The organism is Micromonospora sp. CPCC 206061 (genome assembly GCF_036906915.1).
Lineage (GTDB): Bacteria > Actinomycetota > Actinomycetes > Mycobacteriales > Micromonosporaceae > Phytohabitans.
Genome location: NZ_JBAKHX010000008.1, coordinates 57,039 through 114,438 on the forward strand (window position 1 = coordinate 57,039; position 57,400 = coordinate 114,438).

Annotated in this window: 49 protein-coding genes and 3 tRNA genes (2 of these 52 only partly in view); 29 read left to right on the forward strand and 23 right to left on the reverse strand. The window is 68.4% G+C overall.

Going from position 1 to position 57,400, the window contains the following annotated elements:
• Positions 1–193 carry the end of a nucleotide sugar dehydrogenase gene (locus V6V89_RS09125; RefSeq protein ID WP_334618561.1) on the forward strand. The gene continues 1,067 nt to the left of window position 1, outside the view, so the window shows 193 of its 1,260 coding nt (coding positions 1,068–1,260); its start codon lies off the left edge, out of view; it ends in the stop codon at positions 191–193.
• 28 nt (positions 194–221) lie between these two features.
• Here V6V89_RS09125 and V6V89_RS09130 read toward each other — a convergent pair whose 3' ends face one another.
• The 4 genes from V6V89_RS09130 to V6V89_RS09145 form a co-directional block, all read right to left on the reverse strand.
• The gene (locus V6V89_RS09130; RefSeq protein WP_334618562.1) at positions 222–791 is read right to left on the reverse strand and encodes a hypothetical protein; all 570 of its coding nucleotides are present in this window, start codon (positions 789–791) and stop codon (positions 222–224) included.
• Between the two features lie 161 nt (positions 792–952).
• The gene (locus V6V89_RS09135; protein WP_334618563.1) at positions 953–1,465 is read right to left on the reverse strand and encodes a hypothetical protein; all 513 of its coding nucleotides are present in this window, start codon (positions 1,463–1,465) and stop codon (positions 953–955) included.
• Positions 1,466–1,545: 80 nt separating this feature from the next.
• The gene (locus tag V6V89_RS09140) at positions 1,546–2,154 is read right to left on the reverse strand and encodes a calcium-binding protein (protein ID WP_334618564.1); all 609 of its coding nucleotides are present in this window, start codon (positions 2,152–2,154) and stop codon (positions 1,546–1,548) included.
• 126 nt (positions 2,155–2,280) lie between these two features.
• Positions 2,281–4,071 (reverse strand): DUF4012 domain-containing protein, encoded by a 1,791-nt coding sequence (locus tag V6V89_RS09145; protein ID WP_334618565.1) that lies wholly within the window; start codon positions 4,069–4,071, stop codon positions 2,281–2,283.
• 146 nt (positions 4,072–4,217) lie between these two features.
• Between V6V89_RS09145 and V6V89_RS09150 the strand changes: the two genes are divergently transcribed.
• From V6V89_RS09150 to V6V89_RS09180, 7 genes are all read left to right on the forward strand, one after another.
• Positions 4,218–5,261, forward strand: coding sequence for a polysaccharide biosynthesis protein (locus V6V89_RS09150; RefSeq protein ID WP_334618566.1), 1,044 nt, complete (start codon positions 4,218–4,220; stop codon positions 5,259–5,261).
• On the forward strand, positions 5,258–6,358 hold the full coding sequence (locus V6V89_RS09155; RefSeq protein ID WP_334618568.1) for a polysaccharide biosynthesis C-terminal domain-containing protein: 1,101 nt from the start codon (positions 5,258–5,260) through the stop codon (positions 6,356–6,358). The genes V6V89_RS09150 and V6V89_RS09155 overlap by 4 nt, the downstream gene beginning before the upstream one ends.
• Positions 6,355–7,590 (forward strand): glycosyltransferase family 4 protein, encoded by a 1,236-nt coding sequence (locus V6V89_RS09160; RefSeq protein ID WP_334618569.1) that lies wholly within the window; start codon positions 6,355–6,357, stop codon positions 7,588–7,590. Before V6V89_RS09155 ends, V6V89_RS09160 begins: the two co-directional genes overlap by 4 nt.
• Complete coding sequence (wecB, locus tag V6V89_RS09165; protein ID WP_334618570.1) at positions 7,587–8,732, forward strand: non-hydrolyzing UDP-N-acetylglucosamine 2-epimerase; 1,146 nt, start codon at positions 7,587–7,589, stop codon at positions 8,730–8,732. The genes V6V89_RS09160 and wecB overlap by 4 nt, the downstream gene beginning before the upstream one ends.
• An 83-nt stretch (positions 8,733–8,815) precedes the next feature.
• Positions 8,816–9,922 carry a glycosyltransferase gene (locus tag V6V89_RS09170; RefSeq protein WP_334618571.1) on the forward strand — a complete coding sequence of 369 codons (1,107 nt, stop codon included), beginning with the start codon at positions 8,816–8,818 and terminating at the stop codon, positions 9,920–9,922.
• A complete protein-coding gene (locus tag V6V89_RS09175) occupies positions 9,919–11,211 on the forward strand; it encodes a hypothetical protein (RefSeq protein ID WP_334618572.1) in 1,293 nt (430 codons plus the stop codon). The genes V6V89_RS09170 and V6V89_RS09175 overlap by 4 nt, the downstream gene beginning before the upstream one ends.
• On the forward strand, positions 11,208–12,365 hold the full coding sequence (locus V6V89_RS09180) for a glycosyltransferase family 4 protein (protein ID WP_334618573.1): 1,158 nt from the start codon (positions 11,208–11,210) through the stop codon (positions 12,363–12,365). The genes V6V89_RS09175 and V6V89_RS09180 overlap by 4 nt, the downstream gene beginning before the upstream one ends.
• A 763-nt stretch (positions 12,366–13,128) precedes the next feature.
• Here the strand turns inward: V6V89_RS09180 and V6V89_RS09185 are convergent.
• Positions 13,129–13,803: an FkbM family methyltransferase gene (locus tag V6V89_RS09185; RefSeq protein ID WP_334618574.1), complete on the reverse strand. Its 675-nt coding sequence runs from the start codon at positions 13,801–13,803 to the stop codon at positions 13,129–13,131.
• 183 nt (positions 13,804–13,986) lie between these two features.
• A complete protein-coding gene (locus V6V89_RS09190) occupies positions 13,987–15,813 on the reverse strand; it encodes an ABC transporter ATP-binding protein (protein ID WP_334618575.1) in 1,827 nt (608 codons plus the stop codon).
• Between the two features lie 612 nt (positions 15,814–16,425).
• Here V6V89_RS09190 and V6V89_RS09195 point away from each other — a divergent pair.
• The gene (locus tag V6V89_RS09195) at positions 16,426–17,625 is read left to right on the forward strand and encodes a glycosyltransferase (protein ID WP_334618576.1); all 1,200 of its coding nucleotides are present in this window, start codon (positions 16,426–16,428) and stop codon (positions 17,623–17,625) included.
• Positions 17,626–17,762: 137 nt separating this feature from the next.
• Here the strand turns inward: V6V89_RS09195 and V6V89_RS09200 are convergent, their stop codons facing one another.
• The 5 genes from V6V89_RS09200 to V6V89_RS09220 are packed head-to-tail and all read right to left on the reverse strand — an operon-like array spanning position 17,763 to position 22,320.
• Complete coding sequence (locus V6V89_RS09200) at positions 17,763–18,419, reverse strand: GNAT family N-acetyltransferase (RefSeq protein WP_334618655.1); 657 nt, start codon at positions 18,417–18,419, stop codon at positions 17,763–17,765.
• Complete coding sequence (locus V6V89_RS09205) at positions 18,413–19,519, reverse strand: hypothetical protein (RefSeq protein ID WP_334618577.1); 1,107 nt, start codon at positions 19,517–19,519, stop codon at positions 18,413–18,415. Before V6V89_RS09205 ends, V6V89_RS09200 begins: the two co-directional genes overlap by 7 nt.
• Complete coding sequence (locus V6V89_RS09210) at positions 19,516–20,115, reverse strand: sugar transferase (RefSeq protein ID WP_334618578.1); 600 nt, start codon at positions 20,113–20,115, stop codon at positions 19,516–19,518. Before V6V89_RS09210 ends, V6V89_RS09205 begins: the two co-directional genes overlap by 4 nt.
• 31 nt (positions 20,116–20,146) lie before the next feature.
• On the reverse strand, positions 20,147–21,202 hold the full coding sequence (locus V6V89_RS09215; protein WP_334618579.1) for a lipid II:glycine glycyltransferase FemX: 1,056 nt from the start codon (positions 21,200–21,202) through the stop codon (positions 20,147–20,149).
• Positions 21,199–22,320 carry a DegT/DnrJ/EryC1/StrS family aminotransferase gene (locus tag V6V89_RS09220; protein WP_334618580.1) on the reverse strand — a complete coding sequence of 374 codons (1,122 nt, stop codon included), beginning with the start codon at positions 22,318–22,320 and terminating at the stop codon, positions 21,199–21,201. The genes V6V89_RS09215 and V6V89_RS09220 overlap by 4 nt, the downstream gene beginning before the upstream one ends.
• Before the next feature lie 27 nt (positions 22,321–22,347).
• Between V6V89_RS09220 and V6V89_RS09225 the strand changes: the two genes are divergently transcribed.
• Positions 22,348–22,887 (forward strand): arsenate reductase/protein-tyrosine-phosphatase family protein, encoded by a 540-nt coding sequence (locus V6V89_RS09225; RefSeq protein ID WP_334618581.1) that lies wholly within the window; start codon positions 22,348–22,350, stop codon positions 22,885–22,887.
• On the opposite strand, the gene V6V89_RS09230 is transcribed toward V6V89_RS09225, so the two are convergent.
• Positions 22,871–24,301, reverse strand: a complete 1,431-nt coding sequence (locus tag V6V89_RS09230) for a polysaccharide biosynthesis tyrosine autokinase (protein ID WP_334618582.1) — start codon at positions 24,299–24,301, stop codon at positions 22,871–22,873. The genes V6V89_RS09225 and V6V89_RS09230 overlap by 17 nt on opposite strands.
• 139 nt (positions 24,302–24,440) lie before the next feature.
• On the opposite strand from V6V89_RS09230, the gene V6V89_RS09235 reads away from it, so the two are divergent.
• The 4 genes from V6V89_RS09235 (at position 24,441) to V6V89_RS09250 (ending at position 32,136) form a co-directional block, all read left to right on the forward strand.
• Entirely contained in the window at positions 24,441–26,327 is a 1,887-nt protein-coding gene (locus V6V89_RS09235) for a nucleoside-diphosphate sugar epimerase/dehydratase (RefSeq protein ID WP_334618583.1), read from the forward strand.
• A 539-nt stretch (positions 26,328–26,866) separates the two neighbouring features.
• A complete protein-coding gene (locus V6V89_RS09240) occupies positions 26,867–28,399 on the forward strand; it encodes an acyl-CoA carboxylase subunit beta (protein WP_334618584.1) in 1,533 nt (510 codons plus the stop codon).
• A gap of 14 nt (positions 28,400–28,413) precedes the next feature.
• Complete coding sequence (locus V6V89_RS09245; protein WP_334618585.1) at positions 28,414–29,556, forward strand: acyl-CoA dehydrogenase family protein; 1,143 nt, start codon at positions 28,414–28,416, stop codon at positions 29,554–29,556.
• A 108-nt stretch (positions 29,557–29,664) separates the two neighbouring features.
• Complete coding sequence (locus tag V6V89_RS09250; protein ID WP_334618586.1) at positions 29,665–32,136, forward strand: ATP-binding protein; 2,472 nt, start codon at positions 29,665–29,667, stop codon at positions 32,134–32,136.
• Positions 32,137–32,350: 214 nt separating this feature from the next.
• Here V6V89_RS09250 and V6V89_RS09255 read toward each other — a convergent pair whose 3' ends face one another.
• On the reverse strand, positions 32,351–32,845 hold the full coding sequence (locus V6V89_RS09255) for a MarR family winged helix-turn-helix transcriptional regulator (RefSeq protein ID WP_334618587.1): 495 nt from the start codon (positions 32,843–32,845) through the stop codon (positions 32,351–32,353).
• Positions 32,846–32,947: 102 nt separating this feature from the next.
• On the opposite strand from V6V89_RS09255, the gene V6V89_RS09260 reads away from it, so the two are divergent.
• Positions 32,948–33,523: a YceI family protein gene (locus V6V89_RS09260; protein ID WP_334618588.1), complete on the forward strand. Its 576-nt coding sequence runs from the start codon at positions 32,948–32,950 to the stop codon at positions 33,521–33,523.
• A gap of 226 nt (positions 33,524–33,749) precedes the next feature.
• Entirely contained in the window at positions 33,750–35,228 is a 1,479-nt protein-coding gene (locus tag V6V89_RS09265; protein WP_334618589.1) for a glutamate-cysteine ligase family protein, read from the forward strand.
• Between the two features lies 1 nt (position 35,229).
• On the opposite strand, the gene V6V89_RS09270 is transcribed toward V6V89_RS09265, so the two are convergent.
• The gene (locus V6V89_RS09270; RefSeq protein ID WP_334618590.1) at positions 35,230–36,819 is read right to left on the reverse strand and encodes an MFS transporter; all 1,590 of its coding nucleotides are present in this window, start codon (positions 36,817–36,819) and stop codon (positions 35,230–35,232) included.
• A gap of 102 nt (positions 36,820–36,921) precedes the next feature.
• Here V6V89_RS09270 and V6V89_RS09275 point away from each other — a divergent pair, with 102 nt between their 5' ends.
• The gene (locus V6V89_RS09275) at positions 36,922–37,551 is read left to right on the forward strand and encodes a TetR family transcriptional regulator (RefSeq protein ID WP_334618591.1); all 630 of its coding nucleotides are present in this window, start codon (positions 36,922–36,924) and stop codon (positions 37,549–37,551) included.
• Here the strand turns inward: V6V89_RS09275 and V6V89_RS09280 are convergent, their stop codons facing one another.
• A complete protein-coding gene (locus V6V89_RS09280; protein ID WP_334618592.1) occupies positions 37,552–38,802 on the reverse strand; it encodes a hypothetical protein in 1,251 nt (416 codons plus the stop codon). It abuts the gene before it with no gap.
• Between the two features lie 182 nt (positions 38,803–38,984).
• Between V6V89_RS09280 and V6V89_RS09285 the strand changes: the two genes are divergently transcribed.
• Positions 38,985–39,839, forward strand: a complete 855-nt coding sequence (locus V6V89_RS09285) for a PASTA domain-containing protein (RefSeq protein ID WP_334618593.1) — start codon at positions 38,985–38,987, stop codon at positions 39,837–39,839.
• A 30-nt stretch (positions 39,840–39,869) separates the two neighbouring features.
• On the opposite strand, the gene V6V89_RS09290 is transcribed toward V6V89_RS09285, so the two are convergent.
• Both V6V89_RS09290 and V6V89_RS09295 read right to left on the reverse strand, forming a co-directional pair.
• Positions 39,870–40,577: a hypothetical protein gene (locus V6V89_RS09290; RefSeq protein WP_334618594.1), complete on the reverse strand. Its 708-nt coding sequence runs from the start codon at positions 40,575–40,577 to the stop codon at positions 39,870–39,872.
• Between the two features lie 108 nt (positions 40,578–40,685).
• Positions 40,686–40,976: a hypothetical protein gene (locus tag V6V89_RS09295; protein ID WP_334618595.1), complete on the reverse strand. Its 291-nt coding sequence runs from the start codon at positions 40,974–40,976 to the stop codon at positions 40,686–40,688.
• 634 nt (positions 40,977–41,610) lie between these two features.
• Here V6V89_RS09295 and V6V89_RS09300 point away from each other — a divergent pair.
• The 4 genes from V6V89_RS09300 to V6V89_RS09315 all read left to right on the forward strand — a co-directional run bounded on the left by V6V89_RS09300 (position 41,611) and on the right by V6V89_RS09315 (position 45,175).
• Positions 41,611–42,486: a helix-turn-helix domain-containing protein gene (locus V6V89_RS09300; protein ID WP_334618596.1), complete on the forward strand. Its 876-nt coding sequence runs from the start codon at positions 41,611–41,613 to the stop codon at positions 42,484–42,486.
• Positions 42,456–42,674 (forward strand): DUF397 domain-containing protein, encoded by a 219-nt coding sequence (locus V6V89_RS09305; protein ID WP_334618597.1) that lies wholly within the window; start codon positions 42,456–42,458, stop codon positions 42,672–42,674. The genes V6V89_RS09300 and V6V89_RS09305 overlap by 31 nt, the downstream gene beginning before the upstream one ends.
• 87 nt (positions 42,675–42,761) lie before the next feature.
• A complete protein-coding gene (locus V6V89_RS09310; RefSeq protein WP_334618598.1) occupies positions 42,762–43,118 on the forward strand; it encodes a hypothetical protein in 357 nt (118 codons plus the stop codon).
• Positions 43,119–43,276: 158 nt separating this feature from the next.
• Complete coding sequence (locus V6V89_RS09315) at positions 43,277–45,175, forward strand: S8 family peptidase (protein WP_334618599.1); 1,899 nt, start codon at positions 43,277–43,279, stop codon at positions 45,173–45,175.
• A gap of 65 nt (positions 45,176–45,240) precedes the next feature.
• Here the strand turns inward: V6V89_RS09315 and V6V89_RS09320 are convergent, their stop codons facing one another.
• Positions 45,241–46,170, reverse strand: coding sequence for an NAD(P)H-quinone oxidoreductase (locus V6V89_RS09320; RefSeq protein ID WP_334618600.1), 930 nt, complete (start codon positions 46,168–46,170; stop codon positions 45,241–45,243).
• 170 nt (positions 46,171–46,340) lie between these two features.
• Between V6V89_RS09320 and V6V89_RS09325 the strand changes: the two genes are divergently transcribed.
• Positions 46,341–46,429: transfer RNA gene (locus V6V89_RS09325), tRNA-Ser, on the forward strand.
• Positions 46,430–46,659: 230 nt separating this feature from the next.
• On the opposite strand, the gene V6V89_RS09330 is transcribed toward V6V89_RS09325, so the two are convergent.
• Entirely contained in the window at positions 46,660–48,132 is a 1,473-nt protein-coding gene (locus tag V6V89_RS09330) for an FG-GAP and VCBS repeat-containing protein (protein ID WP_334618601.1), read from the reverse strand.
• Between the two features lie 63 nt (positions 48,133–48,195).
• Here V6V89_RS09330 and V6V89_RS09335 point away from each other — a divergent pair, with 63 nt between their 5' ends.
• Positions 48,196–48,723 (forward strand): YbhB/YbcL family Raf kinase inhibitor-like protein, encoded by a 528-nt coding sequence (locus V6V89_RS09335; protein ID WP_334618602.1) that lies wholly within the window; start codon positions 48,196–48,198, stop codon positions 48,721–48,723.
• Positions 48,724–48,890: 167 nt separating this feature from the next.
• Here V6V89_RS09335 and V6V89_RS09340 read toward each other — a convergent pair whose 3' ends face one another.
• Entirely contained in the window at positions 48,891–49,637 is a 747-nt protein-coding gene (locus V6V89_RS09340) for an IucA/IucC family C-terminal-domain containing protein (protein ID WP_334618656.1), read from the reverse strand.
• 414 nt (positions 49,638–50,051) lie between these two features.
• On the opposite strand from V6V89_RS09340, the gene V6V89_RS09345 reads away from it, so the two are divergent.
• Positions 50,052–51,575, forward strand: a complete 1,524-nt coding sequence (locus V6V89_RS09345) for a peptide deformylase (RefSeq protein WP_334618603.1) — start codon at positions 50,052–50,054, stop codon at positions 51,573–51,575.
• Position 51,576: 1 nt separating this feature from the next.
• On the opposite strand, the gene V6V89_RS09350 is transcribed toward V6V89_RS09345, so the two are convergent.
• Positions 51,577–52,692 (reverse strand): globin domain-containing protein, encoded by a 1,116-nt coding sequence (locus tag V6V89_RS09350; RefSeq protein ID WP_334618604.1) that lies wholly within the window; start codon positions 52,690–52,692, stop codon positions 51,577–51,579.
• A gap of 234 nt (positions 52,693–52,926) precedes the next feature.
• Between V6V89_RS09350 and V6V89_RS09355 the strand changes: the two genes are divergently transcribed.
• Positions 52,927–53,439, forward strand: coding sequence for a pyridoxamine 5'-phosphate oxidase family protein (locus tag V6V89_RS09355; protein WP_334618605.1), 513 nt, complete (start codon positions 52,927–52,929; stop codon positions 53,437–53,439).
• Positions 53,436–54,215 (forward strand): CPBP family intramembrane glutamic endopeptidase, encoded by a 780-nt coding sequence (locus V6V89_RS09360; RefSeq protein ID WP_442935105.1) that lies wholly within the window; start codon positions 53,436–53,438, stop codon positions 54,213–54,215. Before V6V89_RS09355 ends, V6V89_RS09360 begins: the two co-directional genes overlap by 4 nt.
• A gap of 35 nt (positions 54,216–54,250) precedes the next feature.
• On the opposite strand, the gene V6V89_RS09365 is transcribed toward V6V89_RS09360, so the two are convergent.
• A complete protein-coding gene (locus V6V89_RS09365; protein WP_334618606.1) occupies positions 54,251–55,840 on the reverse strand; it encodes a hypothetical protein in 1,590 nt (529 codons plus the stop codon).
• A 117-nt stretch (positions 55,841–55,957) separates the two neighbouring features.
• Here V6V89_RS09365 and V6V89_RS09370 point away from each other — a divergent pair.
• Both V6V89_RS09370 and V6V89_RS09375 read left to right on the forward strand, forming a co-directional pair.
• Positions 55,958–56,048: transfer RNA gene (locus V6V89_RS09370), tRNA-Ser, on the forward strand.
• Positions 56,049–56,083: 35 nt separating this feature from the next.
• Positions 56,084–56,156, forward strand: a tRNA-Arg gene (locus V6V89_RS09375).
• A 92-nt stretch (positions 56,157–56,248) separates the two neighbouring features.
• On the opposite strand, the gene V6V89_RS09380 is transcribed toward V6V89_RS09375, so the two are convergent.
• Positions 56,249–57,400, reverse strand: the 3' portion of a protein-coding gene (locus V6V89_RS09380; RefSeq protein WP_334618607.1) for a hypothetical protein. The gene runs 486 nt beyond the window's last position; only the last 1,152 of its 1,638 coding nucleotides appear in the window; its start codon lies beyond the right edge, outside the window; the stop codon is at positions 56,249–56,251.

A 57,400-nucleotide genomic window follows, 5' to 3' on the forward strand; every position in this document is an offset into this window, starting at 1 on the left:
CCGCTACGTGGAGCGCAACCGCGTGCCGGAGTACGTCTCGCTGGTCCACCTCAGTCCGGCTGAGGTAAGCGCCGCCGACGTGGTGGTGCTGATCACCGACCACGACGACGTCGACTACGACCTGCTCGACGCGGCCCCACTCGTGCTTGATACCCGAAACAGAGTGCGCGGCGGGGCGGTCGAGGTCCTGTGACCTCGACCGCAGTGCCGCAGGTGTCATGTCAGGTGTCGGCGTTGGCCCGGGAGCGGCGCCTGAGCAGCATCGCGCCGAACACCAGCACTACACCCGCCGCGACCGCACCCGCGCCGATCTGCAGTCGGGTCACTATGCCGCCGTCGTCTCCGGTCGTCGGGAGCGCTTCGCCCTTCGCGTAAACCCGCACGGTGGCCGATGCCGAGACGCCCGACGGTGAGCCGGTCGCGGTGATGACCGCCCTGCCCACCCTCGTCAGGACCACCGAGGTCTGGAAGTTGCCGTCGGCGTCTGCCCGGACGGTCTTGACGACCCCGATTGGCAGCGGCAAGGCGACCGGCACGATGGCCCCGCTCGAGCCCGAGCCGAACCGGGCGCCGGTCGTGTCTTGGTAGCTGACGTCGATGGAGATCTGGTCGTTGGAGCCGAAGTTGCTGCCCTGGATCGTGACGGCGTCACCCACGGTGACGGCGCCCGCCGAGACGGTCAGTGTCGGTGCCGTTGGTGGGTAGGTGGGTTGGGCGGTCGCGGCCGTTGCCGGTAGCAACGAAACACTGGACGCCGCGACGAGCGAGATTAGAGTCCAGCGGACTCGCATGTGTGCCTCCGCGATGGGTGTGTCTACTGCGGTATGGACTATCGTGATGTTAGCCGCAATATGGACATTCGCTGCTAAGATCGCGATATCATCACTAGATAGACACCGGTCCGCCGGCGCCCTTGCCGCCGGCGGACCGTGGCAGCGGGGGACCTACCCGATCAGTGTCGAGACCTCGGCCGTGCGCGGCGGAGAACGAGTGCCAGCGCGAGCAGCGGCAAGCCAACCGCCACTGCGACCGCGCCAAGTGTCGTCACCGACATCCCATCGCCGTTGCTCTCGGTGACCGACGCCGGCTCGAGCTGTGCCGCGGCCAGCACGGTGACGGTGGCCGAGGCCTGGCGACCGGACGGGAACCCACTCGCCGTGATCGTCGCCACGCCTACCTGCGTCAGGCGCACGGTCGTGACAAAGTGCCCGTTGGCGTCGGCGGTGACCGAGTGGTCAAGGGCCTGAGTCGACTGGCTGCCGGTGCATTGCCCGGCGGCTGCCGCCGCGCCGCCCGCGGGCGCGTAGGAGACATCGATCCGGACCACGTCGCACCCGCCGAAGTTGTTGCCTTCGACCACCACGGTGGCGCCGACGACGACGGTGGCTGGCGAAACGGTCAGCGAGGGTTGCCCCGGCGGATAGGTGGGCTGGGCACCTGCCGCCGTGGCCGGAAGCAGGGACACACTGAACAACGTTGCAGACACCATGAGCAGTCGGTGGATTCGCATGAAGACCCCCGTAGATAGAAGAACGGCGCCTGGCGTCACGCGGACACCACCTCGCAGCTGATACGCGTCTCGATCGTCGCGGCGCACGTGTCCGTGCCCAAGCCGCCGTTGCCGACGTCCGAGCCGCCGACGTCGATCAGCGTGTCGGCGTCCGCACCGCCGTTGAGCACGTCGCTGCCCAGGCCGCCCTCGATGGTGTCGCCGCCGCCGTCGCCGTTCAGGACGTCGAGGGCGTCACCGCCGGCCACCTTGTCTGCGCCGTCGCCGGCCGTGATGGTGTCGCCGCCACCGGCGCCGATGAGGATGTCGTCGCCGCCGGCGCCGAAGAGCGTGTCGGCCCCGGCCTCGCCGCACACCCACTCACTGTCCGCGCTGCCGAAGTAGAGGTCGACGCCGTCGCCGAGGCAGACCGTGTCATTACCGCCGAGTCCGAACACCACGTCGCTGCCGCCCAGCGCCACGATCACGTCCGCGCCGGGGGTGCCGTTGATGATGTCCGTGCCTTCGGTGCCCACGATGGTGGCTTCCAGGTGGTTGCAGGTCGGCTGTGCCTGCGCTGCCGTCGCCGGCAGCGTCGCCGCCACCGCGCCGAGAAGCACCGCGACGAGTGCGCCGCCGAGCAGCCGCATTCGCTCTATTGACACGATTCCCTCCCCTGTTGTGGGGTCACTGACCGTGACGCTAGCGAAGCGACATTCAGCGGGACGGGAATATGAGAATGATTCAATTCTTATAGCGAGACTTGAGCTTCCCTGCCGTAAAATGCCCGCTTACCGCGGGGCCCGGCAGGCGTGGGCAGACCCGGTACGCGTATGCCAAGGATTGACTCCCGGCGTCACCCAGAGCTGAGGCGCAACCGGCGCCGCGGCGCCGGCGGTCAGCGGCTCGGTCAGGAGGTTGGCCTCCACGGTATGGCTGGCACCGGGTTTGAGGTCGACGGTCAGCACGCCGACGGCACGCCGCCGCTCCGTGCCGGTGCCGAGCGGCGCCGGCGTGCCGTCGAGCCACGCGCCGAGCACGGCCCCACCGGCGGGACTGAAGATCATGACGTTGGTCCGGGCCGCGTAGGGCTCGCCTGCCAGTTTCAGGCCCAGCACGTCCTTCGGCAACCCGGTCGTTGGCGCCGCCGACCGAAGCGTCACCCGCAGGCGCAGCTCGCGGCGGCCATCCGGAAGGCACCCGGTGACGTCGAGCTGTGCTTCGCCGGAGAGGTAGTAGCCGAGCTTCGCTCCGGTGCCGTCGTTGAGAAACACGCCAACCGTCGGGCGGGCGCCGTCCTGGACGGGCATCGCACCCTCCAGCACGGTGCCGGCGACGGCGCGCTGCTCCGCCGGGTGCGCGCTCCAGACCAGCAGGCGGCGCTCGCCGGCGGCGCGGGCGAGGGCCGCGAGGGCGGCTGCGGGATCGGGTACGCCGTTGGTGAGCGCGGCAAAGGCGGCTCTGGCCGCCGCGGCGTGGTACTCGTCCTCGGAATGGGTCGCGGCGTACGCATCCACCAGGAGTAGACGGACGGCGTTGGCCGCCGAAAGTGGCGGGCCGGACGGCATCCGCAGCGGGCCGGTGGCCGCGAGCAGATACGAGAGGGCGACCGGATCAGTGGCGACGACACCGTCCACTGTGACTCCCGTCCGCCGCCGGTACATCTCTCTGGCCAGTCCGGCTGCGGTGGGAAAATGTGGGGTGAGATTGACGTTCGCGGGAAAGATGCCCGGGCGTTCGGTGTAGAGGCCGAGCATCGCCGGCGACAGCGGCAGCACGGGCCGGGCGAATATGCCCAGGTCCGCGGCGGCGGTGCCCTCGTCGACGAGCCGCAGCCGGCCGCCCTCGGCACGGACCACGGCGAACGCGCCCGGAATGCCGCCGGTCGCCCGAAGTTCGGCGGGATTCTGAAACAGCACGAGGTACGTCCGCGGGCCGGTCGCGCCGAGCATCGGCGGCAGCAGCTCAGCCGCCCGGGCAGCAGTACCGGTGAGCGCCACGATGCGGCGAAGCCCCCGGTCAAGGTCGCCGAGTGCGGAGCGTAGTTGTGGCAGGAGGCCGTCGACCGGGATGGCCGAGGCCCTCTCTTTGGCGCGCATCGCTGCGGCGTGCGCTTCTGTGAGGTTAGGTGCTGCCTTGCCCAATTGCGCGACGTCGAGCGCCCCGTCCTTCGGGGCCAGCGCCTTCAGGTCCACGATGCCGGCGGCGTCGACCAGGGGTTGGAGCACCTGGTCGACCAGGTCGGCCACGATGGCCGCGACCGCGCCCACCGCGGCCAGGTTGCCTCCGGCCAGGGGCGCGCGCGCACCGAGCAGCCACCCGGGGTCCCGGGTCGCCGCGCGGGCCGCGCGGGCTTCCTCCTGGAGTACGGCGAGGGTCGCCCGTGCCGCGGCGATGTCCCGCCGTTCCAGCTGGGTCTCGAGGTCGCGCAGCAGTGTGGCGGCCGCGGCCAGGTGGGTGCGCGCCTGGACGCCACGCACGCCCACCCAGCCGGCGCCGAGCACGAGGAGGCACACGGCGGCGACGGCCGCGAGGACCGCTCGGCGCCTACGCCGGGACGCCGACCTGCGTTCTCTGGGCATAACGGTCATCCTATGGAGGACGCGGCTTTTTCGTGATTAGACGTTATATGGCGCGAATCAGCTTGTAGGCTGCATTCAGCACTATAGGCGCATAATCGGGCTACCCGCGCGGTTTGCCGTGCGGCGGTGGGCAGGAGGCAATCCCTTTGCCGTCTTCACTCTCGGATCGACGCTTCCTGATAACCGGCGGCACGGGCTCGTTCGGCCGGACCATGGTGAAGAGGCTGCTCGACGCCGGGGCGGCGGAGGTGCGCATCCTGAGTCGCGATGAGGCGAAGCAGGAGGCGATGCGGACAGCCGTGCTGGACGACCGCGTGCGCTACTACGTAGGCGACGTGCGTGACTTCGACACCATACTCAAAGCCGTCCGCGACATTGAGTACGTGTTTCATGCCGCCGCGCTCAAGCAGGTGCCGTCGTGCGAGTTCTTCCCCTTGGAGGCGGTCCGCACCAACGTGCTGGGCAGCGCCAACGTGGTGGAGGCATGTGAGCGCAGCGGTGTGGCGGGTCTGGTCTTCCTGAGCACCGACAAGGCGGTATATCCGGTCAACGCCATGGGAATGAGCAAGGCCTTGATGGAGAAGGTCGCGCAGGCGCACGTCCGCAACAACCCAAACGCCCACACCACGGTCTCGTGCGTGCGGTACGGCAACGTTATGTACTCCCGCGGTTCGGTCATTCCGCTGTTCATCGAGCAGATAAAGAGCAGCCGCCCGCTGACCGTGACCGATCCGTCGATGACCCGCTTCCTCATGTCGCTCGACGAGTCGGTGCAACTGGTCGAGCACGCCTTCACCCATGCCAACCCAGGCGATGTGTTCATCCGCAAGGCAGACGCCTGCACCATCGGCGACTTGGCGACCGCGGTCAGCAACCTCTTCTCCGTGCCCACCAAGCTGGACGTGTTAGGGATCCGGCACGGCGAGAAGATGTCCGAAACGCTGGCGAGCCACGAGGAACTCGCACACGCCGAGGACTTCGGCGAGTTCTTCCGGGTGCCGATCGACAGCCGCGATCTCAACTACTCGCTCTATGTCGAGGAGGGCCAGTCGACACAGGACCACCGGGCGGACTACACGTCGTCGAACACGACCCGGCTCGACGTACCCGAAATCATGGCCCGCCTGCTGACCCTGCCGGAGGTCCGCGCGGAGCTCGACGCGGCACCAGATCTGGCGGTCGCGGTATGAGTGGGACGCTCGTCGTCACCGGCGCCGGCGGTTTTCTGGGCTGGCATGTGCGGGTGCTCGCCCACGCGCTACAGATGCCCGAACCCGTCATCGTCGGCCGTGACGATTTCCGCGACCCGAACCGGCTCGTCGGCAAGCTGAACGGTGTCGACCGCGTCCTGCACCTCGCCGGGGTCAACCGGGGCGCGCCGCAGGAGGTCACCGCCGGCAACATCGAGCCGGCCCAGGCGCTCGCCTTGGCGGTACGGCAGTGTCCCACGCCGCCCAAGACCGTCGTCTTCGCCAACTCCATCCAGGCCGGGAACGGCAGCCCGTACGGCGACTCGAAGGCCGCCGCGGCAGACATCCTGGTGCAGGCGACACAATGGACCGGGTCCACCTTCGCCGATCTGCGGCTGCCAAACCTGTTCGGCGAGCACGGCAGGCCGCACTACAACTCGGTGGTCGCGACGTTCTGCCGGCTGCTCGCCGACGGCGCCGTACCGCAGGTGCACGAGGACCGCGACCTCGAGCTGCTGCACGCCACGGACGCGGCGGCCCTGCTGCTGGGGCCCGGCGGTCCGTGGGACGCCCAGCCGGTGCGGCGCACCGTGAAGCAACTGGCGGAGCGGTTGCATCGCTTCGCCACCTGCTATCGCACCGGGGAGATACCGGATCTGGCCAGCCGCTTCGACGTGCGGCTGTTCAATACCTACCGGTCGTACTGCTTTCCCGGACACTATCCCTTGCCGCTGGAGGGGCACGCCGATGATCGCGGTGAGCTGATCGAGGCGGTCAAGGTGCGCGGTGGCGGCGGCCAGACGTTCTGCTCCACCACCCGACCGGGTGCCATCCGCGGCGAGCACTACCACCTCGCCAAGGTGGAGCGATTCATGGTGCTGCGCGGCGAGGCCGACATCTGCCTCCGCCGGGTGCTGCACAACGACGTCGTGCGGTTCCGCGTCTCCGGTACGGAACCCGTCGTTGTCGATATGCCCACGATGTGGGCGCACAACATCACCAACATCGGCGATGGGGAGCTGCTGACCCTCTTCTGGGCCAACCAGACGTTCAACTCGGCGCGGCCGGACACATACCCGGAGAAGGTATCGCCGTGAAGATCGGCATCGTCTCCCAGTGGTATCCGCCCGAGCCCGCCTTCATTCCGGCGAGCCTGGCCGAAGAGCTGGCGGCCCGCGGCCATGAGGTGCGGGTGCTGACCGGCTTTCCGAACTATCCCGTAGGCGTCATCTATCCCGGCTACCGGCAACAGTGGAACGCCTGGTCGACGACCGGACGGATCACGACTCGCCGCGTCCCGCTCTACCCCAGCCACGACTCGTCGGCGGCGCGGCGGATCGCCACCTACGCCTCGTTTGCGGCGACCAGCAGCGTCGCGGCGGTGCGGTACCTGGCCGGCGTGGACGCGTTGTACGTCTACCATCCGCCGGCGACCGCGTTCGCGCCGGCCGCGCTGCTCCGCCTGCTGTACCGCGTGCCCGCGGTGCTGCACGTCCAGGACATCTGGCCGGAGTCGGTGACGGCCTCGCCGATGGGGCCGCGACCACGCGGGTTGGTCGACCGTGCGCTCGGCCTGGCCATGCGCCAGATCTATCGGATGGCGCACTCCATCGCGGTCATCGCCCCGTCCATGCGGGACCTGGTCGTGGAGCGCGGTGCCGATCCGGCGCGGGTGCGTGTCGTGCTGAACTGGGCCGACGAGTCGTTGTTCCGCCCGGTGGAGGCGACCGAGGAGGCTCGTCGCGAGATCGGGTACCGCGGACGATGCACCGTCATGCACGCCGGAAACATCGGCCCGTTCCAGAACATCTGCGGGGCGATCCGGGCGGCTGCGTCGGTCGAACGGGCCAGCGGGGTCGACCTCGTACTCGTCGGTTCGGGGATCGCGGAAGGCACCGCACGAACCCTGGTGGCGGACCTCGGCGCCACGAACGTCCGGTTTCTGGGCCGCCAGGAACCAGCACGGATGGCCGCCCTTTACGCCGCCGCCGACTACCAGCTCGTCTCCCTTTTGGACCTGCCGATCTTCCGGGGCACGATCCCGTCGAAGCTGCAGGCGGCTCTGTCGTGCGGCTCGCCGGTCGTGGTGTCCGCGCCAGGCGACTGCGCCGGTCTCGTGGAGCGCAACGGAGTAGGTCTTTCCTGCCCGCCTGAGGACTGGCGGGCGCTCGCGGACCGGTTCGTGCGGGCCGCCTCGTTCTCGCCGGCGGAGCACGCGGAGATGAGGCGCCGGGCGCGGGCGAGCTACGAGGCCCACATGTCCAAACGGGCCGGCGTGGACGAATTGGAGAAGATGCTGAAAGCCGCGGCGCGGGGTGAGCACCGATGACCAGGGTGATGACGGTGGTCGGCACCCGCCCGGAGATCATCAGGCTGTCGCGCGTGATCGACCGGCTGGATCGAACTGTCGACCACATTCTGGTCCACACCGGACAGAACTGGGACCCGTCCCTCAGCGACGTGTTCTTCAAGGAGCTGGAACTGCGGTCGCCCGACCGTTACCTGCAGGTCGACACGTCCTCCCTTGGCCGGGTCATGGGTGGCGTCCTGGCGGGCGTCGAGGAGGCTATCTCAGAGCTACGGCCGGACGCGCTGCTCGTCTTGGGCGACACCAACAGTTGCATCGCCGCGTTGATGGCGCGCCGGATGAAGGTACCCGTGTACCACATGGAGGCCGGCAACCGCTGCTTCGACCTCAACGTGCCGGAGGAGACCAACCGGCGCATGGTCGACCACGTGTCGGACTTCAACCTGGTGTACACCGAGCACGCCCGCCGCAACCTGCTCGCCGAAGGGTTGCACCCGCGCCGGATCCTGCACACCGGCTCGCCCATGCGGGAGGTACTCGCGCACTACCGTCCACAGATCGAGGCGTCCACAGTGCTCAGCCGGCTCGGCCTCGACCCAGGCGGCTACTTCCTGGTGAGCGCGCACCGGGAGGAGAACGTCGACGACCCGGTCCGCCTCGAACGCCTACTGGACTGCCTGCGCGCGGTACGCGCCGCGTGGAGCCTGCCGGTGCTGGTGTCCACTCATCCGCGTACCCGCAAGCGGCTCGAGGATCTGGCGCCCCACTCCTCGTCATTGGAGGGAATCGCCTTTCACGAGCCGTTCGGCCTGCTCGACTACGTGCACCTGCAGACCCGGGCGCGCTGCACGCTGTCCGACAGCGGGACGATCAGCGAGGAGTCTGCGATCCTCGGATTTCCCGCGGTGACGCTCCGAGACTCCATCGAGCGACCCGAGTCACTGGACACCGGCTCGATCCTGATGACCGGATTGGATCCGGCTGGCCTTGTGGAGGCGGTCGCCGTGGCGATCGACCAGGCCGGCGCCGAAGGCGTACCGTGCGCGGCCGACTACCGCATCATCGACACGTCACGAAGAGTCGTGAACCTCATCCTGTCCACAGTGCGCCGCCACCACGACTGGGCCGGCGTGCGCGTACCCGCTCGGGGCGGGTTTCTATGACGGACGAAAAGAGACCGTTTCGGGTCCTGGTTACCTGTGGCGTCTTCGAGCCAGGCTTCCGAGGCGGCGGGCCCGTACGATCGGTGGCGCACATTGTCGACACCGCCCCGGAACCTATAGACGTCGCTCTGCTTACCCGCGACCGGGATCTGGGTGCCGCTCGCCCGTATCCAGGGTTGTCGGGACGCTGGGTCGGCCGTGGCCGCTCGCAGGTGTTCTACCTGAATACCCGATCCGTGCGGCAATGGCTACGGCTATGGCGGGACCTGCGCACAACCCAGTTCGATGTCTTGTACGTCAACAGCCTCTGGAACCCTTCCTTCTCGTTGCTGCCCATCATCGCTGCACGGCTGGGCGTGGTTCGGGCTAGGCGCGTCCTGGTTGCTCCACGGGGCGAACTCTCCCCAGGCGCCCTGTCACTGAAGGCGTGGAAGAAACAGGCATTCCTCAAGTGGTGGGATCGCTTCCTGCGAAGCATGGACGTTGTGTGGCATGCCTCAACGCCGAGGGAAGAGGCGGACATCAAGGCCGCCTGCGCATGGGCGCGAGTTCTCGTTAACCAGAACCAGTTCGCGCTCCCTGCGGAGCCTCTACCTGTCGCCGCGCATGACGGGCCGGTGCGACTCGTCTTTGTTGGCAGGATCTCGCCGGTGAAGAATTTGGAGCTCGTCATGCGCGCGCTTCCGCGCGTCTCGAAGCCACTTGAATTCGACATCTTCGGTCCTGTGGAAGACGTCGGCTACTGGAGGAGGTGTCAGTCGCTTATGGGCGAAATTTCCCCCGCAGTTCAGGTCAAGTACCGCGGCGAGCTGGCGCCGACGGAGGTTCGCCGTACCTTCGGCATGTATGACGCGTTCGTCTTCCCAACCTTGGGAGAAAACTTCGGACACGTGATCGCGGAGAGCTTGTCGGCCGCGTGTCCCGTTGTCTGCTCCGCCGAGACGCCGTGGACGGAAACGCTCCAAGCAGGAGGCGGAATCGTCCTACCGGAGCTGACAGTCGAGTGCCTGGCTGACGCGCTGGAAGGCCTGTCTTTGATGACGCTGAGCGAGCGGCTACAAGGCAGGGCCGCGGCCGGTAACGCCTATTGCCGATGGCGGCGTACGGTTCAAGGATTCAATATTCTCCAACAGGTGCGTGAATCCCGGCAGCCGGCTGGCACCGGCGATCGGCAGGCGGAGCGCGCATGACAGGTCCGCGCATCCGCATCGCGGTCGCCACTGGAGCCTTCCTTTGTGCCGCGCTGGCCGGTGTGGTGGCGAGCACGAGCATCCACATGGCTACTGCCGCGTGCCTCGCGCTCGTCCTGTTTCTCGTCTTCGCGGTGGACCGCAGCGGCGGCGGGGCTTTTATCACGTCGCTACTACTCTTCCTCGCCTGCGCGGTCTCGATCGCACAGATTGCGGAGTACACAGAGCTGGTCAGGGCCCTCGCGATCATGGTGCTCGCTCTGGGCGCCGTGTGCGGCGTGCTCGATGCGACAAGGCCCGGCAATGATCGCCTCCGTTCCGCCCGCCCACTGCTCGCGGTGTATCTCGTCGGCATGGTGGGATATTTCGTCGCCGCCACGTTGCCCTTTGACAACACCAAGTCGTTGGTGACGGGAATCCTTGGTCTGGCAAGCCTCACCGTCTACGTGCTGCTGACGACGAAGTTGCTGGCGCCACACACGCTGGACGTCGCGCTCGTGGCGGTGTTGGCATCGGTCATCATCGTTTCGCTGGTGCTCGGCTTCGTATTGCCTGACATAGCGGTGTTGGGGGGCCGGCTCCGAGGCATCTCGGCCAACCCGAACCTGCTCGGCGTCTACGCCTTTCTTCTGGTCGCGGCCGTGGTGCTGCGAAGGCGGCCGTGGCCCTTGACGCTCTGGGCGGCCCTGCTCGGCGTCGCGACACTGGTATGGACGGCCAGCCGGGGGAGCGCGCTGTCGCTGGCGATCGCCCTCGTCGTCGGTGCCGTGATGAATGCCGGCCGCGCACGCCAGCTGGCCCTTCCCCTGCTGACACTCGGAGCCGTCTCGGTCGCGTTGACCAACTACAGCGCCGAGTTCGCGGGAATCAAGCTGTTCCGGGCGAACAATTCCCGCGAGGCGGGCGTCCAAGAGGTCTTGGATCTGGTCCGAGCCGGGGTGTTGGGCGGCGTGGGCATTGGCAACGAGCGGGGACAGATCGCCAGCTCGCCGCTGCGCGCCTTCACCTACGGCGGGGTTGTCGCGCTCTGCTGCATCCTGCTGATTTGGCTGGCGATCCTCTGGTTCAGCTGGCAGTCGGGCCCGGCAACGTTCGCCTTCGGGCTCGGCGTCGTGGTGCACAGCAACTTCGAGGGGTGGATGGTATCTGCGACGGGCCCGATAGTTGTGCTGTTCGCGCTGATGTGGGTGTCGATGCTGCTATCCGGCCCGCAGATCGGCGCCGACCGACGACCATCGCACGCAGCCGGCGCGGTCGCCGTCACATCGGGTTCCGGGAGGACCGGATGACGCGCGCAGTGTTCTGGCAGAACCGTCCGTCGATTCACCAAGCCGCGCTCATCCGCGCGGTAGGTGACACGCTCGGCACGCCGAGCGTGGTCGTGATCGAACAGCCGCTGGACCGCCGGCGCATCGAACACGGGTGGACCTTCCCCGACTACGGCGACAGCAGCGTGACAGTCGCTCCCTCCGACGCCGATCGCAGACACCTGGAGCGTTCACTGGCGGGGGCGGCGATACACGTGTTCTCCGGGTTGGGCGTGTATCCCGCGACGGCGCGCTCGATGACACGACTGGCTGCGTTCGGGCGCGCAGGTGACGCCGTCAGGCTGGTCTTCGCCGAGCCGTGGTCCGAGTCGGCGCGACGCCGTGCCAAGTACCGGCTGGCTAGGCTCCGATATCGCCGCTGTGTCGACGGCGTACTGGCATGCGGTCCAGTTGGCGTGCGGCAGTACAGAGGGATCGGTTTTCGTAAATCAAAGGTGCTCGAATTCGGGTACTTCCTCGATGTCAGCAACACACCAACCGCCCACGTTACGGGCGGCGGCGCCGGGCGCGCTGAGCCGTTCCGGGTCGCCTTCATAGGCAGCCTGGATGCCCGTAAGCGTCCAGATTGGGTATTGCGGGCGTTGTCGGGGATCCGAGGTCGCGACTGGTCCCTCGACATCGTGGGCACCGGCCCCCACCGTGACGAACTGCGGCGGCTGGCGGGGGAGTTGGGCCTCGGCGACCGGGTGCGCTGGCGCGGCGTACTGCCCAACGGTGACGTGGCCGCGCTGCTGGTCGCATCCGATGTCCTCGTCCTGCCAAGCCGGCACGATGGTTGGGGGGCGGTAGTGAACGAGGCGCTGGGCGCCGGTACGCCCGTGATCGTCAGCGATGCCGCGGGTGCCTCGGTCTTGGTGGCCGGCAGAATGCGAGGAAGTGTCTTCCGCTCTGGGTCGCTGGACGCCCTACGCGACGCGTTAGTGCACCACCTCGATCGGGGCTGCGTGAGCGTCGAACGGCGTGTTCAGATCCGCTCATGGACGGCGCGTTATGCGTCGGCGCCCGTCGCGGCGGCGTACCTGCTTGACGTCGTTGAGTCGGTACGCGGGCGGCGACCGGCACCAGTGCCGCCGTGGCGCGCGACGCAACCGGATGCTTCCGAGCACCCGGCGTGATCAAGTGGACCATCCCGCATCCCCGAGATCACTCCCGAACGCGCCAATCGCAGCTACACTCCCCAATGTGGACAAACTATCCCTGATGGCAGCGATTCGGAGGCGGATGCCGGGTATCCCTCGCTCCCATAGAGAGATGTCGGCGTCCCTCCTGCTTTTGTCGTCCCTGCGGTCGCAGGGATGGCATCGGTCCGTGACCGGGAGGGCGCCCGTCACCGCGAGTGGTGAGCCTCAACCATGGTTGACCTATCCAGCCATAGACTGGCTCGACCGGGTGCTTACGCCAAGTGTTCGGGTCTTCGAGTACGGCGCCGGTTCATCGACGTCCTGGTTCGGGCAGGCTGGCCGGATCGGGGAGATCATTTCTGTCGAGCATGACCCGGAATGGTTCGCCCAACTCCCACAGCCACCGAACGGCAAGATCATCTACATCCCTAATGAGGGGACCTGGTGGGACGCAGGCGAGGAGGCGCCGTATGTGCGAGCCGTCGCGGACGGGGCCCCTTGGGATGTCATTGTTATCGATGGGATGGCTCGCAATGCGTGTGCACGAGTGGCTAGCAACTATCTCTCCTCGGCCGGCTTGGTGATTCTCGATGATACGAATACCGCCGAGTCCGTAGCGGCTCAGGCCGAGCTGGCCAACCGAGGTCTCGGCCGACTGGACTTCTGGGGGCTCAAACCCGGGATTACCTCGCGATGCTGCACATCGATGTTCAGTCGGGACTTCAATTCGTGGCTAAGGGACTGCCGATAAGACTCGTTACGCGTTCGGCCAGGTCCCGGCGACCGCGAATAGGTCGGGGCCATATTCTCGCGCCTCCGTGGGATGCAGCCGTCCCTGCTGGTCGGGGCGCCGCACCTGGTAGCCGTACCCGCGCAGCATCTCCAGCAGAGGCGCGCGCGTCTCTCCGAGCGTCCGCTCAGAGAGTTGGTTCCACTCCAACTGGAGTACGCCGATGCGCTGCTCGGCGAGGGCGCGACAGGCGCCGGCAAGCACCAGCCGTTCCGCACCCTCCACGTCGACCTTGACCCCGACCGCTCGGTCCGGGCCGAGCACGTCGTCCAACGTGCGTACGTCGACGACAGTCCCGGTCCCTTCTTCCCGCACAAGCAGATGGTTGGTTGTATCGTTGCCGCTGGTGAGCGTCATCCGGCCGGGCTCGGCCGCGAGGGCGCACTGGAGGTGCTCTATTGGAAACCGGTTGAGCGTGATGTTGCGACGCAACCGCGTGGCTGCATCCGGATCGGGTTCTACCGCGATTACCCGGGCACCGACCTCGGCGGCCCATAACGCGTACGCGCCGTCGTTGCTCCCGACATCCACGAACAGGTCGCCGGGCCGAAGGATCCGCCGCCACGCCCACATCTCAGACCAGTCCGGCGGATTGGCGTATAGGACCTTGGACCCGGCGGTGCAGTGCAACTCAACCAGCATCTTCGCGGACGTTCCGATGGTGGCTACCGTCGGCCGGCCGGTCAACCGCCCGCGTAGCTGAAAGGTGGCCGCCCTGAGCACCGCGCCCAGCGGATTCTTCCGGTTCGCGGGATGGGTCCACACGTAGCCGAGAACCTTCCGCGTTTGTTCGATTCCCCGTATCCACATAGTCGTGTCTCCGCATCATCCTTCAGTTTCCGCCCTTCTTTGCGGATAGGCGGTGGTAAGAACGGGTGACTTGGGTTGGCCGCCCGGTTGCGGGTCGGCGCCACCAGTGCTGGCGACGCGGCCCCGGTTGAGGACAACATGGGTGTCGCACCGCTGGACCGTGCTCAACCGGTGCGCGATGACAAAGACCGTGATCTTGCCGTACATCTTCTCGATGGTCTCGACGATCTGCCTCTCCGTCTCGGTGTCGAGCGCGGCCGTAGCCTCATCCAGGACCAGCACGTCCGGTTGCCGGTACAGGGCCCGCGCGATCCCGATCCGTTGCCGCTGCCCGCCCGACAGGCGGACGCCGTGCTCGCCGAGGACGCTGTCGAAGCCGTCGGGCATCGCGAGTACGGTGTCGAGCAGTTGTGCCTGCGCTATAGCCCGCTCGATCGCCACGTCGTCGATCTCGTCGTCGTCGAGCCCGAGCGCGACGTTGCGGCGCACCGTGTCATCGATGACCACCGTTTCCTGTGGGACGTACCCGATGCGGGCGCGCCAGCGGTGCACCAACTCGGGAGTGATCTTCGCGCCGTCGACGTAGATGCCCCCAGCGATCGGTGGCAGCAGTCCCAGGAGGACATCCACCAGCGTGGTCTTCCCAGATCCGGACGGGCCAACGATGCCGACGGATTCGCCGATGTTGACGGTGAGATTGATCGAGTCGAGCGCGGGGGTGGCCGCTGCCGGGTACCGGTATGTCAGTTCGCGAAACTCGATGCGCCGTTCGAAGGTGACCGGCCGCGGATCGACGTGCGCCGCCGATCTCTTGATGTCGTTGTCTGCTGCGGCGAGGTCCATTTCGACCTGTTCGAGGCTTCCCGCGCCCACGCGAACTATGTTGATCGTCGAGATGAGGCGCTGTACCGACGGCAGGAGCCGCATGGACCCGGCGAGCATGACCCCGACGGAGGCGAGTGCCCGGTCCGCGCTGCCCAGGATCGCCATGCCGGCGGCCGCCGTCACGACGATCAGCACCACGGCTTCTAGGTAATACCGGGACATGTTGGAGACGAAGAACAGCCCACGAAGCGCGTAGGCGTGCTCGCTGCGTGCCGTTTCGAACCGCCGTACCACGGTGTCGCGCCGGTCCAAGGTGGTCAGCATCTTCACCGTACGCAGGCCCTCCTGGATGAGGCGCTGGTCACGCGACATCAGCCGCTCGTCTTCGACCCCCATACGCCGCGCCGAGCGGCGGACCAGGAACAGGTACATCCCCATCGCACCGCCAAGCGCGCCGATCGACACGAGCGCCGTCATTGGTTCCATGACCAGCAGCGCCATGGCCAGGCCGAGGATCAGGGAGGCGTCGACGATGATCGTCGTAGCGGGGAGCAGGACGCGCGATGTCAGCGACCGGACCGACTGGATGGCGGTCCGCATCAGGTCGGCCGAGTGGTGTTGCAGGTGGAACTCGTAGCTGGTGCCCATGAACGCGCGGAAGAGCTTGGCCGACAGGGCCGCTTCGGCGGAGGCCAGCAGGCCGGCCTGCCACCACGCGAGTGCTGTAGCTGCGACACCGCGCGCAACGAGCAGCGTGACGGCGACGCCTCCCACGATCGCTACAAAGTCGGTGAGGCCGTGCGGGCGCGCAGCGCGGCGCGCCAACCCCACCAGGGTGTCCGGTCCGGCCTCGTGTAGCAGTTGCGGTACCGCCAGCACCTGCACGACCGCGGCCAACGCAACGAATCCGGCCAGTTCGAGCAGCGTTACCGCGAGCGCGACCGGGATGCCCAGGAGCAGCCCGCGTCGGCTACTGGGGTCGAGCAACCTCGCGGCGCGCCAGACGACGGTCAGCACGGCCGCGTGCCCGCGCCGTCCCCCAACAGGGCGAGTAGTTGCCCGAGGGCGCGGGACATTGCCGTCGACAGGCCCAGGGTGCATGTGTCTGCGGCGATTGTGCGAAGACCGGTGTTTCCCATCAGCTTCCCCCTGGGCATGAACCGTGACGATCGCATTGCCCGACTTTATAACATATATCCGTGTTCAAATGACTTGTCCGGTCCGATGTTGCCACGCCGCAGCCCTGCGTCATGCTCGGCATCGGCGACCTCTGGGTGGGCCGGGTCCTGCCACCTGGAGGAGACGGTCCTGATTGGCGCCATGTCGACAGGTGCTGCAACGGCCTGCGGGTCGGTGCCGACGCCATGGTCGGGGCTGGCGCGTGCTGGTATTTCTACTGATTTCTGCTCTTATGGAGCTTTGCGGCAGTTATGGTCTCTTTCTAGGAACCTGGCTGGCGGCCATTCCCGTCGAGTGCAGATTCGATCAAGACGCCCAGTTTGACCTCAGTCGATGAGCTATGGAGCGACGGTGGCGGTTACGCGAAAAGGCCCAGCCCGTGCAGCCGATGCGGGTCCTCGAGGCAACAGCGCCCAGTTGCCCGATCGTGGTCCGACCGAACGAGGACGGTTGGCTGGATGGACCGCCTATGTAACGGCCAGCAGCTTTCCATGGGGACAGGCGGGTTCCCGGCGGGTGAATGGCATGGTTCGGTCTCTGGCCGCACTCGGGCACGATGTCGTCGTGGCCAACGGGGGAAACCCGCCCAGCGGCGAATCCAAGCTTGCGGATGTGGAGGGTCCAGGATCGGTTTCTTGGCTGGGTCTGGGCGAGTTCTCTGACGACTGCCCGGCCTACTCGGTTCGAGCGTGGCTGAGCCGCGGACGGAAGGTGATCGAATGGCTGGATGCGCAGTCCACCAAGCCATCGCACGTCGTCGTTTCCGGCGGCGGCGCCCAGTATGCGGCACGCCTGCACGAGTGGTGCGGGCGCAACCGGGTTACGCTGATCGCCGATGTGGCCGACTGGCCGGATCGGCGGCATGTGCGTGGCGGCCTGATCGGGCCGAGCAACATGACAGTGAAGGCCGCGCTGCGTCACTACTACCCCCGGTTCGACGGCGTCATCGCCATCAGTTCGTTTCTCCAGCGGTTCTACGGCAAGCGGAACTGCCACGTATTACGCGTTCCGCCGACGCTCGATGCGGTAAATGCGTCCATCGATGGCCCGCCCGACCGAGTTGACGGTGCCCTGTCGCTTGTGTACTTCGGTACTCCAGGGAAGAAGGACCTAGTCGCCACCATGATCCGGGCAGTCGACCAGGTTGCGCGTGAGGGTGGGGATCTGAAGTTGCATATATTCGGACCATCTCTCGAGGAGGTGGGTGATCTCATTGGAGGGCGGCAGCTTCCGCACGCTGTTCGGGTAATGGGGCGGCTCGCTCAGTGGGAGGTGGCGACAATGGTGGGAAAGGCAGACTTCAGCATCGTCGTGCGCCGGTCAGATCGGTTTGCGAACGCCGGTTTTCCGACCAAGTTCTGCGAGAGTCTGGCCGCCGGTACTCCAGTTATCGCCAACCTGACCAGCGACCTGGGCGCATACCTGTCCGACGGCGTCGAAGGCATCGTTTGCGTTGATCATTCGGTGGACGCCCTGGCGCATGCCCTGCGGCGTGCGCTGCGACTTCACCCCGACGAGCTACGGGCGATGCGCCGGGCGGCACGCGAACGCGCCCTTGCATCATTCGACTATCGCAACTACGTGGCTGAGCTGGGCAGGTTCCTGCGCCAGGTGCAGTCGACGCGGTCGTTTCAAGATCGACGACCTTGAAAGTGCAGTGATGTTCGTCGCTGCCGGTGGCGGTCTGCGTGTCGCATGTACGCAGCCGCCTGACACCGTTGCCAGCGGGTAGGCGGGCCTAAGTAGAAGCGCTTTCTTGGGGTGCGCGCGAGGCACCGGGCGAAGAATCACTTGGGCCTTCCGTTCATCGCGGAGCAGGCAGACGATGCTTCGAAAACCGGGCGACCCTCAGCGACTGCCCTGACGCGTATGGGAAGAGGGCCGCAGACACGGTCGATATACTCCGTAGCGTTGGGTAGTGCGTCAAAGTCGGACCGCAAGGCCGCCACGCGGAGCAGGTCTCGCCACTGACCGCCGCGGAATACGGCTTCGCGTTCTTGGCCCTCGATCCGCCACCCACACCGGCGGACATATGCTCCCAAGCTGGCTGCGTTGAAGTCGAGGATTGTGCTGTGCAGTCGCCGCAGTCCAACCTCGTAGAAGCTCCAGGCCATCATTAACATGATCGAGTCGGAGCCGGCGCCCTTGGCTGCTGCTCCCGGCATCAGTTTGACTGCCGTCATTGCTGACTGGTTGTGCCAGTCGACGTCCCACAGGCCGGTGAGGCCGATGGGTGTGTCTGATGACAGTTCAGCGACCGTTAGCCGATAGGTATGCCGATCGCGCCGCGCGCCGGCCAGCCATTCCGCCTGCCCATCCAAGGAAACTGGCCAGTCCCAACCAACGACATAGTTACGGACCTGCGGAACGTTGGCCAGCTCCGCGAGGAAGCTCAAGTCGTCGCACTGTATCGGGCGGAGTCGAACGAGTCGTCCGTTCAACATGGCGATGCCGCCGTTCGAGGTGTGGGTGCGGGGTTGATGGCAGATGAAGATCCACACCTGCCCACGATCGTCAGCATGGAGCGTTCGGTTGCCGCGCGGGCGATGGCCGCGACCCGTTCCACGTCGTGTCGGTTCCATCGAAAGTCTGTGTGCAGGAAGAGCATTCGGCGGGAGAAACATGCCCGGCGGTTCGGGAGGTCGAGTTCCGGCGAGTGGCTCCACAGGACCGCCGGATAGACGTGGCGCTCGATCAGACCTCTGCGGACGAGGTCCCGCACGTCGGGTGAGTCGTACTCAAGGACTACCCCGAAAGTGTGGGAGTGGACGGTTACCCCTTCCAGTGAGGCCAGGAGGGAGCCGAGTACGCACGCGTTGTCGATGCGGCGACGGCGCAACTCCGAGGCAGGAAGTATCCCGAGCGCCTGGCGCGAGTAATCCGAGATACCGCTGACCTGTCTGGAACGGAGCCCGTCCTCGCCGGTTGCATAGAGGCTGAGGTACACGTCCTTGTCGACGCATGCTCCGCTCAGGTAGGCGGCCTTGAGGGACATTGCGGACAGAATCGTGCCAACCGTAGCCATGTGCTCCGCGGTCGGCGGCGTGTCGGGAGGTAACTCTCGCTGATTACTGGACCACACTGCGCCACCGTCGGGCAGAGGCAGCGTCTTCCGGAGTGATGCGAAGACGTAGTCGGCCTTCAGTTGGTGGAGCCAAGGGGCAAGGGGGTCGTGGGTCGCGTCGATGATCGATGCCGATCCGGTAGTTGACCAGACCGGCGGGGCGGCGCCGAAGTACGAGACCGTGATAACGACGTCTCCAGGATCTGGCACGGGCGACTCTCCCTCGACCGTCGGGCCGGCAGCGTAGCGCCGCACAGGGAGAACGCCCGTGATCGACGTGACGACCTCTGGGCAGTAGTACGTGGGTACGTTGACTCGTTTCCAACCGAATTTGCGGCGGCCGAAGTCGAGCAGCGCAGTCAGCGCCTGTCGACCCGAGCCGAAGAGCCGCCATCCGTCCGGCGCGTCGATCCGTCTGCCCTCTGCGGGAAGCACGAGCGGAAACGCCGATCCCACCTCCCAGCGACTTGGTGGGCTCATCCGACTCGTTCCTGCGTAGGCGTAAAGAGGTTCACGTCGTCGACCTCCGCGATGGTCTGGCCTCTGATGTCGCCGCACTTGAAGGGTTCGGCGACGGTCCGGATGAGGATCTTGAGATCAAGTGCCAGCGACCAGGTGTCGACATAACGGACGTCCAGGTCAAGTCGCTGGCCCAAGGTCAATGAGCGCCGGCCACTGACCTGCGCGAGCCCTGTGATGCCGGGCTTAACCTCATGGCGGCGTGCGTGCTCCCGGCGGTATCGCGGTAGGTACTCCATAAGGAGCGGCCTCGGTCCGACCAAGCTCATCCGACCAGAAACCACGTGCACCAACTCCGGTAGTTCATCGAGGCTTGTCCGGCGCAGGAATTGACCAAGTCTGGTCAGCCGCTTCTCATCGGTCGTCCAGGTCTCCTCGCCGGGCGCGGGTGGCCGCATGGTGCGGAACTTGCAGAGCGTGAATGGGGCGCCCGCGAGCCCTGGACGACGGTGACGAAAGAGGATCGGCCGGCCGGATGTAGCCAGGAGAGCCAGCGCGATGGCCACAATCAGCGGGCTCAGGACTACCAACGCGGCGGACGCCACGACGATGTCCATCAGTCTCTTGACGTGAGAGGCTTTCACGCTTCTAGCTCCTTCCTAATCGGTACCCAGGAAAGAATCCAGATGTCCGGAGGTCCTCGATCGACCGACCGATTGTCTTGGCATGCTCAGCGAGCAGTGCGTCGTATCTGGCCACGTCCAACACGACCGCACCCGTCCAGAACGGTGTCCGTGCACCACCGAACGACCGCTTGAAGAGAAACAAGGAGTCGTCCGGCCGCAGCCCGCCGCCGAGGTGGACGACAACACAACCGCTCTCGGCCGCCCACTGGAGGATCGTCCACAGCAATAGGTTGTTCGCGCCGAATCGGGAGGGACCTTGGTCGGATCCGGCGAGGTGGTAGTGGGCCCGATCGCGGTGCCGGAGTACCAGCGCGGACGAGACAACGTCCCCGCTTGGATCGCGGACCTCCGCCATGAACAGACCCTTGCCCAGCCCATCTACAAGCCGGTGGTAGTAGGCGTCGCGAAAGACGTAGCCCGGCGAGCCCCCGACGCGGACCATCGTCTCTTCATACAGCCGGCGAAACGTCGAGCCAGAAGAAACGTCAGCCGCACCAATGAGCCGGATCTCACCCTTCATCCCGGCGTTGTGCGCCTTGCGGATCGCCGTACGGCACCTGCCCTCCATCGCTTTCCATACGCGGCTGGCCCCTTCCTCGACCGGGACGGTGATGGTGTCGCCGCGGCGCACCATCTCGATCGCCGCTAGGCCGCGGGCTGCCTCGATTGAGGTCATGTCCAGCGGGGAGAAGCGGAGAAACATAGTGACCACGCCGACGTCACGCAAGTGGGCGACCGCCTGCGACCAGAACCGGGCGAAATCGGTCGGTGAGCAGTCAGGGGCGGCGTAAATGCCGGAGTAGCCGTACGGGCTGATGGCGTCGAGGGTTGCGTCATCGACGTGCCGGAGCACGTACGGCACGATGACCTGACCCTGCCAATGCCCAACCTGCCATGTGCCACCGTCTGCGATGGCCGCCGCTGCTCCGTAACCGGACGTGAAGTACACGTCTGGGCATTGAGGGTCGACCAGCGACGCGGCTACCTCGGCGTCCACAGCCGTGAAGTCCGTGATCACCTCCGGTCCTCCAGGAAGGTGTGGATGGCGTCGAAGACCCGGTCGATATGCCGGTCGGTGAGGGCCGAGCCGCTGGGCAGCGTGAGGCCGTGCGCGAAGAGCCGCTCGGCCGCACCGGTGATGGCGCCGCGAGAACCGGCGTAGACCGGCTGCAGGTGCATCGGCTTCCACACCGGTCGGGTCTCGACGTCCTGTGTGGCGAGGTGGGTGGCCATCTCGCCGGCGTGCCAGCCCGCCACGCGCGGGTCGACCACGATCGTGGTCAGCCAGCAGTTCGAGCCCGCGTCGTCGGCGGCGAGCAGGCGCACGCCGGGGGCGCTGGCGAACACCTTGGTGTACCGGTCGCGCAGCAGGCGCCGGCGGGCGGTCATCTCGTCCAGCCGCCGCAGCTGTGCCCGGCCGAGGGCGGCGAGCAGGTTACTGAGCCGGTAGTTGTATCCGACCTCGGCATGTTCGTAGTGCCGTACCGGTTGGCGGGCCTGGGTCGACAGGTAGCGACACCTGTCGGCCAAGGCGGCGTCGCTGGTGACCACCATCCCCCCGCCCGACGTGGTCATGATCTTGTTGCCGTTGAAGGACAGCACGGCGGCGTGGCCGAAAGAGCCGGCCGGCTGACCCGCGTGGGTCGCCCCCAACGCCTCCGCCGCGTCCTCGACGACCGGCACTCCGAGTACCTCGCACACCGGCAGGAGCGTGGCGTAGTCGGCGCAGGCACCGAACATGTCCACCGGCAGCACCGCGCCAACCTTGCGGCCCTCCGCTCGCAGCCGGGCGAGCAGATCGGCCATCAGCGCGACGTCGATGTTGCCAGTCGACGCCTCACAGTCGACGAAGACCGGCTCGGCGCCGGCGTATACGGCGGCGTTGGCCGTCGCCACGAAGGTGAGGGTTGGCACTACGACGACCTGGCCTGGCCCGACGCCTAAGGCCAGCAGGGCGAGGTGCAGTGCCGCGGTGCCGGAGGTCACGGCCACAGCGTGGGCGGCACCTACCCGATCGGCCATCTCGTCTTCGAACGCGTCGAGGTCTGGCCCGACCGGCGCAACCCAACCCGACCGGAGCGCGTTGAGGACGTATGACTCCTCCAGCTCTCCGATGTCCGGGGGAGAGAGGTACACCCGGCCGCTCATCGCAGGAGGACCCGGATGCTGTTGTTCGTGTGCCACGCGAACATCTGCCGCTCGCCCATGGCCGAGCGGCTCGCCAGGCAGGCCTTGGCTGGATACGACGGCATCACCGCGGCTAGCGCCGGCACGCATGCGAGCCCGGACGAGGTGATGCACCCCCTCGCCGCGCGGGTGTTGCGGGAGTGCGGCGCCGATCCGGACGGGTTTCGCAGCCGGCCGCTCGCGGTGGAGCTCGTGGCGACCGCCGACATCGTCCTGGCGGCGACCCGGCAGGAGCGGGCCAGCTGCGCCGCCCTGGCGCCGCCGGCGATAGGGCGCGTCTTCACGATCCGGCAGTTCGGTCGGCTGGCGGCCGCAGTCGCGGTCGCGAGAACGAAAACGACGATGCCGGAACTCCTCGAGGAGGTTCGGGCCATGCGTGGCAGCTTGCAGCCGGTCCGGCCCGATGAGGACGACCTGGCCGACCCCGTGTCCGGGACGGTGGCGGACTTTCGTGCGTGTGCCGCGGAGATCCAGCGGTCGCTCGCGCCGGCCCTGGCGCTCATCTCCCCGACCTGACCGGCTCGGGCGACGCGGCGTGCTTGGCGTCCCGCCGTTCGATGGGCGGAGTTGACGGGGTGTCGCGCTTCGGCCGGTAGTTCTGGTAGTAGTAATAGCCGCTGTCGCCGCCGCCGGGCTGCATGTTGAGCAGGCCGCCGAGTAGCCGGGCGTCGACCGCCCGTAGGGCGTCGGCGGCGGTCTTGAGCGACGCCTGCGCGGTCTTGCCGCTCCTGGTCACCAGCACCGCGCCGTCCGCGCTGGCGGCCACGACCGCGGCGTCCGTGACCGGGAGAAGTGGCGGCGTGTCGATGATCGTGACGTCGAACTCCTCGCGCTGCGTCGCGAGCAGGTTCGACATGTTCCGGGAGCCGAGCAGTTCACTCGGGTTGGGCGGCGTGAAACCGCTGGCCATCACGAACAGTTCGCGGCGGCCCCACTTCTGCAACACCTCGTCGAACTTCACCTGGCCGGCGAGCACGTTGGACAGACCCACGGCGCCCTCCAGCCCGAGGTAGTGCGCCACTCGCGGCCGGCGCAGGTCGGCCTCGATCAGCAGTACCCGGTGACCGGCCTCGGCGAACGCGATCGCCAGGTTCACGGCGGTGGTCGACTTCCCCTCCTCGGGCAGCGAGCTGGTCACCACGATGACCTTGACCGGCCGGTCGACGTCGACGAACTGGAGGTTGGTGCGCAGCCGGCGGAACGCCTCAGCCCGGCCGGACTGGGCGTGGCCCTCCACGATGAGCGGCGACTTCTTGGCCGCTGCCTCAAACGGGACGACCGCCAGCACGGGGGCGGATATCAGGTGCTGCAACACCTCGACGGTCTTGACGGTCGAGTCGCGCAGCTCCCGCAGCGCGGCGCCGCCGGCGCCTACCAGCAGCCCGAGCACCGCAGCGAGCGCGAGGTTACGCATTGGACGCGGCGTCACCGGTACGGGATCCAGCGACGGGCCGGCCACCACCTCGACCTTGACGGATGGGGTATCGCTGCCCGGCGGCGTCTCCAGCGACTGCACCAGGACGATGAAATGCTTGGCGGTCGCCTCGGCTACCCGCTGCGACCTGGCCTTGGACCTGTCGGTGACGGTGACCTGCAGGAGCACCGTGTCCGGGACAGCCGTGCCGCTGAGCCGCGCCTGGATCTGGGTAGGCGTAAGGCCTACGCCCGGTTCCGTCGCGACAGCACCGGCCAACCGGTCCCCGGTGAGCAGGTCGGCGTACGACTTCACTCGCTGCTGCGAGAACAGCCCGCCCTGGTACGCGTCGGTCACGCCCTGGCTTGGCGTGGTGACGAAGAAGGTCATCCTGGTCGCGTACTGCGGCACCGTCAGCTCTGTGACCGCCGCTCCAAGTCCCACCGCGCCGACCACCGCGGTGACCACGAGCCACCAGTGCCGTCGCAGCGCGCGCAGAAGGTCACGGATATCCACGGGCGGTCCTCCGGGGTCTGAGGCAGTCAACTCGGCGTTAAGGCACTAAAACGGTTCTACCAGCCTTAGACGGAATCGACGCCTCTTTAGTGATAATACCTCCGAACCGGATGAAGGCAGGGCAAAGTCGCAGCAAGGCATGAGCGCACGGGAGTGGTGGGGCGAGATGCGGCTTTCAGCGACGCGCACGTCGGGCGAGCATGCCCGGCAGACCGTGCAGACCAAGGCGCTCGCCGTGGACTCCCTGGCGTGGCTCGTTGGCCTGGGAGTTGCGGTCTGGGTCCGGTACGAGCACGGCCTCTCCACGGACAACCTGGTCGGGGCCGTCCAGGCGGCGGTCGTCGCGTGCTGCCTACAGGCGATCGTCGGGCGGGCGCTGCACCTCTACCGCGGTCGCTACGGCTTCGGCAGTTTCGACGAGGTCCGAGCGGTCTCCGGCACCGTGTTCGTGTCGTCCGCGACGCTGCTCGTCCTGGACCTGATGGCGCCGGTACGCCCGGTGCCGGCGAGCGCGCCACTCGTCGGCGGTGTACTGGCACTTGTGATCATGCTTGGTGGACGGTATCTGCACCGCGTGCGGCGCGAGCACAACCCGCGGCTGGACACCCGGCTCGCCACTCCCGTGCTCCTCTTCGGCGCCGGCGCGGCCGCTCACGACCTGGTACGCGCCCTCCGCCGCGACCACAGGAGCAGGTACAACCCGGTCGGCGTGCTGGACGACGACCCGGCGAAGCGGCACCTGTGGGTCAACGGCGTGCCCGTGCTGGGAGGCCGCGAGGAGATACCGGCGGCCGTCGTGAGGACCGGCGCCACGACGGTGATCTTTTCGGTGTCCAATGCGGACGCTGGTCTGATCCGCGAGGTCCGGCAGCGATCCCTGGCAGCCGGGGCGTTGTTCAAGGTGGTGCCGTCCCTTGCCGAGCTGCTCGACGCGCGTGTCGCTGCCAGGGACGTACGCGATGTCAGCGTCAGCGACCTGCTGGGGCGGCGCCAGATCGCGGTCGACCTGGATCCGATCGCCGGATATCTGGCTGGCAAGCGGGTCCTCGTGACGGGTGCCGGCGGCTCGATCGGCTCGGAGCTCTGCCAGCAGATCCGCCGCTTCGGGCCAGCAGAGCTCATGATGCTCGACCGTGACGAGTCGGCCCTGCACGCGGTGCAGCTGACGCTCCGGGGGCGGGCACTGCTGGACAGCGCGGAGCTGATCCTCGCTGACCTGCGCGATCCCGACGCCATCCGGCGGGTGTTCGCCGAGCGCCGGCCGGATGTGGTCTTCCACGCGGCGGCGCTAAAACACCTGCCCCTGCTGGAGCGGTATCCCGGTGAAGCCGTCAGGAGCAATGTCTGGGGCACACTCACCGTGCTGGAGATGGCCCGGGACGTGGAGAGGTTCGTCAACATCTCCACCGACAAGGCGGCGAATCCGGCCAGCGTGCTCGGCTACTCCAAGCGGATCACCGAGCGGCTGACCGCTCACGTAGCGCAGGCCAACTGCGGCACGTTCCTGAGCGTCCGGTTCGGCAACGTGCTGGGCAGTCGGGGATCGGTCCTCACCGCGTTCAGCGCCCAGGCCGGCGCGGGAGGGCCGATCACCGTGACCCATCCCGCGGTCACCCGCTACTTCATGACCGTGCACGAGGCGGTCCAGCTCGTCATCCAGGCCGCCGCGATCGGTCGACCCGGCGAGGCGCTCGTGCTCGACATGGGCAAGCCCGTACGGATCGACGACGTCGCACGCCACTTCGCGGAGCAGGCGACCCGCCGGGTCGAGATCGTCTACACCGGACTGCGGCCGGGCGAGAAGCTGCACGAGGAACTCTTCGGCAGCGGCGAGGTGGACGTACGCCCGCTGCACCCGCTGATCTCCCACGTCGACGTGCCGCCGCTCGACCCGGCCGAGGTGCGGTCGCTGGATCCGGGTGCACCGCGTGACGGCCTGGTCGCGGATCTGGCCAGGATCGCCGGGCACCGCGACCCGGTGTGGGCGGCGTCGGCGCGGTCGATCGTCGGGGAACCAAACCGTTAGCACGTGGAGGATCATCATGCCGGAGCAGCCAGTCAGGCATGTCCCGGTGCTCGGCGGCCGTGTGGCGCGAGCCCGGGTCGAGGTGCGGCATCCCGGCCACCCGGCGCCCCGGTCCGGTCCCACACATGCGGATTGGGAGGCGCTCACCGCATCCGTTCCGGCCACGCGTCGTTGAGTCCACAGTAGCGAGAGGCTGATCACCAGGACGGCGCCCGTACGCCAGACCGGCCGTCCGGAAGGGATGTGGGTCTCCGAACCGGCGGAAGCCCACATCCCTTGTCTTCACTTTCCGGCTACAACAGGCCGCCGATGACGCCCAGCAGGCTCCCGACGAGGCCTAGTGCGGTGTCGATCAAATTGCCGAGCAGGTCGATGAGCATCCCCGGTTCTCCTCGCTGCTTACCTACCGTCTTTAGCCCGGTAGTCGGATATTTACGACATGCGCATGATCAACCAAACGTATCATCACCGGGTGGCGATCTTGGTGCGATCGCACTAACCTAACGATCGTTCAGGCACGCTAAATCCTGGGGGTACGTGTGACGCTCGACGGTGAGGCGCTCGAACGGCTCCGGAAGCGTGCCCTCGCTGGTGGCGCGGAAAAGTATCACGCGGCCAACGCGGCCAAGGGCAAGCTCTTCGCCCGCGAGCGTATCGCGTTACTGGTCGACGAGGGTTCCTTCGTCGAAGACGGGCTCTACGCCAACGCATTGGCAGACGGGCTCCCCGCCGATGGCGTCGTGACCGGCGTCGCGACGATTGGCGGCCGGCAGGTGTGCCTGATGGCCAACGACTCCACCGTCAAGGCCGGCTCCTGGGGCGCCCGCACGGTCGAAAAGATAATCCGGATCATCGAGCGCGCCTACAGCACCAGCGTCCCGATGGTTTACCTAGTCGACTCGGCCGGCGCGCGCATCACCGACCAGGTCGACCTCTTTCCCGGCAGGCGCGGCGCCGGCCGGATCTTCTGGAACCAGGTGCGCGCGTCCGGCTCGATCCCACAGGTCTGCGCGCTCTTCGGCCCGTCGGCCGCGGGCGGGGCGTACATCCCGGCGTTCTGTGACGTCGTGGCGATGGTCGACGGCAACGCCAGCATGTACCTGGGCTCCGACCGCATGGTGCAGATGGTCACCGGCGAGAAGACCACGCTGGAGGAGATGGGCGGCGCGTCCGTCCACTGTAAAGAGTCCGGCGTCGGGCACTTCCTCTGCAAGACCGAAGCCGAGGCGCTCGACACCGTCAAGCGCTACCTGTCGTACCTTCCGGACAACTGGACCCAGCAGCCGCCCGCGTCCAAAGCGGCCGATCCGCCGTCCAATATCGACCTCGCCGCGCTGGTGCCGCCCAGCGAGCGGCAGGCGTTCGACATGCGCAGGTACGCCCGCGGCATCCTCGACGAGGGCAGCTTCTTCGAGATCCAGGCGCTATGGGCGCGCGAGCTGACGATCGGGTTCGGCCGCCTGAACGGCGAGGTCGTCGGCGTGGTGGCCAACAACTCGATGTTCAAGGGCGGCGTGCTCTTCATCGACTCCGCGGACAAGGCGACCCGCTTCGTGCAGCTCTGCGACGCGTTCAACGTGCCGCTGCTCTTCCTCGCCGACGTGCCCGGATTCATGGTGGGCGCGGCCGTGGAGAAGGAAGGCATCATCCGCCACGGCGCGAAGATGATCACGGCGATCGCCGAGGCGACGGTACCCAAGATTTGTGTTGTCGTGCGCAAGGCGTACGGCGCAGGCCTGTACGCGATGGCTGGCCCGGGCTTCGAGCCGGACGCAACGATCGCCCTGCCCAGCGCGAAGATCGCGGTCATGGGCGCGGAGGCGGCGGTCAACGCCGTCTACGCCAACAAGATCGCCGCGATCGTCGACGATGCGGAGCGGGCCGCGTTCGTCGCGGCCCGGCGCGAGGAGTACGAGCGCGACATCGACATCGTCCGGCTCGCCAGCGAGCTCGTCGTCGACACCATCGTCGAGCCCGGCGAACTGCGTGGTGAGCTCATCCGCCGCTTCACCGCGGCACGCGGCAAGGAGCGGCACTTCTCCCGGCGCCGGCACGGCGTCACACCGGTCTGAACGGAGTGGTTGTCATGAGGCTCGCCGAGGAGCACGAGGCGCTGCGACAGAGCGTGCGGGACTTCGCCCGCGAGGTGGTCGCGCCGGTCATCGCCGATCACTACGAGCGCCACACCTTCCCGTACGAGGTGGTGCGCCAGATGGGCAAGATGGGCCTGTTCGGCCTGCCGTTCCCCGAGGAGTACGGCGGGATGGGTGGTGACTACTTCGCGCTCTGCCTGACCCTCGAGGAACTGGCCCGGGTCGACTCGTCGGTCGCCATCACGCTGGAGGCGGCGATCTCGTTGGGCGCGATGCCGATCTACCGGTTCGGCACCGACGAGCAGAAGGCGCACTGGCTGCCGAGGCTCACGAGCGGCGAGGCGCTGGCGGCGTTCGGGCTGACCGAGCCCGGGTTCGGCTCGGACGCCGGCGGTACGCAGACCAGGGCGGTCCTCGACGGCGACGAGTGGGTCATCAACGGCTCCAAGGCGTTCATCACGAACTCGGGCACCGACATCACCGCGCTGGTCACGGTGACCGCGGTGACCGGCACCAACCCGGACGGCTCCAAGGAGCTGTCGGCGATCATCGTGCCGTCGGGCACGCCTGGGTTCACGGTGCAGCCGGGGTACTCCAAGGTCGGCTGGTGCGCGTCCGACACGCACGAGCTGACGTTCGAAGACTGCCGGGTGCCGGCCGCGAATCTGTTGGGGGAGCGCGGCCGCGGCTTCGCCCAGTTCCTGCGCATCCTGGACGAAGGGCGGATCGCCATCGCCGCCCTGGCGGTGGGTCTCGCACAGGGCTGTGTGGACGAGTCGGTCAAGTACGCCAAGGAGCGGCACGCCTTCGGCAAGGCGATCGGGAACTTCCAGGCGATCCAGTTCAAGATCGCCGACATGGAGATGCGCGCGCACACCGCGCGGCTCGCGTACTACGACGCGGCCGAGCGGTTGCTCGCCGGTCAGGACTTCAAGCGGCAGGCGGCCATCGCCAAGTTGTACGCCAGCGAGAGCGCGGTGACGAACGCCCGCGAGGCCACCCAGGTGCACGGCGGCTACGGGTTCATGAACGAGTTCCCGGTGGCCCGGTTCTGGCGGGACTCGAAGGTCCTGGAGATCGGCGAGGGTACGTCCGAGGTCCAACGGATGATCATCGCGCGTGACCTCGGACTGTAAGGCGTTTGTGGCCTGGCGTGCCCTTCTGTCGGGTATCCGAAGGCCGGCCCGTCGGTGAAATGACGCTCCGCTCCTCAAGGTCAGTACTGACCCGTAGTCTTTGCGGCCATGACCCCGGATCATGCGCCTGACCAGGGCGGCACCGCGTTCTCCGCGGCGCTGCGGGCCAAGCGTCGAGCCGCCGGCCTCACCCAGGCCGAGCTCGCCGGGCGGGCCGGGGTCGGTGTGCGGACCGTACGTGACCTGGAGCGCGGGCGATCCCGCCCCCAGCGCACCACCGTCGACCTGATCGCGAGCGCTCTCGGCCTCACCGGCAAGGAGCGGTCAGACTTCCTCGGTGCGGCCCGGGGGCAGGGTGCTGAGGGTTCCGCCGTGCCCGCCACGCCCGCGGCGATCGGCTTGCCGCAGACCGGCGAGCTCATCGGCCGCGACCTGGACGCGTCCGAGGTGGCAGCGCTGCTCACCGGTGTCGAACGCCAGACGGTCAGCCTGGTCGGCCTTGCCGGCGTGGGCAAGACGGGCCTCGCGCTTACCGTCGCCCACCAGGTTGCCGAGCAGCACCCCGGTGGCGTCGCCGGCATCCTGGTGTCCGAGGTGTCGACGCCTGTCGACGTGTTGACCGCGATCGCCTCGGTCTTCGGGGTGGGCCGGGCCGCCGACCTGACCGCGCGCCTCGCCGCCGGTCCCGCGCTACTGGTGGTCGATGCGATCGAGCGGGCGCCGGGCGCGGTGGCCGAGGCACTCAACTGGCTCGGCACGAGCGCGCCCACGCTGCGGGTACTGGCAACCGGCCGGCACCCCATCGGGCTGCCCGGAGAGCGGGTGTGGCCGGTTGCGCCGCTGGAGGTACCGCCGGCGGACGTGGAAGCCGACCTGGAGACGGTCGCGCGGTATCCGGCGGCCGCCCTTTTCCTCGCGCGGCTGCGGCAGGTGCGGCGGAAGCCGCTCGAACCGGCCGAGGTGGGCGCCCTCGTCGGCCTGGTACGCCGGCTCGGCGGACTGCCGCTGGCGCTGGAGCTGGCCGCCGCGCGAGGCCGGGTGCTCGACCTCAACGAGATCCTCAACCGGTACGGCGACCGCGTGCTGGACCTGGCGGGCCCGGCACAGCGGACCGCGAAGGAAGCCATCACGGTGAGCCTGCGGGACGCGGTCGCCGCGAGCTACCGGGTCCTCGAAGCGGACGAGCGGCGCGCGGTGCGGCGGCTGTCCGCGTTTCGCAACAGGTGGTCGGTCGAGCTGGCCGAGGCGGTACTGGCCGACGACCTGGGCAGCCTCGCTGGCGACCCGGTGCCCCTGCTGGATCGGCTGATCGCCCTGGGCCTCGTCAGCGTGCGCGGCTCGGGACCGTTCCGGTTCCGCTTACTGGACGTGGTGCGCGACTTCGCGACCGAGCGCGCGGCCGCCAACGGCGAGCTGGGCCGAGTACGCCGCCGGCACGCGTCGGTCTTCGCGCGCCTGGCCGCCCGGACCGCTCCCGATCTGGCCGGCGCGAAGTTCTCGGTGGCCGTAACCCGGCTCGACGATGTCGCGAGTGACCTGTGGGCCGCGCTGGCGTACTCGGCCAACGACGATCCGCACACCGCCCTCCAGTTGGCGGCGAGCCTGCCGCGCTGGTGGCGGTTCCGGGGGCGGGACGTGCCAGGCAGGCAATGGCTGCGCAGGCTGCTGGACGACCCGCGTACCGCCGACGCCGACCCGGTCGTGCGCGCCTGGGCTGGGGTCGGGTTGGCGCAGCTCGCGATCGAGCACGGTGCCGGGCAGGACGAGCTGCCGGCCGTCGAGGCGGCGCTGGAGGAGTTTCAGCGTGCCGGGCACCTGACGGGTGAGCTGGCGGCGCGGAGCCTGCTGTGCGCGCTGTGGATGGCGAACGGCGGCTACGACGAGGCGCGCCGGCACGGTGAGGCAGCGCTCGGCCTGGCGACCGAGGCCGGCCGGGTGCGTGACATGGCGGTGGCGCAGAACAACCTCACGTGGCACGAGATCCGGCTCGGCGACCTGCGGGCCGCCAGGCGCCGGCTGGCCGCGGTCGACCGGCTGGCCGCCGAGGGCGGTGAACCCCGGCTGCGCGCCCTCGCCTGGGCCAACCTCGCCGAGGTGGCGCGGCTCGACGCGCGGTACGCGGAAGCCGAAGCGCTCGGTCGGCGGGCCGTGACCGCGCTTGCGGAGATCGGCGATCCTGGGCATCGGCGCCGCGCTCTCGGCACGATCGGGATGGCGTTGGCGCAGTCGGGCCGCCTGGACGAGGCGACCGCGGTGCTGGCGGAGATCCGGGGCCTCACGGCGGCACCAGAGCCGGCGGCCGGCTCCCGCACGGGGGAGAGTGGCGAGGTGGCCTCGGTGGAGGCGATGCTGGCGCTCCAGCGAGGTGACCGTGAACTGGCGGCGGAGTGGTTCACCGTGGCGGCGCGCGCCTACGCCGGCGATCGTGACCTGCGCGACGTCGCGGAGGCGCTGGTGGGGCTGGTGGCGAGCACCGACGAGCCGGAAGCGAAGATGGCGGCCCGGGACTGGCTGTCGTCCATCTGCAAGGAGGGCGGCATCACACTGCTGCCCCGCGAGCGGGCACTGATCGAGAAGTAACGAGAGGGAGGCCGCAGCGGCGCGGGCGGAAACGCCCCCCGACAGGGCACCCCCTCTATGTCCGCCCGCGCCGCATTCCCCGTGCGCCCTCCCGGACCCGAACGCTAGCCACCTCTGCGGACCGACATGTCCGCTTACGGAGCGTTTTGGAGGCGTAGTGAATGTAGTTCTGCCGGTCTTCCTGCCGGTTGTCCGGCAGTGGCACTCCAGTCCGTTATGCCTCAACCACGGCGTGCTCTGGCGCTGTGCTGCCAGCGGTGGCGCACGGGTGCACGGCGTCGCGGATCGTGCGCAGCGCGTCAAGGAAGGCGGAAAGCTGAGCGGGCTCCAACTGGCCGGTGAACCACTGCTCGATCAGCTCCAGGTGCCCCGGCAGGATCTCGTCGAGCCGGGTGAGGCCGGCTTGTGTGATCACGGCGTACGAGCTGCGGCGGTCGGACGGGCAGGCCCGGCGGCTGATCAAGCCGTCGCGCTCCATCCGGTCGACGACGCGCGTAACGCCACTTGTGGACAGTGATGTCTGCGCCGCCAGGTCGGTCATCCGAAGCTGCTTGCCAGGCGACCGGGCAAGCCTGGCCAGGACCTCGAACTCGACGGTGGACAGCCCATGTGCGCAGAACTGGGCGGCGAACCGGGAGTTCAGCCCTGAGAACGCCTCATACAGCAGACCGACGGCGGTGAGGCGCTCGTCTTGGAGGTGCTCACCCATGAGACCTAGGTTAGCATCCCTTGACACGGGGAATATTGCCATGCGTATAGTTGCTGTGGCAGATGTAGAACCGTCAAGTACTTTTTACCTGGAGGATTTCCGATGACGGACACGACCGCCGTGACGCGAGAGTTCGAGGGCCTGACCATCCCCGCGCCCGGCACGTACGAACTCGACCAGGCGCACAAGCGCGTCGGCTTCATCGCTCGCCACATGATGGTCAGTAAGGTACGCGGCGAGTTCGTCGACGCCCAGGCCACCATCACCGTCGCTGAGAACCCCTTGGAGTCCTCGGTCACCGCCACGATCCAGGCGGGCAGCATCAGCACCGGCCAGGGCGACCGCGACGGGCACCTGGTCAGCGGCGACTTCCTCGACGTGGAGAAGTACCCGACCCTGGAGTTCCGCAGCACCGGCGTGAAGTCGCACAGCGGCAACACCTTCGTGCTCGCGGGCGAGCTGACCATCAAGGACGTGACCCGGCCGGTCGAGCTGGAGGTCGAGTTCGAGGGTGTCGGCCGCAGCCCCTTCGGCACGGACATCTTCGGGTTCACCGCGAGCACCGAGATCGACCGTGAGGACTTCGGCCTGACCTGGAACGTCGCCCTGGAGACCGGCGGCGTGCTGGTCGGCCGCAAGGTCAAGATTGAGATCGAGGGCGAGGGTATCCGCCAGTAGGGCACTTTTCGCGCGCCCCGGTGACCGATTTCACGGTTGCCGGGGCGCCATCTGTTGAGCGTGAGAAGTTGGACTTAGAGCATCACGACGCTTACAAGCGGTGATATCTGTCCGTTTTGTCCCTAGCCGAGGAGGGGCGGTGCTCCTAACGTGAAAGTTCCATCGCGCTGACCTCGGGAAGTTGTTCGAGGATGGCGCTGTAAGGCCGTGCGCGCCGGGAGGACACATGGGCAAAGACGTCTCGACGGGTGCGTTCTCGCGGGAGGACCGTGCCCGGTACCGGCAGAAGGTGCGCCGGTGCCTGGACGTCTTCGCACTGATGCTCGACGACTTCGGATTCGACGCCGAACGGCCCACCACCGGCCTCGAGATCGAGCTCAACCTCGTCGACGCCGACGCCGAGCCGGCCATGCGCAACGCGGAGATCCTCGCTAACCTCGCGGACCCGACCTTCCAGACCGAGCTGGGCCAGTTCAACCTCGAACTCAACGCCCGGCCCCGCCTCATCGAGGGCGACGGCTTCTCCGACTACGAAGCCGACCTGGCGGCCAGCCTCGGCCGCGCGGAGCACCGCGCGGTGAAGGCCGACGCCACGATCGTGCTCATCGGCATCCTGCCCACGCTGACCGCGCGCCACCTAGTGCTGGAAAACCTGTCCAGCAACGAGCGATACCGGGTGCTCAACGACCAGATCGTCATGGCTCGCGGCGAAGACATCGAGCTCGACATCAGCGGCGTCGAACGGCTCCAGACCGCCACCGACTCCATCGCGCCCGAGGCTGCCTGCACCAGCGTGCAGTTCCACATGCAGGTGTCCCCGGAAAACTTCGCCAGCTACTGGAACGCCTCCCAGGCCATCGCGGCGGTCCAGGTCGCGCTGGGGGCCAACTCGCCGTTCCTGTACGGCCGCCAGCTCTGGGCGGAGACCCGCATCGCGCTCTTCGAGCAATCCACAGACACGCGACCAGAAGAGCTGAAGGCCCAAGGTGTACGCCCACGCGTGTGGTTCGGGGAGCGGTGGATCACCTCGATCTTCGACCTCTTCGAGGAGAACGTGCGGTACTTCTCGCCGCTGCTGCCCATCTGCGACGACGAGGACCCGGTCGAGGTACTGCACAACGGCGGCGTGCCGCACCTGGGCGAGCTGCGCCTGCACAACGGCACCGTCTACAGGTGGAACCGGCCCGTCTACGACATCATGAACGGGCGACCGCACCTGCGCGTCGAAAACCGGGTACTGCCCGCCGGCCCCACGGTCATCGACATGCTCGCCAACGCGGCGTTCTACTTTGGACTGACCCGCGAGCTGTCCGAGGCCGACCGTCCGATCTGGTCGCAGCTCACGTTCAGCGTCGCCGAGGAGAACTTCCACGCCGCCGCCCGGCGCGGCATCGAAGCCACCATCCATTGGCCGCGCGTCGGCGAGATCCGGGTCACCGACCTGGTGCTCGGGTCGCTGCTGCCCAAGGCGTACGCCGGACTGGACCGCTTCGGCGTCAGCCCGGCCCTGCGAGACCGGCTGCTCGGCATCATCGAGCAGCGGTGCAGGACCGGGCGGAACGGCGCTGTCTGGCAGACCGAGGCCGTATGGGCCGCCGAGCGCGGGCGCGGCCTCGACCGGAGCGCCGCGCTGCACGACATGCTCCAGCGGTACACCCGCCTCCAGCGCACCAACGAGCCCGTACACACCTGGCCCGTCGACTAACTCAAATGCCGGCGTGTGTGGTGCCGGGCGTTGTGCTGCCTCGGCGCACCAGCATGGACACCAGGGCGGCACCCAGGGCGATGACCGAGCCCACCACCAGGGCCGTCTGGAACCCGGACATGAAGGCCAGGTGGCTGCCGGTCGTGATGGCGTCGGCAAGCGGCTGCGGCGCACCGGGTGGCACCGGGGCCACGCCCTGCGCGACGTACTCCTCGGCCGCCGCCAGCCCTGGCGCCACGTCGGCCGGTACGCCGGCGTCGGTCAGCTTCGCCAGCAGCACGTCGCCGACCCGAGTGGCGAGGACCGTGCCGAAGACCGTGGTGCCCAGTACGCCACCGAGCTGGGCGGCGGTCTGCTGGATGCCGCCGGCCAGGCCTGCCTGGTGTGCCGGGGCGTTGCCGACGATCGCCTCGGTGCTGCCGACCAGTACCAGGCCGAAGCCCATGCCGATCACGATGAACCATGGCCACAGGGAGAGGTAGTCGGCCTGTACCGAGATCCGGGAAAGCGCGAAGAGCGCGACCGACGTGAGCAGCATGCCCGCGACGAGCGGTGGACGTGGTCCGAAGCGCGCGGTCAGCGCGCCCGCCACCGGCGAGGCCACGATGAACGTCGCGGTCATCGGCAGCAGCCGCACGCCCGCGTCGACGGGGCTCATGCCGTGCACCTGCTGGAGGTACAGGGTCAGGAAGAAGAACGCGCCGAAGAGCGCGAAGAAGCCCAGCATCGCGAGCACTGTGCCGGCCGAGAAGGACCGGTCGCGGAAGAGGCCGAGCGGCACCAGTGGGTGCTTGGCGCGCTGCTCCCGGACGAGGAACCCGGCGCCGAGCACCGCGGCCGCCACGAAGAAGCCCAGCGGCAGCGGGTCGCCGAAGCCGTGCTCCTGCGCCTTGATCAATGCCCAGACCAAGCTGAACAGGGCAGCGGAGAGCAGCGCGACACCGGGCACGTCGAACGAGCCTGTCGCCTCGGGGTCGCGGGACTGCCGCACGACCCAGAGGCCGATGGCGATCGCGATCACCGCGACGGGAGCGTTGAGGAAGAACACCCACTCCCAGCTCGCGTTCTCCACGAGCAGGCCGGCGACGATCGGCCCGCTGGCGATCGCGAGGCCAGAGGTGCCGGCCCAGATGCCGATCGCCATGTTGAGCTTCTCCGCGGGGAAGGCGTTGCGCAGGATCGCGAGGCTGGCCGGCTGGAGAAGCGCACCGGCGAAGCCCTGCATCACCCGCCAGAAGATCACCATCTCGATCGAGGTGGAGAAGCCGACGGCCACCGAGGCGACGGCGAAGCCGGCTACCCCTATGAGAAACACCGTCTTGCGTCCGAAGCGGTCGGCGAGGCGCCCGGCGACGATCAGTGAGACGGCCAGCGCCAGCAGGTATCCGTTGGTGACCCACTGCAGCTCGGCGAAGGTCGCGCCCAGGTCGCGGGCGATGGCCGGGTTGGCGATCGCCACAACGGTCGCGTCGAGGCCGACGACCATCACGCCCAGCGCGACCGCGAGCAGCGTCAGCCACGGGTGGCCGTGTCCGGGCCGGCTGGATTGCCGCACGCGCGGCTCTAGCCGCTCCATGGTTGCTTGCGTCATGCCGAGGAATCTGTCAGTGCACGACAAGTGTCGTCAACCGACTTACGTCGCACTGTGACTACTGTCATGACGGGAATAAAGTCAGGGCGATACACTGCCAGCATGACCGTTGGCGCTCTTGGGCTTCGAGAACGTAAGAAGCAGCGCACCCGCGAGGCGCTCATCGACGCGGCACTCGACCTCTTTGGGCACAAGGGGTTCGAGGCGACCACCGTCGACGAGATCGCGGAGGCGGTCGAGGTGTCGTCGCGGACGTTCTTCCGGTACTTCGCGTCCAAGGAAGACGTCGTGATCAGCCTGATGGAGCAGCAGTGGGTGGACGTGTACGAGGAGCTTGACCGCCGGCCGGCGGACGAGCCGGTGCTCACCGCGCTCTGGCGCGCCTGCGTCGCCGTCCTCCGCGGCTACGAGGCGGACGGCACCAGCCCGTACTCGTCCAAGTTCGCGTGCGTGGCGCAACTGGTACAGGACAGCCCATCCGTGCTCGCCCGCAGCCTTGAGATGTGCAGCCAGCAAAACGACGCCCTCGCCCGGCGCCTGGCGCAGCGCATGGGGGTCGACCCGATCGCCGATCCGCGCCCTGGCCTCGTGGCAGCCGTCGGGGCGACCGCCCTCCAGGTGGCGATCCGGGCGTGGCGCGAGCACGAGCCCGACAAGCCGGTGTCCGAGCTGGCCGACCGCGCGTTCGAGCTGCTGCAGGGCGGCATCAACTACCCGGCCGCCACCGCCTGATCACTGCGCGGTCTTGCCGCGGCGCTGCCTGCCCTTGGGCTTCGGCTGCTCTTCGGTCGCTGCCGCCGGCGCTGCGGGCTCGGGCCAAACCGGTGCTTTGACGGCGGCCTGGCCGCGGGCCGGCTCGACCGCCGCGTCCGGTGGCGCTGTGTCCGAGACGTACGCCCGCGCCGGCGCATAGGCGTCGTCCGCCAGGTCGACACGCGGCGTCTGCGCGGGCACCAGAGCGGGCTCCGGCTTCGGGTCGGCAGTTTTCGTGTCGGCCGGGTTGGCGTCGGCCGGCTTGGTGTCGGCTGGTTGGGTGCCGGCTCGTTTGTCGGCCGGCCACTCCAGCGCCGCGAGCTCAGTCGCGGTCGGCTCCCTGTGGACCCGCTGCCAGATCGCGGTCATCAGCACCGACCCGGCGAGGCCCGCGATCACCGCGTACGGCGCGATGAGGTGCGCGGACAGCTGCTCCGCGCGTACGCCCACCAGCTTCGGTGCGGCCAGTATGTACGCGGCGGCCACCAGCAGTGGTCCGATTCCGCCAGACACCGCCGTGCCGACGCGCCCATCTCCGCGGCGCGCGGCCGGCCAGGCGGCGAGCGTCCCGATCACCAGTGCGGAGCCCAGCGACAGGCCGGCGCCCGGTAGGTAGATGTTGCGCACCCAGTACGTGCTGTCGTCCGAGGTCATCTGCCACACGCCGAGTTGCGCCGCGGCGAGCCCGTCACCCGTTGCCACGCCGTCGATCACCGCGACGATCGCCAGCAGCCACAGCCAGCTCGCCGTCGCGAGCACGTTGGCCGCGACCGCCCGGGTGGCGACCGCCCACACCGCGACCAGTAGCCCCAGGATCACCCCGATCACCGCGTATCCCGCGGCGATCGTCTGCGGCGAGAACGTGTCCGCGCGTACCGCCTCCCGCGCCGGCACGGCCACCAGCGCCACCGTCACCAGGCCGCCGACCGCCGCGGCGACCGCGAGCGCCACCCGCCACAGGGCGGTGGCCAGCGGCGTGTCCACAGCGGACCGCTCCGGCGCCGACGAACCCAACCGGTCGGCGCAGATCACACCGATCACCGTGGATGTCGCCGCGATCCAGGCGGCCCAGGCCAGGCTGGCGACCCACGCCGCCTCGCCAGCGGCGTCAGTCGCCGGCAGCCACGCGATGATGCCGAGCCCGTAGCCCAGCCCCAACTGCGCGGCGGCGGCGCCCGCGGCACTGCCGATCGCGGTCGCGACCGATCCTCTCCAGCCTCGTACGGCCATGCCGGGCAGCGTAACCGGCGGTCGCTAGCGAGGCGACTCGGCAGCGTAGGCGGTACCCGACAGCGTTATTGGCGTGCCTGACAGTGACAGCGACCGCGCCCGCCGGCCCGGTGGCGAGCGCACGACCGGGTGAAACCCCCGATAAGTTGGCGCTGAGCAGCCGCACTCCGAGAGGACGCGCCATGGCCGACGACCGCGATGAGGCCCGTTCCGGCGACGAGACCGAGCAGTTCGACCCGTTCGCGGACGACGTCGACGAGCCACCGGGCCCAGGCGGCGCCGACACGGAAGCTGCCGACGAGCGGACCGGCCCGGACGCCACGGCTCCTTTGCCGGCGCCGGACGAGACGGCGCCGATGTCGGCGGTCGCGCCGGACGAGACGGCTCCGATGGCCGCTGCCAAGTCTGATGAGACAGCGCCGATGGCAGCCGTCGACGAGACCGCGCCCATTCCCACCGCTGGCGGTGCCTGGTCGGGGCGAGCGGGTGTGCCGCCGCCGGACGCCACCGCCATCCGAGGGCCGGTCCCGCCGGACTGGGAGCCGGTACCCGAGGACGAGCGGCGCTGGTGGATGCCCATCCTGCTTGGCATCATCGCGTTGCTGCTGCTCGGCATGCTGATCGTCGGTGTCTGGTTGATCATGCGGGCCGACGACTCGGGTGCGGGCGACGAGACGCCGGCACCGACCGCCTCGGTGGTGCCCACGACCGCCGCGGCGCCGACCACGGCCGCGCCCGCGACCAGCGCGCCGGCGACCGCCACCAGCGGCCCGGTCAGCATCGAAGTACCGCAGGTCGTCGGGCTCACCCAGGCGGACGCGCAGGCGCAGCTGGACGCCGCGGGGCTGCCGTACCGGTTGGAGTTCCGGCCGTCCGACCGCCCCGCAGGTACCGTGATCGACACCGATCCTGCTGGCGGTAGGACGGTGCCCGAAGGTACCCAGGTCGTGCTGGTCATCGCGGAGTCGGCGCCGACGTCCGCCCCGCCGACCAGCGCGCCGACCAGCGAGGCGGCCAGACCGTCCCCAACCTCATGATCATTGCGCGCCGGGGCAGGCGGGTGCGCGTCACCAGCGGCGGCGGCGAATGCCGACCATGGTGAGGCCGGTCGCCGCTAGCACGAGGCCCGCCAGGCCCGACAGGACCAGGGAGCGGCGGTACGCGGTGCTCGAACCCACGTCTTCCTCTTCGGCGGCGCGCACCGGTGCGACGACCGGGGTGACCGCCGGCGTGGCCGGCCTGGGACCAGACGTGGTGGGGTCCACCGGATCACCGAGGCCGGTCGTGGGTTTGCCCGGTCCGCCAGCGACCGGATCTCGAATCGGCCCGGCCACACCGCCACCCGGAGTGGTGCTGGCCGACGCCGGCGAGCTCGCACCGGGAATCGGAGGTCCCGCGGGCGGAGCGCCGAGGCCCGCGGCGGGAGCTTCCGCGCCGTTCGGCGGCGGCGCGATCGGCGTCGGCGGCCCCGGATACGGCGAAGGTGAGTCGGACTCTTCGCCGCTTGGGTGCGGCGATGGCGGCCACGGGTCGTCCCAGTGATGGTGGTCCTGCCAGTCAGCTGGCGGCTCAGCCGATGCCTGCGGCCCTCCACCGTCCGTGGCGGTGATGCCGTCGCCGCTGCCGGAGCTGAGTGAGGCGATCACCGACAGCGGCTGAGCGCCTGCGATCGCCGCGCCGACAACTGCCAGTACCACCGCACCGAGAAAGGCGAGGCGCACCGATATTCGGCGCGCCTCAAAACGATGTGCGCGCGTGCTCGGCTCGTTGAGCATGCCGTCCCCCCGTTTGGGGGTCCGGATCACGGCGGGTTAGGACCTACTTGGGTGGATGAGTACCAGTCTAGGCGCCGGTCGGGACGGCCGGCTGCCGAACGTGGAGCGTCACCGGTAGCGGCTGGGCACCCCTACCTGCCGTAGCACTGCGGGGCGCCGGGAGTTGCGAGTGCGGATGTCGGGGGCCGAGCCCACCGCCTTCAGGCCGCTGATCCTTACGAAGATCGATCGCCGCTCGACGGCGTCGCCGCCGGCATTGAGCTCGTATCCGTCCAGCCATACCCAGCCGTCGTAGGTGGGCCAGTCGTGGACTCGGATCACGCGGAAAAGGAGAGGCTCGACGAACTGGACGCTGGCCTCGCGAGTCACATGGAGGATGTCACCGGAGCGGGGTAACACGTCGACTCCTGTCCGAAGCTGCCGTTTTCTACCAAATTACCCATGTTGTCAGGTAAGTACGAACCACCCCCGGGGTAGTCCGGTTAGGCGGTTCTGTTGGGCTGGCCGGAGCCGGGGGAGGCCACCCGGCCAGCGTCAGTTCCGGCCCGCTACAGCACCCGCCGCCGCAGCTCTGTAGGGCATGCAGCGGCGAGAACTCGGTCGCGAACCGTGGACGAACCGTCTCAGCGTGCGCTGATTAGCCGGTCCGCCGTACAGGCGCCTCTCAGTAAAGTCATATGTCGGTTTTGATCGGCATGGCCCTCTCGTCGACAGATCTTGTCCAAGACGGTGAGTGATCCTAGCCCTACGCACAGGGTGCACCAAGAGCGTGATCAATGCAAGTTGCACTTTTGGGTGGGTGCGCTGGGTTTTTAGGGCCCAATTGCTGCTTGATGTCCGGCCCGGAAACGCGCAAACTTAACGCGGTTCCGCCCCACGCCGGTATCCTTCTGCGTTTCCATCGCGAGTGAGCCGCCCGCCATTTGCAACCGTAGACCGGCTCGTCGCGCGTCGCCGCCTTCCGCCACGGCACCCCTGCCGTGCTGGATGCGCGATGGGAGTGGACCTTCCCGACCTGCCTTCGGAGGGGACCGTGACCGAGCGACGCAGCCCGACCATCCGCCGCCGCCGGCTCGGTGCCGAGCTCCGCCGCCGGCGTGAGGCGGCGGGAGTGACGATCGAGACCGTGGCGGAGCGCTTGGAGTGCTCCGCCTCGAAGATCTCCAGGATCGAAACCGGTCATACGAGCGCTACACCTCGTGACGTCCGCGACATGTTAGGGATATATGGCGTATCCCTAGACGAAAGCGACGAACTCGTACAGATCGCACGCGAGGCTCGGCAAAAGGGCTGGTGGCATCCGTACAGCACGGTGCTCACCGGCGCCTACGTAGGACTTGAGCAGGCTGCCAACTCCGTACGCGCCTATGAGCAGCAGGTTGTCCCCGGCCTGCTACAGACGGAGGAGTACGCCAAAGCGATGATCCGGGCCGCCAGGCCCGATATTACGGCTGACGAAGTCGAGCGGCGCGTGCGTGTCCGTTTGAATCGGCAGTCGTTGCTGACTCAGGACGATCCGATCGACCTGTGGGTGGTTCTCGACGAGGCGGTGCTGAGTCGTCCGGTCGGTGGCGACGCCGTCATGCGTGCTCAGTTGAGCCGGCTAGTCGAGGCCGCCGAGTTGCCCAATGTAACGCTCCAGGTCCTGCCCTTCGAGGCCGGTGCGCATGCCGGTATGGACGGGACCTTCGCGATCCTCGACTTCCCCGAAGCGGGCGACCCCGATGTCGTTTATGCGGAAAACGCCACGGGCGGCCTCTTCTTGGAGAAGAGTGAGGAATTGCGGAAGTACGTGTTCATTTTTGATCACATCCGCGCTGCGGCGCTCCGTCCTGAGGAGTCCGCGGCTGTTATCGCAAAGCTGGCAAAGGAGCCGTTGTGGAAGTCGAGGTCAAGGGGTTGGACCTGAGTCAGGCGAATTGGCGCAAGAGTTCGCGAAGCGGACCAAATTGCGACAACTGCGTCGAAGTCGCCTTCGTTGACGAGGCGATCGCGGTTCGGGACTCCAAGAACCCGACCGGTCCGGTCTTAGTCTTCACGGCCGACGAATGGGACGCGTTCGTCGGTGGTACCAAGGACGGTGAGTTCGACCTCTAGACAAGGGCCCCATAGGGAAGCGCGGCTGGCAGGTTCCTGCCAGCCGCGCTTCCGTCGCTAGGCCGCCACACCCTCGTTGTACCGGACATGAATATGGGGCCAGAGGATGTCGGCAACGGCTCGACCACCATGCAGGAACGCTTCGCTGGCCAGGCGCCGGAACGGTTTCCGCAGCCCGGTGGCTATGAGCCGGTCCGCCGCGACAATGATCTGCCGGAGCCCGAGCACATGCTCCACAACGGTTCCGGACCGGTCTTCCCCCCGACGAGTTGGCTGGAACCCCACGGAACCGGCTCGCTCGTCGACCACCCGTTGCTGCGGGGACTGCTGATGGAACTGCCGCCCAAGGGCAGCGTGCCGCCACCCGGGTGGCTCGACCGGTGGTTCGAGGCGGCCCGCTCCATCCTCGAGCTCCTTTATGTACAGGATGGCCGCAACCGCTAACGCCGCGTTACCTATCGCCGGTGATATAGAGACTTCAACATCTAACGGTCGGTGATCCAACCCAATAACCTCTCCTCCAATCGGCATCCGTAACTGCCCGATCCGGCGCCACAAGCGTCCGGTCGGGCAGGTGCCGGTTAGAGGGGAGGAGTGGGGATATGACACCCCAGTTGAAGCGTCGCCTCAAGACGCTCGGCATGGCCACCGTCGGAGTGACGGTGGCCCTATCAATGGCCGCACCGCCCGCGCTCGCCGCGGAACCAGAAGGTGTGATCCGCAACGCCGGCGGCGAGACCGCCGTCGCCAACAGCTACATCGTGGTATTCAAGGACTCCGCGGTGCGCGGCAGTGACGTGGCGAAGAGCGCCAAGGACCTGGCCGCGAAGCATGACGGTGCGGTGGCGCGCACCTACCGCTCCGCGGTACGCGGGTTCGAGGTCAAGGCCACCGCGAAACGCGCGGCGCAGATCGCCGCCAACCCCGCGGTCGCGTACGTCGAACAGAACCACAAGATGACGATCCAAGAGACCCAAACGAACCCCCCGTCGTGGGGACTGGACCGCATCGACCAGCGCAACCTGCCGCTCAACAGGTCGTACACCTACCCGACCGCCGCCAGCTCGGTGCGCGCGTACATCATCGACACAGGCATCCGGATCAGCCACAACGACTTCGGCGGCCGCGCGGTCCACGGCTACGACGCCGTCGACGGCGACACCAACGCCGATGACTGCCAGGGCCACGGCACACACGTGGCCGGCACCGTAGGCGGCACCTCCTACGGCGTCGCCAAGGGCGTGCAGCTCGTCGCGGTACGCGTGCTGAACTGCTCCGGTGAGGGCACCACCGCCGGTGTGGTGGCCGGTGTCGACTGGGTCACCGCCAACGCCGTCAAGCCCGCCGTCGCCAACATGAGCCTCGGTGGCGGCGTCGACTCCGCACTGGACAACGCGGTCCGCAACTCCATCAACACCGGAGGCATCACCTACGGCATCGCGTCCGGCAACGGCAACGCGCTCGGCGTCCGGCAGAACGCCTGCAACTACTCGCCGGCCCGGGTCGCCGAGGGCATCACCGTCGGAGCCACCCAGAACAACGACGCCGCCGCCAGCTTCTCCAACTACGGCAACTGCGTCGACATCCTGGCGCCCGGCGTGAACATCACCTCCGCCTGGTACAACAGCAACACCGCGACCAACACGATCAGCGGTACGTCGATGGCCACGCCTCACGTGGTCGGCGCGGCGGCGCTCACGCTCGCCGCGAACCCCTCGTACACCCCAGCCCAGGTCCGCGAATCCCTGGTCAGCGGCTCGACGGCGGGTGTCGTGACCAATGTGGGCACCGGTACCCCCAACCAGCTGCTCCACGTGGCTAACACCACGACACCCCCGGCCAACAACTTCTCGATCGCAACCTCGCCAACCTCCGGCTCGGTCGCGGCGGGCAGCTCCGTCACCACGACCGTCAGCACGGCGACCACGTCGGGATCGGCGCAGTCGGTCACCTTCTCGGCCAGCGGCCTGCCGGCGGGCGTGACGGCGACGTTCAGCCCTACGTCCGTGACGTCGGGAGGCTCGTCGACCCTGACGCTCGCCACCTCGGCGTCGACGGCATCCGGCGCCTACACGATCACGGTGACCGGCACCGGCGCGTCCGCGACCCGGACCGCCACGTACAGCCTGACCGTGACCGGCGGCAGCACAGGTAGCTGCACCGGCAGCAACGGCACCGACGTCTCCATCCCGGACAACGGTGCCGCGGTCACCAGCTCGATCACCATCGCCGGCTGCGGCCGCGCACCATCGACCAGCTCGACGGTGGCCGTCAACATCGTCCACACGTACCGCGGTGACCTGGTCGTCGACCTGCTCGCCCCGGACGGCACCTCGTACCGGCTCAAGAACAACAGCGCGACCGACAGCACCGACAACGTCAACGCGACGTACACGGCGAACCTGTCGAGCGAGGCTGCCAACGGCACCTGGCGCCTGAGGGTGCAGGATGTCTACTCGATCGACACCGGCCACATCAACACCTGGACGCTGACGCTCTAGCCAGCCCACAGGCCCGACCTGGGGAGGGTCGGCTGAGGCCCCGGCGCACGTGCGGCGCCGGGGCCTCACTCTGCCAGCAGTACCACCTTGCCGAGGTGCTCGCTCGCCTCCACGATCCGATGCGCCTCCGCCGCCTGCGACATGGGCAGCCGCCGGTCGATCACGGGCTTGATCGCCCCGGACTCGATCAGCGGCCAGACCTCGTCGCGTACGCCCCGTACGATGGCGGCCTTTTCGTCATGGGGTCGCGACCGCAACATCGACCCGTAGATCGTGCCCCGCTTGGCCATCAGGCCCGCGAGGTTGAGCTCGCCCTTGCGCCCACCCTGCAGCCCGATCACGACGATCCGGCCGTGCCGGGCGAGGGCGTCCAAGTTCCGATCGAGGTAGGCGCCGCCGATGATGTCGAGGATGACGTCTGCTTTGACCTCGGCGGCGAAGTCCTGCTCGGTGTAGTCGATCGTCTCGTGCGCGCCAAGATCCTTGAGCGCCGCGTGCTTCGACCGCCGTGCGGTGGTGACGACATGCGCGCCCAGCGCCGCTCCAAACTGGATCGCGAACGTCCCGATCCCGCTGCCGCCACCATGCACGAGCAGGGTCTCACCCCTCTGCAGGCCGGCGATCTGGACAAGGTTCGACCAGACGGTGCACGCGACCTCAGGCATCGTGGCAGCCTCCTCGACCGTGAGGTTGCGTGGAATGGGCAGCGTGTGAGCTTCGGGCACGGCCACGAGCTCGGCGTAGCCACCGCCGGCCAGGAGCGCGCAGACCGGGGCGTTGGTCGCGGCGATCACGCCGCTGCACTCAAGCCCCGGGTACTGGGACGAGCCCGGCGGCGGCGAGTAGTTCCCTTGTCTCTGGAGGATGTCCGCCCTGTTCACGGCGCTGGCCCTGACCTTGACGAGCACCTCGCCCGGGCCGGCCTCGGGATCCGGCACCTCCACCCACTCCAACACCTCCGGCCCACCGGGCCGTGTGACCGTGACCGCACGCATGCGTCCGATTGTCGCCGACTCCCCGCCTCTTCGCCGATCAAGGGCAAACGCACGTGGTTTGATCTCTCTTTCACGAGCGTTTGCCCTTGATCGATGGATTAGTCCTCGATCGGCGGACCGGTGGCGGGCCATGGCACACTAGGCACGGCTGCCGCTTCGGCGGCGGCCACGGAGGGTTCGCCTAGTGGCCGATGGCGGCGGTCTTGAAAACCGCTAGGGCGTTTGCGCGTCCTCGTGGGTTCGAATCCCACACCCTCCGCCCTCAAAAGCAGAAAATCCCCTCTGACCTGCGGATACGCGGACGAGTGGGGCAGAGCGCGGTGAGCCGTTCGCTGCCGACAACTGTGGGCCGAGCCGATGAGTCAGGGTCGTGCTGGATAGGGCGCTATCCGTCCGCGCCGGACGAACCACGTGACGCCCACGACGACGGTGCCGACCGCCGCTGCCATGCCATGGACGGTAAGACACTCCACTCACCCCGCTCCATTTCTAGAAGTGGAGCAGGGTGCGACCAAGGTGGTAGACGGAGAAGCGGTGCCTGGGGACCGCCGAGCCCGCCATTATCGGCCCGGTCGTCAGAGCGCCCTGCCATGCCACCTTCGTTCCGCGCGGGGCCGGCTTGTTGGTGGCGGGGACGAGCCAGGTGAGGGTTCCGGGCTCCAGCCCGGGGCCGTCCGTCGGCGACCCGATCACGACGTCGAGTGCGCCGACCCCGTCCAGGTTGAGAACGGTGATCGCCTGGCCGAACTGGTCGAAGGGCTGCGGCTTGCGTGAATCGGGCGTGTATGGACGGCGTCGCGTCGGATAGTCGATGCCGGTTGCCTGGGTGAACATTTGCGAGCCCGCGCCGGTTGGGCCGGACCGCGTGCCAGGCAGGAGGAAAACGGCGCCGGCGAGTTCAGCGTTTCCGATCGTCTTGCCCGCGTCGCCGACCAGCAGGTCGGCCAGCCCGTCACCGGTCACGTCGCCGGTCGCGATGGCGTTGCCGAAGCTGGATATGCGCCAATCGTCTGGGTGGCCGACCGTGGAGGCGGAGATGACGCGGTGCCCGGTCGTGGTCAGGCCGCTGGCGGTGCCGGGCAGGTAGACGACCAGGCCGCTGTGGCTGCGCGGGGTGGGCACCAGGACGTCGCCGCGACGGTCACCGTTGAGGTCGGAGATCAGCAGTTGCTCACCGAGTACGCCCGCGGCGACGTCACGCGCTCCGCCGATGAAGGTGGCGTTGCTGGTTGAGAGGCCGTTGGCGGACCCGACGAGGAGGGTCACGCTGCCGTCTTCCTGATGGGGCCAGAGGACGCCTTCGCCGGGGGCGCCGACGGCCAGGTCGGCGTAGCCGTCGCCGGTGACGTCGCCGATCGCCACCGACTCGCCGAACCGGTCGTCCTCCTCGCTGGTCTCCGGTACACCTGGGGTGTCCTGTGTGATCACGACGGCGGTGGACGTGACGATGCCGTTCGCACCGCCGTAGAGGACGGTGACCGCGCCGGCGCCGACCGATGCGGCATTGTCGCCGACCGCGAGGTCGTCGTACCCGTCCTTGTTGATGTCGCCGGCGGCGATGGCGTTGCCGTCCACCGCGAATTGCTGCGCGCTGGCAGCGAGCAGGCCGTTAGGGCTGCCGAAGAGCACACGGACACCGTTGTAGACGACGGCCAGGTCGGCGTATCCGTCGCCGTTGAAATTGCCAGCCGTCGGCCTGCCCAGATACGGAAGGCCGGTGTTGCCTGGCGTCAGAACGTCCAGAGTGGACCGGCTGGAGTAGTCGATGATGTAACCGCCGCCGCTGGGCGTTCCAGCGGGCGCGTCCTGGTCCGCGAACGTCTGGGCGCCCGCCACGAGGTCGTCGAGGCCGTCGCCGTCGAAGTCGAACCGGGACACGGGCTGGACGGCTGCGGACGATGCGGATGCCGGATACAGCACGGCAACCAAAGCCACGACGCCAGCGACGACAACGCGAAGCATTTTCGGAAGGATACGGCAGAACGTCCCGCCGCGAAGTCCGGGACCAGGTGCAAGGATGGCGGAATGAGTCTCGATCGTCCTATTGCGCCGGATCCGTACGACCTGCTGCCGCCCGTGCCGTCGTTCACCCTCACGAGCGACGATGTTCAAGACGGCAAGCCGCTCGACTCCGCGTTCGCGCACGACAGCGTCGGTGGCCAGAATCTCTCACCGCACCTGGCCTGGTCGGGCTTCCCGGCGCAGACCCGCGGTTTCGTGGTGACCTGCTACGACCCCGACGCGCCGACGGGCAGCGGGTTCTGGCACTGGACCCTGGTCAACCTGCCCGCCTCGGTTACCGAGCTGGAGCGCGGTGCGGGCGCGAGCGATGTGCACGGCGGGTTCCACGTCCGCAACGACTACGGCACGCGAGCCTACGGCGGAAGCGCGCCGCCCTCCGGCGACCGGCCGCACCGGTACGTCTTCGCGGTGCACGCCATCGACGTCGACCAGCTGGATGTCAACCCGGACGTCTCGCCCGCGGTGGTCGGCTTCCACCTGGCCTTCCACACCCTGGCCCGGGCAACCCTGCGGGCTACCTACCAAACCTGAGCGACGTCGATCAAGGGCAGTCGCATCGATCAAGGGCAAACGCACGCGGAAAGGAGATCAAAGCACGTGCATTTGCCCTTGATCGACGAAAGGGAGCGCGCCCGGCGGAGGCGGAGGGGCGCGGCCGGAGGGGGCCGGAGGGGGCCGGAGGGGGCGCGGCCGGCGGGCTAGCGCGGGGAGATGCAGCAGCCGGCGCAGATCTTGGGGTTTGGCAATGTGAAGGCTAGGCAGCAGGTCTTGCGCTGCACTGTCGGCTCGCCGGTCGGCCCTGGCACCAGCTCGATCAAGTCGTCGATGCCCAGTGCGGTCAGCAGGGTGCCGGTGTGTTCGACGGTGGAACCGGGGAGCACATCCGCCGCCCGCAGGATCGCGTGCGCGATCCCCGAGCTCACCGAGCCGAGCAGCGTGCGGTGCCCCAGGCGGACGTGGGCGTGGATGGCGTCGAGCATGGGCGTGAGGTGCGCGTCGAGCAGCGACTCGCGCAGCGACGCGAGCAGGGCGGCCTCGTCGGTGACCACCCGCACCTCCGGCAGGCCGGCGAGGGCGAGCGGGTCGGACGGCAGCACCGCCACCGGGATCGATCGGCGCAGGCCCACCGTCAACAACGGCCCCCGATCGAGTCTGACCTGCACGTTGGCCGGGTCGAGCAGGGGGACGCGCCGCGCCGAGGCCCAGCCGAGCACGGCTGGCAGGGCCAGCCAGTAAGTGTAGGACTTCCAGGCCAGCGCGGCGGCCGCGTGTGGCGATGCTTGCCAGCGCCGCTTGGCGGCTTCGAGTAGGTCGCCGAGCCGGGCGCCGCTGGTCAGTTCCGTGGCCGGCATCCAGCCGGCGTGGCCCGGAATGGGGTAAGGCACGACCAGGCCGGGCGCGAGCCCTGGCAGGTCGTCGGTGCCGAACATGGATCGCAGCGTCATGGTGATCGGCGCCAGCGGGTCGATGGCATGGATGCGGTGGGGGACGGCGGTGGTCACTCTGCGTCGTCTCCGGTGTGAAGATCGGTGCGCGCGTGACCGCTGGCGGTGCACCAGGTCTGTCGCCGTATCACCGATGCCACCCGACAATTCCCTCCGATCCAGGACTGACGGCCAACCTTAGCTTACTAAGGCAAGGCTAACCAAGGAATGGAGCAATCCTGTCTCATGTGTCACTCACGGTATCTGTGGTTACTGAGCGTGTTACCCGGATCCGCCAAGTCGAATCACTACATAGAGTGATGTCCGAGTAACGCCCGGTCGAGTTTGTCAAGGCTTTTGTCGGGAACGCGGCACTCCTCGTGAGCATGGCGAGTCGGAAAGGAGACTGAAAATCCCGGCCCTCAGGGACCCAGCATGACGACATCGCCCATCGAGCGGGCGGCCGATACGTTCGCGGCCGAACTCGCCAGGTGGCGCACTGAGCGCAACCTGAGCAAGAAGCAGCTCGCGGCCCGGATGGGCTTCGACCCCTCCTACGTCAGCCATGTCGAAGGACGCCGCCACCGTCCCACAGAGGATTTCGCGCGGCGCGCGGAGGCGGTGCTCGGCGCCGGCGGCGCGATCTGGCAGCGGTACCAGGAGTACGACGAACTGCGTCACACGCGTTCCGCGTCGGCCAGCCACCGCGATCCCCCGGTACCGGAGCAGTGGCTCCCGCCCGGCACCGGCCTGATCGTCGAACAGGAGGTCGCCAACCTCTCCTATCGGGAGGGCTCCTATCGATGCGTGATCCGGCGGTCGCTCTACAACGCGGGCACCGAGCCGGTCACGCGCTACCTCGTGCGGGTGGCCGTTGACCGGTACCCGAACGATCCCGAGCGCTCCAACCGGCACCACCGCGAGCACCCCCTCAGCTTCGCCGAGCTGGACCTCCAGGCGTGGTGCGGCGACGAGCCGGCGCGCGAGGCGATGGAGTTTCGCAAGAAGCACGACCGGGACGCCTTCAAAGAGGTGTGGCTGCTCTTCGAAAACGCGGACGGACGGTTCCCTCTCTATCCCGGGCAGCGGACCACGATCGAGTACGCGTACACGGTCAGCCATGAGAAGTGGGGACAGTGGTTCCAGCGCGCGGTGCGGCTGCCCACCCGGCGGCTCGCGGTGCGCCTGGACTTTCCGCAAGGGCTCGACCCGCAGGTGTGGGGCGTCGAGACATCGCTGTCGTCCGAGGAGGCGCCGCTGCGTACTCCTCTGGTGCAGCGCTCGGACAATGACCGGCTGGTCTTCGAGTGGGCCACCGAGTCGCCGCCGCTCAACGCCCGGTACCGATTGGAATGGCGTTTCCGCGCGAACGGCCCGCCGCCGAGGAGCGGGCGCGGCAGCGGTCCGCGCGCGAGCGAGCGGATGCGGTCTGTTGGCATCGTGCAGCGGGGGGCCGACAGCCTGCGCCAGCCGGCGCGGCAGTTCGTGCTGCCGATCGACGAGGAGGCCGCGCGCGGCATCGTCGAACGCCTGATGGCGACGCTTGACCGGGTCGAGGAGCTGCACTCCTTCGCAAAGGGTGTGGGCCTCGCGGCGCCGCAGATCGGGATCCCATGGGCCGCCGCCGTCGTGCGGCCCGTCGACCGGGGCGCCGAGGCGGTGGTGCTGCTCAATCCGAGGGTCGTCGACGCGTCGCCCGAGGTCGACGAGCAGTACGAGGGTTGCCTCTCCTTCTTCGACGTGCGCGGCCTCGTGTCGCGCCCGCTCCGGCTGCACGTCGAGCACGCGCACTGGGACGGCAGCCGGGTGATCACCGCGTTCGAGCACGGCATGGCCCGGTTGGTCGCGCACGAGATCGACCACCTGGAGGGCCGGCTCTACGCCGACCGCATGACACCCGGAGTGCCGCTGGTGCCCATCGAGGAGTACCGCGAGGCTGGCACGCCCTGGCGGTACTGAATCAGATGTCGCCGAACGCGTCGTACTTGATGCGGACCGCCGGCACCTGCATCTCCGCCAGCGTGCGCAGGGTGTGCTTCACCATGACCGCGGAGCCGGAGACGAAGAAGTCGTGGTTTTCCCACGGCCCGAAGCGCGCCACCACGTCGTTGATGTTGCCGTGCTCGCCGGTGAAGCTCTTGTCGTCGCTGCACGCCGGCACCACCGACAGCCACGGGTGGCGTGCCGCCAGGCGGTTGAGCTCGTCGAGGTCGTAGAGGTCCTCCCTGTCCTTGGCGCCGAAGAACACGTGCACCCACCGGGTGCGGTTGTAGCGGGTCAGCTCCTCGATGAGGGCCCGGATCGGCGCCAGTCCGGTGCCGCCGGCCACGCAGACGATGTCGCGGGTCGACTTACGGTCCAGCGTCATCGAGCCCATCGGCGCCGCGATCCGCAGCAGGTCGCCGGGTTTCACCCGGCGGACCAGCACGCTGGAAACCCACCCCGCGCCGAGCGCCCGGACGTGGAAATCGAGGGTGCCATCCGGTCGCGGGGCATTGGCCATCGAGTACGTCCGCCAGAGTCGCGGCTGATAGCGAGGCGCCTCGACGCTGACGTACTGGCCGGCACGGTACTCCAGCGGGTGCTGGAGGGGGCGGAGCGTGAACACCGCGATGTCGCGGCTGCGGCGCTCGTGCGAGAGCACCTCGGCGTGCCAGAACGGCGGGTTCGTGTCCGCGTCGGCGCCGGCCATCATCTTCTTCGCGATCACGTTGTACGCGTCGGACCACGCCTGCTCGTACTCGACGCCCCACTGCTCACCGGCGAACGTGCGGAGCGCCTCCAGCAGCGCGTCCCGCACCACGTCGTAGTGCTCTGGTTGCACGTGAAACTTGCGGTGGTCGCGTCCGAGGGCCCGCAGGTAGTCCTCGAAGCGTTCCGGGTCGTCCAGAGTCTGGATCGCCGTCACGATGGCGCCGAGCAGGCGGGCCCGCTGGACGTCCATGTGCACCGGAAAGAGTGCCCGCAGGTGCGGGTTGGACAGGAAGATCCGCGCATAGAAATAGCCGGCGACCTTGTCCTGCTGCTCCTCGACAAGGGTCCAGCTCTCCTTGAGCAACCGCGAGAGATTACCCATTGAAGCCCTTCTCTCGGAGAGCACGAGGGTTTCAGGGTGACGACTTAACGTGCCGGTAAGTCGCACAGAGTGTGCGACTTAACTGGAACACTCCCCGCTACCGTTTCGCCACACGCTGTGAGATTGGGAGGCACCGATATGAGCGGCGAGCATCTCTTGCAGCAAGAATGCGGCACTGCGGGGCGAGCCGAAAGGTTCTACACACAGCAGATGCTCGATCATCTGAATCCACGGATGATCGAGTTTCTTGCCCGACAGGAAATGATGTTCGTCGCGAGTTCCGACGCGACCGGCGAGTGCGACTGCACATTTCGCGCCGGGCCCGCGGGCTTCGTCCAGGTGCTCGACCAGCGCGTGCTGGCCTGGCCGGAGTACCGGGGCAACGGCGTGCTCGCCAGCCTCGGCAACATCGTGGAGAACGCCCACGTCGGGTTGCTCTTCGTCGACTTCGTACGGGACGTCATCGGGCTGCACGTCAACGGATCGGCCACGATCGTCCAGGACGACATCATGCGCGCCACCCATCCCGGCCTGCCCGTCGATCCGGTACCCGGCCGGCGCGCGGAGCGATGGGTGCGGGTCTTCGTAGAGGAGGCGTACATCCACTGCGCCAAGCACATCCCGCGGATGATCAAGGTGCCACGGGACCGGGCGTGGGGCACCGACGACGTACGCCGGAAGGGCGGAGACTTCTTCGCCGTCCGGGCGGGCCAGACGGTCGATCCGTCGGGCACAGTGGTCGGGTGACGGTTGACCTAGCCGAATCCAGTACGGCCACATCGGCCGCCCGCACGACGCGGCGCAACGAGGTACTCCTGGTACTCGGGGTGTCGCTCGGGCAGTCGGCGGTGTACGCGCTGGTCTCGATAACCGCCCGGCTGACCGCCGAGCGTCCGCTCTCCCAGCAGAACGCGACGCTCAACGCCTCGCAGTCGCCGCGGCCCTGGCTGGACCTGACGTACCAACTGCTGGGCATCCTCTTCGCGCTGGTTCCGGTGCTGCTGGCAGTACACCTGCTCAATCGCGACGGCGATGGGCGACGTGCGCTCGGCCTGGACCAGCGGCGGCCCTGGCTCGACCTGGGGTCGGGCGCTGGCCTCGCGACCCTGATCGGCCTACCCGGCCTGCTCCTGTATCTCGGCGCCCGCGAGCTGGGCATCAACACCAACGTGGTGCCCGCCGCGTTGCCGGACGTGTGGTGGGCGGTGCCCGTGCTGATCCTGGCCGCCGCCCAGAACGCGATCCTCGAAGAGGTGGTCGTGGTCGGGTACCTGATGACCCGGCTACGGGAGATGGGCTGGCGGATTGGCGCCGTCATCGCGACCAGCGCGCTGCTCCGCGGTTCGTACCACCTCTACCAGGGGTTCGGCGGGTTCATCGGCAACGCCGTGATGGGCGTGATCTTCGCCCTGTTCTACCTGCGCTTCAAGCGTGTGGTGCCGCTGGTGATCGCGCACACGCTGCTGGATGTGGTGGCATTCGTCGGATACACCCTGCTGAAAGACCACGTGACCTGGCTCTAGCCGCGTGCCCCGCACTCGCTCGCCTGCTCCGCCGATCAGGCGCGGTAATGCGCGCGGGCGCGGCTGGCGAGCCGCGCCACAACGGCCGCGTCGCCGGCGCCCGCGGTGACCACGGCACCTCCGGGAATCAGCCGCGCCGCCAGCCGCATCGCCAGCCAACCGCCGGTCTGCCCGGCCAGCGGCGCCGCGACGCGCCACAGCGCCTCGGCAGCGCGCTGCACCGGCTGGTCTTCCGCCTCAGCGACCTCCGCCGCCGCGAGCGCGGCCCGCGCGGTCTCGACCGTCGGGTGCACGCGGGTCAGCACGAGCAGGTCGACGGCGCGCTCCGGGTCGGTCGGATCGTGGCCGTACGCCGCCGCGAGATGCAGCACCAGCCCGGCCTGCGCCCACCCGAGTGCGGCTAGTTCCGCGAACGGCCCGAAAAGGCCCGCAACGGCCGAAACCAGTCCACTAGCGCCGGCGATGCGGACATACCGCTGCGTCGCCAGTCGCGCCAGGCCGTCAGGCGTCGCGGCCGGATAGGTGGCTCGGGTCTGGGTGGCCCACGCGCGAGCGCGCGGGCCGAGGGTCCGCACCGCGGTCGCTGCGAGCAGTTCGGGCGCATAGCCGGGGCGGTCCAGCAGCCTGGGTACCGCTCGCGGTGCCACGATGATCGGTGGCTTCGCCTCATCCCGTACCGGCGCGGCGGCTCTCTTGGCGACCTTGACAGCTTTCTTGGCCGCCTTCTTCGCGGGCGCCGCACTCACCGCGGCCGCCTTGGCCGCCGAAATCGCCTCGTCCGTGCTCGGCGCGGCGGCGGTTGGCTCGGCTGGGGTTGGCTCAGCTGGGGCTGGCTCGGTCCCTGGGATCGGCTCGGCCCTAGCGGCCGTGGGCGCCTTGGTTCGCTCTTTCGAGGCGTCGCGCTCGGTTGCGGCTGGTCCGACGGTCTCGGCTGGTGTGGCCGCTTGGCTCTCTGCCGGCGCCGCGGCCCGGCGAGCCGGCGCTGCCTTCCTGGTCTTCTTCACGGGCTCGGTCGCCGCCGGCGCGGGCTCGTTCGGGGTGGCTGTGGCGGAGGTCTCACCGGAGACCCCTGCCCCGCGCGGTGCCCCCTTCGCTCGCGCCGCTTTCGCGGGAGCGTCCTTGGCCCGGACGCCCTTGGTGGGCGTGGCCTTGGTGGGCGTGGCCTTGGTGGGTGCGGCTTCTGGCGGCGCATCCTTGGCTGGTGTCGCCTTGGCCGACGTCGCCTTGGCTGGGGCTTTCTTGGCTCGCGCTGCCTTGGTCGGGCGTCCCGCCGGCTTGGTCGTCTCGCTCTCTTCCGGCGTGTTGCCCTGCGAGGCGGTGCCGGCCTTCGCGGGGGGCTCGCCGCGTGCGGGCGGCTCGCCGCGAGGGGCGTCGAAGGGCAGTTGGGAGGCGGGGGGCGGGGTGGCGGGTCGAGGGCTTGCGGGCGGCGGCGTCGGGGGCTGGAAGAGCACGGATGGTGCCGGTCGGGGCGCTTCCGCCCGCTTGGCCGGTGGCTTGCGAGGCTGCTCAGGCTCGGGCTCGGGTTCGGGCGGAGTGAACGCCGCCACCGGCTTACGGCCGCGCGGATCTCGCTGCTGGCCGGTTGCCCGGGGGCGCCGGCCGCTGGACCGCTGGTCCTCCTCCATGTCGAGGCAGCCTAGTCCCGATCTGCGCGCCGCACCTCTCGGAAATCCTGTACCTCTTTGCTGCCCGGCCGGCGGTCACGGTATCCTCGACCGGCGGTGGTCTGAGAGGGCCGCCTGGGAGACTTCGCCTAGTCTGGTCTATGGCGCCGCACTGCTAATGCGGTTGGGGTCTTAAAGCCCCTCCCGGGTTCGAATCCCGGAGTCTCCGCGCTGAGGCCTGGTATGTACACTGGTCGAGCACCTGCGCCCGTAGCTCAACGGATAGAGCATTTGACTACGGATCAAAAGGTTAGGGGTTCGAATCCCTTCGGGCGCGCAACATCTTGACCAGGGCGTTCCCCTCCTCGGAGGAGAACGCCCTTCGTCATCTTCGAGGCCTGCCTTCGCTGGGCACGGCCGTTGGCGGCCCTAGCGGTGCAGGAGCGTGTGGCCGGCCGTGTAGGCGCCCAGGTCGGCGCCGGTCTGGCAGCTGGCCGTGGTGAGACCCACCGGCACGCGGGTCGGGGCGGGTCGGCCCGCTGCGGGACGCTGCGAGGCGTACCGCATGCCGATCTTGACGATCAGGCCGCTCTCGTCTTCGCCGCTCGTTGCGGTCAGCATGTCGAGCGCGCCGATCCCGTCGAGGTTCAGGATCGCGTTGGCCTCGCCGAAGTACTCGCCTGGCTCCGGCCGCTGGCAACCGGGCCGCTCACGTCGCACGGGCGCGCTGGCGGCGCGTTGGGTCAGCATGAGCGTGCCGGCCCCGGTGAGACCGGCGGCCTGGCCCGGGATGAGGAAGACCGCACCCGAGTCGCGCACACCGTTGGCGTCGTACGTCATGGCACCGGTGAGCACGTCGGCGCGGCCGTCGCCGGTGACGTCGCCGGTCGACAGGCTCTGGCCGAAGTACGCGTGTGGTGTGTCGTCGGGCACGTGGACGTTCGGGTCACCGGGCACGCCGGGCGTCTCCATGCTGATCGCCCTGATCCGGGCGACGTCCAATCCGGCGGTCGCGCCCGGTACGTAGACGACGTACCCGACCCAGCTGCGCGGTGCGCCGGCCACGAGGTCGCCGTCGCCGTCCCCGTCGACGTCCGCGATCGACATGGTGTCGCCGATCGCGCTGAGACCCTGCGGTGCGCCGTAGAACGAGGTGACGCCGGTCGTGACGACGCCGGTGGCACTGCCGCGAAGCAGCATGATCAAGCCACCTTCGTACGGGCTGTTCGACTCTCCTTCGGATGGTGCGCTGATGGCCAGGTCGGCGTATCCGTCCCTGGTCATGTCTCCGATGGCGAGGCCGTAGCCGAAAGTGTCGTGCGGTTCGGCGGCGCTGGGAATGCCGGCGGTCTCCTGGGTGAACAGCTGGGTGCCCGTGGTGGTCAGCCCGCCGGCGGCGCCGTACAGGACCGTCACGGAGCCGGCGTTTTCCTGACCGTTGACCTTCTCGCCGTGCGCGCCGATCGCGAGGTCGTCGCGGCCGTCGCCGTTGAGGTCGCCGGCGGCTACGACATGCCCGAACATGTCGTAGCCCTCCATGTCGCCAGGCACGCCGGCCACGTTCTGGTTGAAGTGCTGGGG

Excerpts from the sequence above, each read along its gene's own strand:
- V6V89_RS09280 (WP_334618592.1), bottom strand. The coding sequence starts at position 38,802 with ATGGCCGTACGAGGCTGGAGAGGATCGGTCGCGACCGCGATCGGCAGT.
- V6V89_RS09225 (WP_334618581.1), top strand. The coding sequence starts at position 22,348 with ATGCTGTTGTTCGTGTGCCACGCGAACATCTGCCGCTCGCCCATGGCC.
- V6V89_RS09365 (WP_334618606.1), bottom strand. The coding sequence starts at position 55,840 with ATGGAGGAGGACCAGCGGTCCAGCGGCCGGCGCCCCCGGGCAACCGGC.
- V6V89_RS09175 (WP_334618572.1), top strand. The coding sequence starts at position 9,919 with ATGACAGGTCCGCGCATCCGCATCGCGGTCGCCACTGGAGCCTTCCTT.
- V6V89_RS09320 (WP_334618600.1), bottom strand. The coding sequence starts at position 46,170 with ATGCGTGCGGTCACGGTCACACGGCCCGGTGGGCCGGAGGTGTTGGAG.
- V6V89_RS09200 (WP_334618655.1), bottom strand. The coding sequence starts at position 18,419 with ATGTTGAACGGACGACTCGTTCGACTCCGCCCGATACAGTGCGACGAC.
- wecB (WP_334618570.1), top strand. The coding sequence starts at position 7,587 with ATGACCAGGGTGATGACGGTGGTCGGCACCCGCCCGGAGATCATCAGG.
- V6V89_RS09235 (WP_334618583.1), top strand. The coding sequence starts at position 24,441 with ATGAGCGCACGGGAGTGGTGGGGCGAGATGCGGCTTTCAGCGACGCGC.
- V6V89_RS09250 (WP_334618586.1), top strand. The coding sequence starts at position 29,665 with ATGACCCCGGATCATGCGCCTGACCAGGGCGGCACCGCGTTCTCCGCG.
- V6V89_RS09275 (WP_334618591.1), top strand. The coding sequence starts at position 36,922 with ATGACCGTTGGCGCTCTTGGGCTTCGAGAACGTAAGAAGCAGCGCACC.
- V6V89_RS09145 (WP_334618565.1), bottom strand. The coding sequence starts at position 4,071 with ATGCCCAGAGAACGCAGGTCGGCGTCCCGGCGTAGGCGCCGAGCGGTC.
- V6V89_RS09315 (WP_334618599.1), top strand. The coding sequence starts at position 43,277 with ATGACACCCCAGTTGAAGCGTCGCCTCAAGACGCTCGGCATGGCCACC.
- V6V89_RS09205 (WP_334618577.1), bottom strand. The coding sequence starts at position 19,519 with ATGAGCCCACCAAGTCGCTGGGAGGTGGGATCGGCGTTTCCGCTCGTG.
- V6V89_RS09255 (WP_334618587.1), bottom strand. The coding sequence starts at position 32,845 with ATGGGTGAGCACCTCCAAGACGAGCGCCTCACCGCCGTCGGTCTGCTG.
- V6V89_RS09340 (WP_334618656.1), bottom strand. The coding sequence starts at position 49,637 with ATGACGCTGCGATCCATGTTCGGCACCGACGACCTGCCAGGGCTCGCG.
- V6V89_RS09130 (WP_334618562.1), bottom strand. The coding sequence starts at position 791 with ATGCGAGTCCGCTGGACTCTAATCTCGCTCGTCGCGGCGTCCAGTGTT.
- V6V89_RS09265 (WP_334618589.1), top strand. The coding sequence starts at position 33,750 with ATGGGCAAAGACGTCTCGACGGGTGCGTTCTCGCGGGAGGACCGTGCC.
- V6V89_RS09290 (WP_334618594.1), bottom strand. The coding sequence starts at position 40,577 with ATGCTCAACGAGCCGAGCACGCGCGCACATCGTTTTGAGGCGCGCCGA.
- V6V89_RS09260 (WP_334618588.1), top strand. The coding sequence starts at position 32,948 with ATGACGGACACGACCGCCGTGACGCGAGAGTTCGAGGGCCTGACCATC.
- V6V89_RS09350 (WP_334618604.1), bottom strand. The coding sequence starts at position 52,692 with ATGGGTAATCTCTCGCGGTTGCTCAAGGAGAGCTGGACCCTTGTCGAG.
- V6V89_RS09270 (WP_334618590.1), bottom strand. The coding sequence starts at position 36,819 with ATGACGCAAGCAACCATGGAGCGGCTAGAGCCGCGCGTGCGGCAATCC.
- V6V89_RS09245 (WP_334618585.1), top strand. The coding sequence starts at position 28,414 with ATGAGGCTCGCCGAGGAGCACGAGGCGCTGCGACAGAGCGTGCGGGAC.
- V6V89_RS09330 (WP_334618601.1), bottom strand. The coding sequence starts at position 48,132 with ATGCTTCGCGTTGTCGTCGCTGGCGTCGTGGCTTTGGTTGCCGTGCTG.
- V6V89_RS09345 (WP_334618603.1), top strand. The coding sequence starts at position 50,052 with ATGACGACATCGCCCATCGAGCGGGCGGCCGATACGTTCGCGGCCGAA.
- V6V89_RS09285 (WP_334618593.1), top strand. The coding sequence starts at position 38,985 with ATGGCCGACGACCGCGATGAGGCCCGTTCCGGCGACGAGACCGAGCAG.
- V6V89_RS09355 (WP_334618605.1), top strand. The coding sequence starts at position 52,927 with ATGATCGAGTTTCTTGCCCGACAGGAAATGATGTTCGTCGCGAGTTCC.
- V6V89_RS09210 (WP_334618578.1), bottom strand. The coding sequence starts at position 20,115 with ATGGACATCGTCGTGGCGTCCGCCGCGTTGGTAGTCCTGAGCCCGCTG.
- V6V89_RS09155 (WP_334618568.1), top strand. The coding sequence starts at position 5,258 with ATGAGTGGGACGCTCGTCGTCACCGGCGCCGGCGGTTTTCTGGGCTGG.
- V6V89_RS09310 (WP_334618598.1), top strand. The coding sequence starts at position 42,762 with ATGAATATGGGGCCAGAGGATGTCGGCAACGGCTCGACCACCATGCAG.
- V6V89_RS09185 (WP_334618574.1), bottom strand. The coding sequence starts at position 13,803 with ATGCTGGTTGAGTTGCACTGCACCGCCGGGTCCAAGGTCCTATACGCC.
- V6V89_RS09180 (WP_334618573.1), top strand. The coding sequence starts at position 11,208 with ATGACGCGCGCAGTGTTCTGGCAGAACCGTCCGTCGATTCACCAAGCC.
- V6V89_RS09335 (WP_334618602.1), top strand. The coding sequence starts at position 48,196 with ATGAGTCTCGATCGTCCTATTGCGCCGGATCCGTACGACCTGCTGCCG.